Origin of the sequence: Streptomyces sp. WG7 (genome assembly GCF_049975785.1) — a bacterium.
In the GTDB taxonomy this organism is placed as follows: Bacteria; Actinomycetota; Actinomycetes; order Streptomycetales; family Streptomycetaceae; genus Streptomyces.
This window is the reverse complement of record NZ_JBNGGE010000047.1, coordinates 1-57,671: the sequence shown is the minus strand read 5'-3', so window position 1 is coordinate 57,671 and position 57,671 is coordinate 1. Positions and strand designations below refer to the sequence as shown.

Annotated in this window: 42 protein-coding genes and 1 pseudogene (1 of these 43 running past the window's edge); 26 read left to right on the top strand and 17 right to left on the bottom strand. The window is 70.2% G+C overall.

Annotation, left to right across the window (positions count from 1 at the left end; genetic code table 11):
* Positions 1-1,403, top strand: the 3' portion of a protein-coding gene (locus ACP4J0_RS31715) for a proline--tRNA ligase (RefSeq protein ID WP_426602167.1). Its footprint begins 301 nt before the window's first position; the window shows 1,403 of its 1,704 coding nt (coding positions 302-1,704); its start codon lies off the left edge, out of view; the stop codon is at positions 1,401-1,403.
* 419 nt (positions 1,404-1,822) lie between these two features.
* Here ACP4J0_RS31715 and ACP4J0_RS31710 read toward each other — a convergent pair whose 3' ends face one another.
* The 3 genes from ACP4J0_RS31710 to ACP4J0_RS31700 are packed head-to-tail and all read right to left on the bottom strand — an operon-like array spanning position 1,823 to position 3,855.
* Positions 1,823-2,722, bottom strand: a complete 900-nt coding sequence (locus tag ACP4J0_RS31710) for an aminoglycoside phosphotransferase family protein (RefSeq protein ID WP_426602166.1) — start codon at positions 2,720-2,722, stop codon at positions 1,823-1,825.
* A 39-nt stretch (positions 2,723-2,761) separates the two neighbouring features.
* The gene (locus ACP4J0_RS31705; RefSeq protein ID WP_426602165.1) at positions 2,762-3,316 is read right to left on the bottom strand and encodes a ferritin-like domain-containing protein; all 555 of its coding nucleotides are present in this window, start codon (positions 3,314-3,316) and stop codon (positions 2,762-2,764) included.
* Positions 3,313-3,855: a hypothetical protein gene (locus ACP4J0_RS31700; protein ID WP_426602164.1), complete on the bottom strand. Its 543-nt coding sequence runs from the start codon at positions 3,853-3,855 to the stop codon at positions 3,313-3,315. The genes ACP4J0_RS31705 and ACP4J0_RS31700 overlap by 4 nt, the downstream gene beginning before the upstream one ends.
* 229 nt (positions 3,856-4,084) lie before the next feature.
* Between ACP4J0_RS31700 and rimP the strand changes: the two genes are divergently transcribed.
* The 9 genes from rimP (at position 4,085) to ACP4J0_RS31655 (ending at position 16,836) form a co-directional block, all read left to right on the top strand.
* Complete coding sequence (gene rimP / locus ACP4J0_RS31695) at positions 4,085-4,612, top strand: ribosome maturation factor RimP (protein WP_426602163.1); 528 nt, start codon at positions 4,085-4,087, stop codon at positions 4,610-4,612.
* Between the two features lie 2 nt (positions 4,613-4,614).
* Positions 4,615-5,616: a transcription termination factor NusA gene (gene nusA, locus ACP4J0_RS31690; protein WP_426602162.1), complete on the top strand. Its 1,002-nt coding sequence runs from the start codon at positions 4,615-4,617 to the stop codon at positions 5,614-5,616.
* Between the two features lie 135 nt (positions 5,617-5,751).
* Positions 5,752-6,033 carry a YlxR family protein gene (locus ACP4J0_RS31685; protein ID WP_426602161.1) on the top strand — a complete coding sequence of 94 codons (282 nt, stop codon included), beginning with the start codon at positions 5,752-5,754 and terminating at the stop codon, positions 6,031-6,033.
* 174 nt (positions 6,034-6,207) lie between these two features.
* Entirely contained in the window at positions 6,208-9,285 is a 3,078-nt protein-coding gene (infB, locus tag ACP4J0_RS31680; RefSeq protein WP_426602160.1) for a translation initiation factor IF-2, read from the top strand.
* Between the two features lie 153 nt (positions 9,286-9,438).
* The gene (locus ACP4J0_RS31675; protein ID WP_215164473.1) at positions 9,439-9,732 is read left to right on the top strand and encodes a DUF503 domain-containing protein; all 294 of its coding nucleotides are present in this window, start codon (positions 9,439-9,441) and stop codon (positions 9,730-9,732) included.
* 60 nt (positions 9,733-9,792) lie between these two features.
* Entirely contained in the window at positions 9,793-10,272 is a 480-nt protein-coding gene (rbfA, locus tag ACP4J0_RS31670) for a 30S ribosome-binding factor RbfA (protein WP_426602159.1), read from the top strand.
* Complete coding sequence (gene truB / locus ACP4J0_RS31665) at positions 10,269-11,174, top strand: tRNA pseudouridine(55) synthase TruB (protein ID WP_426602158.1); 906 nt, start codon at positions 10,269-10,271, stop codon at positions 11,172-11,174. The genes rbfA and truB overlap by 4 nt, the downstream gene beginning before the upstream one ends.
* A gap of 291 nt (positions 11,175-11,465) precedes the next feature.
* Complete coding sequence (locus ACP4J0_RS31660) at positions 11,466-15,680, top strand: hypothetical protein (RefSeq protein ID WP_426602157.1); 4,215 nt, start codon at positions 11,466-11,468, stop codon at positions 15,678-15,680.
* Between the two features lie 208 nt (positions 15,681-15,888).
* Entirely contained in the window at positions 15,889-16,836 is a 948-nt protein-coding gene (locus ACP4J0_RS31655; RefSeq protein ID WP_426602156.1) for a bifunctional riboflavin kinase/FAD synthetase, read from the top strand.
* 92 nt (positions 16,837-16,928) lie between these two features.
* Here the strand turns inward: ACP4J0_RS31655 and ACP4J0_RS31650 are convergent, their stop codons facing one another.
* The 3 genes from ACP4J0_RS31650 to eccE all read right to left on the bottom strand — a co-directional run bounded on the left by ACP4J0_RS31650 (position 16,929) and on the right by eccE (position 22,659).
* Complete coding sequence (locus ACP4J0_RS31650; RefSeq protein ID WP_426602155.1) at positions 16,929-20,216, bottom strand: SCO5717 family growth-regulating ATPase; 3,288 nt, start codon at positions 20,214-20,216, stop codon at positions 16,929-16,931.
* A gap of 290 nt (positions 20,217-20,506) precedes the next feature.
* Entirely contained in the window at positions 20,507-21,346 is an 840-nt protein-coding gene (locus ACP4J0_RS31645) for a hypothetical protein (RefSeq protein WP_426602154.1), read from the bottom strand.
* Positions 21,343-22,659 (bottom strand): type VII secretion protein EccE, encoded by a 1,317-nt coding sequence (gene eccE, locus ACP4J0_RS31640; RefSeq protein ID WP_426602153.1) that lies wholly within the window; start codon positions 22,657-22,659, stop codon positions 21,343-21,345. The genes ACP4J0_RS31645 and eccE overlap by 4 nt, the downstream gene beginning before the upstream one ends.
* A gap of 217 nt (positions 22,660-22,876) precedes the next feature.
* Between eccE and eccB the strand changes: the two genes are divergently transcribed.
* The 6 genes from eccB to ACP4J0_RS31610 all read left to right on the top strand — a co-directional run bounded on the left by eccB (position 22,877) and on the right by ACP4J0_RS31610 (position 30,208).
* A complete protein-coding gene (eccB, locus tag ACP4J0_RS31635) occupies positions 22,877-24,412 on the top strand; it encodes a type VII secretion protein EccB (protein ID WP_426602152.1) in 1,536 nt (511 codons plus the stop codon).
* A 25-nt stretch (positions 24,413-24,437) separates the two neighbouring features.
* Positions 24,438-25,694 (top strand): type VII secretion-associated serine protease mycosin, encoded by a 1,257-nt coding sequence (gene mycP, locus ACP4J0_RS31630; protein ID WP_426602151.1) that lies wholly within the window; start codon positions 24,438-24,440, stop codon positions 25,692-25,694.
* Between the two features lie 275 nt (positions 25,695-25,969).
* Complete coding sequence (locus ACP4J0_RS31625) at positions 25,970-26,368, top strand: hypothetical protein (RefSeq protein ID WP_426602150.1); 399 nt, start codon at positions 25,970-25,972, stop codon at positions 26,366-26,368.
* A 2,016-nt stretch (positions 26,369-28,384) separates the two neighbouring features.
* Positions 28,385-29,431, top strand: coding sequence for a S8 family serine peptidase (locus ACP4J0_RS31620; protein WP_426602170.1), 1,047 nt, complete (start codon positions 28,385-28,387; stop codon positions 29,429-29,431).
* 82 nt (positions 29,432-29,513) lie between these two features.
* Positions 29,514-29,855: a WXG100 family type VII secretion target gene (locus ACP4J0_RS31615; protein ID WP_279565674.1), complete on the top strand. Its 342-nt coding sequence runs from the start codon at positions 29,514-29,516 to the stop codon at positions 29,853-29,855.
* Positions 29,856-29,905: 50 nt separating this feature from the next.
* Positions 29,906-30,208, top strand: coding sequence for a WXG100 family type VII secretion target (locus ACP4J0_RS31610; protein WP_426602149.1), 303 nt, complete (start codon positions 29,906-29,908; stop codon positions 30,206-30,208).
* An 85-nt stretch (positions 30,209-30,293) separates the two neighbouring features.
* Here the strand turns inward: ACP4J0_RS31610 and ACP4J0_RS31605 are convergent, their stop codons facing one another.
* The 8 genes from ACP4J0_RS31605 to eccCa form a co-directional block, all read right to left on the bottom strand.
* Positions 30,294-30,794 (bottom strand): hypothetical protein, encoded by a 501-nt coding sequence (locus tag ACP4J0_RS31605; protein ID WP_426602148.1) that lies wholly within the window; start codon positions 30,792-30,794, stop codon positions 30,294-30,296.
* 56 nt (positions 30,795-30,850) lie between these two features.
* The gene (locus ACP4J0_RS31600; RefSeq protein ID WP_426602147.1) at positions 30,851-33,178 is read right to left on the bottom strand and encodes a hypothetical protein; all 2,328 of its coding nucleotides are present in this window, start codon (positions 33,176-33,178) and stop codon (positions 30,851-30,853) included.
* A gap of 16 nt (positions 33,179-33,194) precedes the next feature.
* Positions 33,195-33,671 (bottom strand): hypothetical protein, encoded by a 477-nt coding sequence (locus tag ACP4J0_RS31595; RefSeq protein WP_426602146.1) that lies wholly within the window; start codon positions 33,669-33,671, stop codon positions 33,195-33,197.
* Positions 33,672-34,161: 490 nt separating this feature from the next.
* Positions 34,162-35,250 (bottom strand): hypothetical protein, encoded by a 1,089-nt coding sequence (locus tag ACP4J0_RS31590; RefSeq protein WP_426602145.1) that lies wholly within the window; start codon positions 35,248-35,250, stop codon positions 34,162-34,164.
* A gap of 29 nt (positions 35,251-35,279) precedes the next feature.
* Entirely contained in the window at positions 35,280-37,529 is a 2,250-nt protein-coding gene (locus ACP4J0_RS31585) for a DUF6571 family protein (protein WP_426602144.1), read from the bottom strand.
* Positions 37,530-37,602: 73 nt separating this feature from the next.
* Positions 37,603-37,995, bottom strand: coding sequence for a hypothetical protein (locus ACP4J0_RS31580; RefSeq protein WP_426602143.1), 393 nt, complete (start codon positions 37,993-37,995; stop codon positions 37,603-37,605).
* Between the two features lie 196 nt (positions 37,996-38,191).
* On the bottom strand, positions 38,192-38,959 hold the full coding sequence (locus ACP4J0_RS31575) for a hypothetical protein (RefSeq protein ID WP_426602142.1): 768 nt from the start codon (positions 38,957-38,959) through the stop codon (positions 38,192-38,194).
* Between the two features lie 122 nt (positions 38,960-39,081).
* On the bottom strand, positions 39,082-43,059 hold the full coding sequence (eccCa, locus tag ACP4J0_RS31570; protein ID WP_426602141.1) for a type VII secretion protein EccCa: 3,978 nt from the start codon (positions 43,057-43,059) through the stop codon (positions 39,082-39,084).
* A gap of 316 nt (positions 43,060-43,375) precedes the next feature.
* Between eccCa and eccD the strand changes: the two genes are divergently transcribed.
* Positions 43,376-44,881 (top strand): type VII secretion integral membrane protein EccD, encoded by a 1,506-nt coding sequence (gene eccD / locus ACP4J0_RS31565; RefSeq protein ID WP_426602169.1) that lies wholly within the window; start codon positions 43,376-43,378, stop codon positions 44,879-44,881.
* A 282-nt stretch (positions 44,882-45,163) separates the two neighbouring features.
* Complete coding sequence (locus ACP4J0_RS31560) at positions 45,164-46,612, top strand: PQQ-binding-like beta-propeller repeat protein (RefSeq protein WP_426602140.1); 1,449 nt, start codon at positions 45,164-45,166, stop codon at positions 46,610-46,612.
* Positions 46,613-46,634: 22 nt separating this feature from the next.
* Here ACP4J0_RS31560 and ACP4J0_RS31555 read toward each other — a convergent pair whose 3' ends face one another.
* A complete protein-coding gene (locus ACP4J0_RS31555) occupies positions 46,635-46,931 on the bottom strand; it encodes a DUF397 domain-containing protein (RefSeq protein WP_426602139.1) in 297 nt (98 codons plus the stop codon).
* Positions 46,932-47,362: 431 nt separating this feature from the next.
* On the opposite strand from ACP4J0_RS31555, the gene rpsO reads away from it, so the two are divergent.
* The 5 genes and pseudogenes from rpsO to ACP4J0_RS31530 all read left to right on the top strand — a co-directional run.
* On the top strand, positions 47,363-47,650 hold the full coding sequence (rpsO, locus tag ACP4J0_RS31550) for a 30S ribosomal protein S15 (protein WP_019330982.1): 288 nt from the start codon (positions 47,363-47,365) through the stop codon (positions 47,648-47,650).
* A 301-nt stretch (positions 47,651-47,951) separates the two neighbouring features.
* Complete coding sequence (locus ACP4J0_RS31545; RefSeq protein WP_426602138.1) at positions 47,952-50,171, top strand: polyribonucleotide nucleotidyltransferase; 2,220 nt, start codon at positions 47,952-47,954, stop codon at positions 50,169-50,171.
* On the top strand, positions 50,168-51,547 hold the full coding sequence (locus ACP4J0_RS31540) for a M16 family metallopeptidase (protein ID WP_426602137.1): 1,380 nt from the start codon (positions 50,168-50,170) through the stop codon (positions 51,545-51,547). The genes ACP4J0_RS31545 and ACP4J0_RS31540 overlap by 4 nt, the downstream gene beginning before the upstream one ends.
* A gap of 30 nt (positions 51,548-51,577) precedes the next feature.
* Entirely contained in the window at positions 51,578-52,330 is a 753-nt protein-coding gene (dapB, locus tag ACP4J0_RS31535) for a 4-hydroxy-tetrahydrodipicolinate reductase (RefSeq protein WP_426602136.1), read from the top strand.
* A gap of 37 nt (positions 52,331-52,367) precedes the next feature.
* Positions 52,368-52,697: pseudogene (locus ACP4J0_RS31530) on the top strand (hypothetical protein); the annotation flags it as partial.
* Between the two features lie 18 nt (positions 52,698-52,715).
* Here the strand turns inward: ACP4J0_RS31530 and ACP4J0_RS31525 are convergent.
* Both ACP4J0_RS31525 and ACP4J0_RS31520 read right to left on the bottom strand, forming a co-directional pair.
* On the bottom strand, positions 52,716-53,270 hold the full coding sequence (locus ACP4J0_RS31525; protein ID WP_426602135.1) for a hypothetical protein: 555 nt from the start codon (positions 53,268-53,270) through the stop codon (positions 52,716-52,718).
* A 115-nt stretch (positions 53,271-53,385) separates the two neighbouring features.
* Positions 53,386-53,625, bottom strand: a complete 240-nt coding sequence (locus ACP4J0_RS31520) for a hypothetical protein (RefSeq protein WP_426602134.1) — start codon at positions 53,623-53,625, stop codon at positions 53,386-53,388.
* Positions 53,626-53,798: 173 nt separating this feature from the next.
* Between ACP4J0_RS31520 and thyX the strand changes: the two genes are divergently transcribed.
* The 3 genes from thyX (at position 53,799) to ACP4J0_RS31505 (ending at position 57,503) form a co-directional block, all read left to right on the top strand.
* A complete protein-coding gene (gene thyX, locus ACP4J0_RS31515; RefSeq protein WP_426602133.1) occupies positions 53,799-54,539 on the top strand; it encodes an FAD-dependent thymidylate synthase in 741 nt (246 codons plus the stop codon).
* A gap of 209 nt (positions 54,540-54,748) precedes the next feature.
* Entirely contained in the window at positions 54,749-55,648 is a 900-nt protein-coding gene (gene dapA, locus ACP4J0_RS31510; protein WP_426602132.1) for a 4-hydroxy-tetrahydrodipicolinate synthase, read from the top strand.
* A 169-nt stretch (positions 55,649-55,817) separates the two neighbouring features.
* The gene (locus tag ACP4J0_RS31505; RefSeq protein WP_426525379.1) at positions 55,818-57,503 is read left to right on the top strand and encodes a ribonuclease J; all 1,686 of its coding nucleotides are present in this window, start codon (positions 55,818-55,820) and stop codon (positions 57,501-57,503) included.
* The last annotated feature ends 168 nt before the right edge of the window (positions 57,504-57,671 follow it).

Sequence of the window (57,671 nt, the reverse complement as noted above, 5' to 3'; positions counted from 1 at the left end):
GCCTCCAGGACCGCAAGGGCGGCGACTACCTCCTCGGCCCCACCCACGAGGAGATCTTCACCCTGCTGGTGAAGGACCAGGCGTCCTCCTACAAGGACCTGCCGGTCATCCTCTACCAGATCCAGAACAAGTACCGCGACGAGGCCCGCCCCCGGGCCGGCATCCTGCGCGGCCGCGAGTTCCTGATGAAGGACTCCTACTCCTTCGACGTCGCCGACGAGGGCCTCGCCGAGTCCTACGCCCTGCACCGCGCCGCCTACCAGCGGATCTTCGAGCGCCTCGGCCTCGACTACCGCATCTGCGCCGCCACCGCCGGCGCGATGGGCGGCTCCAAGTCGGAGGAGTTCCTCGCCCCGGCCGGCGCCGGCGAGGACACCTTCGCCGACTGCCCGAACTGCGACTTCGCCGCCAACACCGAGGCGATCACCTACGCCCTCCAGCCCGTGGACGCGGCGGACGTGCCCGCCGCCGAGGACATCCCCACCCCCGACACCCCCACCATCGAGACCCTCGCCGCCTCCCTCGGCGTCGAGGCCTCCGCCACCCTGAAGAACCTCCTCGTCAAGGTGGACGGCGAGATCGTCGCCGTGGGCGTCCCCGGCGACCGCGAGGTCGACATGGACAAGGTCGAGGCGCACTTCGCCCCGGCCGCCGTCGAACTGGTCACCGCCGAGGACTTCGTGGGCCGCCCCGACCTGGTCCGCGGCTACGTCGGCCCGCAGGGCCTCGGCGAGAAGGTCAAGTACATCGCCGACCCCCGCGTGGCGCCGGGCACCGCCTGGATCACGGGCGCCAACAAGGAGCACACGCACGCCAAGAACGTCGTGGCCGGCCGCGACTTCGAGGTCGACGCGTACGTCGACGTCGTCGTGGTCCGCGAGGGCGACCCCTGCCCGAACTGCGGCACCGGCCTCAAGCTGGACCGCGCCATCGAGATCGGCCACATCTTCCAGCTGGGCCGCAAGTACACCGACGCCCTCAAGCTCGACGTCCTCGGCCAGAACGGCAAGCCGGCCCGCGTCACCATGGGCTCCTACGGCATCGGCGTCTCCCGCGCGGTGGCAGCCCTCGCCGAGCAGCACGCCGACGACAAGGGCCTCGTCTGGTCCAAGGAGGTCGCCCCGGCCGACGTCCACGTCGTCGCCGCCGGCAAGGCCCTGCAGACCGAGCTGGCCCTGGAGGTCTCCGACAAGCTGGCGGCCGCCGGCGTCCGCGTCCTGGTGGACGACCGCGCCGGCGTCTCCCCGGGCGTCAAGTTCACCGACGCCGAGCTGATCGGCGTCCCGCAGATCCTGGTCGCCGGCCGCCGCTCCGCCGAAGGCGTGGTCGAACTGAAGGACCGCCGCACCGGCGAGCGCGAGGAACTGACGGTCGAGGAAGCCATCACCCGCCTCACGGCCTGACCCCGAGCCCGCAGGAGGCGCCCAGGACCGACGGGCGCCCCTGTGGGCGGGGCACGACCACGGCATGACGGCCGCCCCCGTCGCGGGTTCGACCACCGCACGAGCGCGGTCTCCGCGGGCCGGTGGCGCATGCCGGTCGCCCGTGTCCATGCGGGGAGGGAGTGCGGGTACCGGCGTGGCAACTCCGTCCTCCGTGGACACCGTTGCCGCCCACGGACGCGGCGTCCCGCCCGACTCGCGGCGTCCACGGACGCGGCGCCCCGCCCGGCTTGCGACATTCCCGGCAGCCGACGCGGTGCCCCCCGACTGCCGGGGACGCCACAACACCGACGCCGGCCGGCGGCCGGCAGACGCCCCCGCGACACATACGGTGACGACCGGCGGCAGTGCGGCCCACCCGCCGCGCACGCCCCGGCGTCCTACAGCCAGCCCGCGAACTCCAGCAGCAGTTCCGCGTCCTGCTCCCGGCCCACCCGGCGGGCCCGGACGCCCGACTCGACGGCACGGAACAGCGTCCAGCCGCGCAGTCGTTCCTGGTCGACCTCCAGCGACTCCGCGAGCCGCTTGATCCGCCGCCGGGTCGTCGACGCCCCCGACGGCTGGGCGATGAGGTCCTCCACCCGGTCCCGCACCAGCCGGGCGAGGTCGAAGGCGCTCTCGCCGACCACCGGGTCGGGGCCCACGGCCAGCCACGGCATCCGGTCCCCGGCGAGCACCTTGCTCTGCCGGAACGTCCCGTGCAGCAGCCGCTCCTCGGGCGGGGAGGCCAGCAGTTCCGCGCGGGCCGCGAGCGCCGCGTCGACCAGCGGTGCCACCTCGGGGTCGGCCACCGCGCCCGCCCGCATGGCCTCGGCCTGCCGCCCGGTCCGCCCGGCCACGGTCTCGAAGGGGTGCCCGGCGGGCGGCTCCACCCACAGCCGCCGCAGCGTGCCCGCGGCCTCCAGCAACGCCTTCGCCTCCGGCAGCGACCGCACCGACACGTCCGGATGCAGCCGCTCCAGCAGCAGTACGCCCTCCGTGGTCTCCGCTTCGCGCAGCTGTACGGCGCCCAGCCCGCCCCAGTGGGCGAGTGCGGCCCGCTCACTCTCCGGGCGGGCGCGGCGCGGGGCCAGCTTCAGCACCGCGGGCGTCCCGTCGGCCGTCCGCACCAGCACCACCAGGCTGCTGCGCCCGCCGGGCACCTGTACCCGCTCCACGGTCAGCTCCCGCAGCGCCACAGCCCGTTCCGCCGCTCCGGGCAGGTCCTCCAGCCAGTCGTCACCGTCCGGTGCCGTCTCGCCGAGTGCCCTGACCAGACGCCGCGGCGGTTCGAAAGCCATGCGCGAGCCGTTCCCTTCCCGTACGGGCAGCCGTACGTGTTACGCGGTCGGTGCCGCCGGAGCGGAAGCCGTATCCGAAGCCCGGTCCGACGCCGCATCCGACGCCGTATCCGAAGCCCGGTCCGACGCCGCGTCCGAGGCGGCGTCCGGCCTCGACGGGCTGCCGGCCCGCTCGGCGAGCCCAGGGAAGGCTACGCTGCCGCCCCGCCAGCGCACCGCCCGGACCGCCGCCTCGCGCAGCGCCCCGGCCGCCGCGGCCCGCCGGTCGCCCTCGGCCGCCCGCACCAGGTCGGAGTAGACCCCGGCCACCCGGTCCTCCAGCTCGGCCGCCAGCCGCACCGCCGCCGCCGGGTCCGGCACGTCGAAGGGCAGCGCGTACCCGGCCGCCGCGGCGACCGGCCTGCCCCCGAGACCGCGCACCTCGCGCTCCAGCGTGTCCCGCCTCGCCCGGTGCGCGTCGTATGCCGTCCGCGCCTCGGTGTGCCGTTCCTCGTCGATCCGTGCGCCGACGACCCCGTAGGCGTACACGGCCGCGTGCTCCGCCGCCAGCGCCGCCTGGAGGGCGTCCAGCGCCCGGTCCTTCGCCTCGCTCACCGGTCACCCTCCGTCAGCAGATACACGTGTGCGGCGCCGGCCGCGGCCACCGAGGCCAGCAGACGCGCCAGTTCGCCCGGCACCCCCAGCAGCGCCTCGGCCCGCCGGTCGGCCAGCTCCCGCTCGGCGGTGGCGAGCAGGGCCAGGGCGTCCTTCTCGGACGCCGGCACGGTGCCGGGACCGTCCCCCGGACCCGCGGCCCGCGCGGACGCCGTGGGCGACGCCTCCGACGCCTCCGGTGAGGCCGTGCGTACGGCGCCGAACGCCTCCGCGTGCCGTACGGCCGCCGCGTGCAACGGCCGCAGCCGTTCCGCCAGCCCCGGATGGGCGGCCATCACCGCCGCGTACCGCCCGGCCAGCCCCTCGCTGTCCCGGGCCGCACGCGCGCGTGCCCGGTCGGCGGCCGGCGTACCGCCCTCCGTGCCGCCGGAGTCCGACCCGCCGGAACATCCGACGAGCAGGGCGGCCCCGGCGGCCGACGCGAGCAGGCTCCTTCTGCGCGGCCCCGAGGGCAGGCGCGGGGGTGAGACAAACGACACGGCAGACGTCCTCGACGGCTCGTACGGAAGCGACGGCAAAACGACGGGCGACGCGACGGGAACACGCGGTGCGGCCTGCCCGTGATCACGGTACCCGGGCCCCGTCCGGGCACCACTCATCGGCACCGCCGAGCCCGGGGTGGACGGCAACACCCCCTGGGACCGGATACCCTTTGACCAGACACGCGCACCGACCCACAACAGCACACGCGGCCGAGGAGTCACCCGGATGAGCACCACCCAGAGCGAGAGGCTGCGAGAGCTGCTGGAGCCGCTCGTCGCCTCCCAGGGACTGGACCTCGAAGAGATCGCGGTGGACTCGGTCGGCCGCAAGCGTGTGCTGCGTGTCGTCGTCGACTCCGACACCGGAGCGGACCTGGACCGGATCGCCGATGTGAGCCGCGCGCTCTCGGCGAAGCTCGACGAGACGGACGCGATGGGCGAGGGGGAGTACACCCTCGAGGTCGGCACCCCGGGCGCGGAGCGCTCCCTCACCGAGCACCGCCACTACGTGCGCGCCACGGACCGCCTCGTGCGGTTCCAGCTGCACGAGGGCGGCGAACTGGTCGCCCGCGTCCTCGGTGTGGACGACGACGGACTCGACCTCGAAGTACCCGGAGTGAAGGGCCGCAAGGCCACCACCCGCAGACTCGCCTTCGGCGACATCGACAAGGCCCGCGTCCAGGTCGAGTTCAGCCGCAAGGACACCAAGAACAGCAAGAACGACAACGACACAACGGAAGACGAGGAGGCGTAGCCGTGGACATCGACATGAGCGCCCTGCGGGGCCTGGTACGGGAGAAGGAGATCTCCTTCGACCTGCTGGTCGAAGCCATCGAGTCGGCTCTCCTCATCGCCTACCACCGCACCGAGGGAAGCCGCCGGCACGCGCGCGTGGAGCTCGACCGGGACACCGGACATGTGACCGTGTGGGCGAAGGAGGACCCCGCCGACCTCGAGGAGGGCCAGGCGGCCCGCGAGTTCGACGACACCCCGTCCGACTTCGGCCGTATCGCCGCCAGCACCGCCAAGCAGGTCATCCTGCAGCGGCTGCGCGACGCCGAGGACGACGCGACGCTCGGCGAGTACGCCGGCCGTGAGGGCGACATCGTCACCGGCGTGGTCCAGCAGGGCCGCGACCCGAAGAACGTGCTCGTCGACATCGGCAAGCTGGAGGCCATCCTGCCGGTGCAGGAGCAGGTTCCGGGCGAGACCTACCCACACGGCACGCGGCTGCGTTCGTACGTCGTCCGGGTGGCGAAGGGCGTGCGCGGTCCGTCCGTGACGCTGTCGCGCACCCACCCCAACCTGGTGAAGAAGCTCTTCGCCCTGGAGGTGCCCGAGATCGCCGACGGTTCCGTCGAGATCTCCGCGATCGCCCGCGAGGCCGGCCACCGCACCAAGATCGCCGTACGCTCCACCCGCTCCGGCCTGAACGCCAAGGGCGCCTGCATCGGCCCCATGGGCGGCCGGGTGCGCAATGTCATGGGCGAGCTGAACGGCGAGAAGATCGACATCGTCGACTGGTCGGACGACCCGGCCGAGATGGTGGCGAACGCGCTCTCCCCGGCCCGCGTCTCCAAGGTGGAGGTCGTGGACATGGCGGCCCGCTCCGCCCGCGTGATCGTGCCCGACTACCAGCTGTCGCTGGCGATCGGCAAGGAGGGCCAGAACGCCCGGCTCGCCGCCCGGCTGACCGGCTGGCGGATCGACATCCGGCCGGACACCGAGCAGCCGTCCGAGCAGTCGTCGGAGCGGTAGTCCGACCTGCCGCCGACGGGGCGCGGGGAATAGATCCAGGCCGCGCGGCGCTGAGATCACGACAGCTTTGCGTGTCACATGTGTTCGATTCTTGCCCCAAAGGGGTGAGGTCGGTCCGGGGAGGTAGACTTAAGAGTGTCTGGCCGGACACGTACCCGAGCATGCCCTGAGCGCACCTGCGTGGGGTGCCGGGAGCGAGCGGTCAAGAGCGAGCTGCTGCGCACCGTGGCGGTCGAGGGTCATTGCACCCCCGATCCACGCGGTACGCTGCCCGGCCGGGGTGCCTACGTGCATCCCGCACCGGTCTGTGTCGACCAGGCAGAGCGCCGCAAGGCGTTCCCGCGGGCGCTCCGCGTCCCGGGACCGCTCGACGTAAAGGCGTTGCGCCGCTACGTCGAGCAGGCACAGGGTTGCTGACAGCAGCATCCAGGCAACGTGCCAAGGAAGACGAGCCGCACGGAACCCCGTGCGGCCTGGTACCTCGCGAAGTGAAAGCAGGTCGAGATTGCGATGAGCACTCGATGAGTACGCGATGAGTACGCCCATGAACTAGCGACGGTCCGGACGCAACCCGGACCTCAGAGGAGCGAAGTGGCTAAGGTCCGGGTCTACGAACTCGCCAAGGAGTTCGGTGTCGAGAGCAAGGTCGTCATGGCCAAGCTCCAGGAACTCGGTGAATTCGTCCGTTCGGCGTCTTCGACGATCGAGGCGCCCGTAGTACGCAAGCTGACAGACGCCTTCCAGCAGGGCAGTGGCAACGGCCGGTCCGCCGGTCGCCCCGCGGCCCCGAAGAAGGCCGCCCCCAGGCCCGCCGCGCCGTCCCCGGCGCAGGCGGCACGTCCGGCTGCCCCGCGGCCGCCGGCCGCACCCAAGCCCGCGGCTGCCCAGCAGCCCGAGGCCCCGTCGGCTCCCGCGCCGGCGCCGTCCCAGGGCCAGCCCCAGGGCCAGCGTCCGACGCCGGGTCCGAAGCCCGCGCCGCGTCCGGCCCCGGCCGCCCCGGAGTTCACCGCTCCGCCGGCTGCTCCGGCTGCTCCGGCCGCCTCGACTCCGGCTCCGGCCGGACCGAAGCCCGGTGGCGCGCGTCCCGGTGCCCCCAAGCCCGGCGGCCGTCCGTCCGGCCCGGGTCAGGACCGGGGCCAGCAGGGCGGCCAGGGCCGTCCCGGCGGCCAGCGTCCCGGCGCTCCGGCGCAGCGTCCCGGCCGTCCCGGCGGCCCGCGTCCGGGTAACAACCCCTTCACCTCCGGCGGCAACGCCGGTATGGCGCGCCCGCAGGCGCCCCGTCCGCAGGGCGGCCCGCGCCCGGGTGGTCCCGGTGCCCCCGGCGCCGGCCCCCGTCCGCAGGCTCCCGGCGGCCAGGGCGGCGGCCCTCGTCCCCAGGCTCCGGGCGGCAACCGCCCGACCCCGGGCTCGATGCCGCGTCCGCAGGGCGGCCAGGGCGGTCCCCGTCCCGGCGGCGGTCCGCGTCCGAACCCCGGCATGATGCCGCAGCGTCCCGCTGCCGGCCCGCGTCCCGGCCCCGGTGGCGGCGGTCGTGGTCCCGGCGGTGCCGGTCGTCCCGGTGGTGGCGGTCGTCCCGGTGGCGGCGGCGGCTTCGCCGGTCGTCCCGCCGGTCCCGGTGGTGGCGGTCGTCCCGGTGGCGGCGGCGGTTTCGCCGGTCGTCCCGGTGGTGGCGGCGGCTTCGGCGGCGGCGGTGGCCGTCCCGGCTTCGGCGGTCGTCCCGGTGGTCCGGGTGGCCGTGGTGGCACGCAGGGCGCCTTCGGCCGTCCCGGCGGTCCCGCGCGTCGCGGTCGCAAGTCGAAGCGGCAGAGGCGCCAGGAGTACGAGGCCATGCAGGCCCCGTCGGTCGGCGGCGTGATGCTGCCTCGCGGCAACGGCGAAGCCATTCGCCTGTCGCGCGGTGCGTCGCTCACCGACTTCGCGGAGAAGATCAACGCCAACCCGGCGTCGCTCGTCGCGGTCATGATGAACCTCGGCGAGATGGTCACCGCGACCCAGTCCGTCTCCGACGAGACGCTCCAGCTCCTCGCCGGCGAGATGAACTACACGGTTCAGATCGTCAGCCCGGAGGAGGAGGACCGCGAGCTGCTCGAGTCCTTCGACCTGGAGTTCGGCGAGGACGAGGGCTCCGAGGAGGACCTGGTCGTCCGTCCGCCGGTCGTGACCGTCATGGGTCACGTCGACCACGGTAAGACCCGACTGCTCGACGCCATCCGCAAGACGAACGTCATCGCGGGCGAGGCCGGCGGCATCACCCAGCACATCGGTGCCTACCAGGTCGCGACCGAGGTCAACGAAGAGGATCGCAAGATCACCTTCATCGACACCCCGGGTCACGAGGCGTTCACCGCCATGCGTGCCCGTGGTGCGCGGTCGACCGACATCGCGATCCTGGTCGTCGCGGCCAACGACGGCGTCATGCCGCAGACGGTCGAGGCGCTCAACCACGCCAAGGCGGCCGAGGTCCCGATCGTCGTCGCGGTCAACAAGATCGACGTCGAGGGTGCCGACCCGACCAAGGTGCGCGGTCAGCTGACCGAGTACGGTCTGGTGGCCGAGGAGTACGGCGGCGACACCATGTTCGTCGACATCTCCGCCAAGCAGGGTCTGAACATCGACTCGCTGCTGGAGGCCGTGGTCCTCACCGCGGACGCCTCGCTCGACCTGCGGGCCAACCCGAACCAGGACGCGCAGGGCATCTCGATCGAGTCCCGTCTCGACCGCGGCCGCGGTGCCGTGGCGACGGTCCTCGTGCAGCGAGGCACCCTGCGGGTCGGCGACACGATGGTGGTGGGCGACGCCTACGGCCGCGTCCGCGCCATGCTCGACGACAACGGCAACAACGTCGCCGAGGCCGGTCCGTCGACGCCGGTCCAGGTCCTGGGCCTGACCAACGTCCCGGGTGCCGGTGACAACTTCATCGTGGTCGAGGAGGACCGTACGGCCCGCCAGATCGCGGAGAAGCGCGCCGCCCGCGAGCGGAACGCCGCGTTCGCCAAGCGCACGCGCCGCGTGTCGCTGGAGGACCTGGACAAGGTCCTCAAGGCCGGCGAGGTCCAGCAGCTGAACCTGATCATCAAGGGTGACGCTTCCGGTTCGGTCGAGGCCCTCGAGTCCTCGCTGCTCCAGCTGGACGTCGGCGAAGAGGTCGACATCCGTGTCCTGCACCGCGGCGTCGGTGCGGTCACGGAGTCCGACATCGACCTGGCGATGGGCTCCGACGCCATCGTGATCGGCTTCAACGTGCGCGCCGCCGGGCGTGCCGCGCAGATGGCCGAGCGCGAGGGTGTGGACGTCCGGTACTACTCGGTCATCTACCAGGCGATCGAGGAGATCGAGGCGGCCCTCAAGGGCATGCTCAAGCCGGAGTACGAAGAGGTCGAGCTCGGCACGGCGGAGATCCGCGAGGTCTTCCGCTCGTCCAAGCTGGGCAACATCGCGGGTGTCCTCATCCGCTCCGGCGAGGTCAAGCGCAACACCAAGGCGCGCCTCCTGCGCGATGGCAAGGTCATCGCGGAGAACCTCAACATCGAGGGTCTGCGTCGCTTCAAGGACGACGTCACCGAGATCCGCGAAGGCTTCGAGGGCGGTATCAACCTCGGAAACTTCAACGACATCAAGGTCGACGACGTCATCGCGACGTACGAGATGCGCGAGAAGCCGCGGGTGTAAGCACCCCGACTTCCGAGGCGGTCCGGTCCGGGGCCGGTCGGCGGAGAGCAATATCCGTCGATCGGCCCCGGCCGTTCGTTGTACGGTTCTGATGTCCCCGCCACATGGATGGCGGGGCCATCGATCCCGGACCGGCGGGTGAACCGGTTACACATGTATGTGGGGACGCTGTCCTTCGACCTCCTCCTCGGCGACGTACATTCGCTGAAGGAGAAGCGCTCCGTCGTCCGCCCGATCGTCGCCGAGCTCCAGCGGAAGTACGCGGTGAGCGCGGCCGAGGTGGACCACATGGACCTCCACCGGCGGGCCGTCGTCGGCCTGGCCATGGTGTCCGGCGACGCGGGGCACCTCTCCGACGTACTCGACCGGTGCGAGCGGCTGGTGGCCGGCCGCCCCGAAGTGGAGCTGCTGTCCGTCAGACGGCGCTTCCACGGCGACGACGACTGACCAGAAACGCACGAGAAGCGCAGCACAAGCGCAGAAGCAGAAAGAACGGGAGACGGACCAGTGGCCGACAACGCGCGGGCGAAAAGGCTGGCGGACCTCATCCGAGAGGTGGTGGCCCAGAAACTGCAGCGCGGGATCAAGGACCCGCGGCTCGGCTCGCACGTCACCATCACGGACACCCGGGTCACGGGTGACCTGCGGGAGGCGACCGTCTTCTACACGGTGTACGGGGACGACGAGGAGCGCGCGGCCGCCGGCGCCGGCCTGGAGAGCGCCAAGGGCGTCCTGCGGTCCGAGGTCGGCAAGGCGGCGGGCGTGAAGTTCACGCCGACCCTGACCTTCGTCATGGACGCCCTGCCGGACACCGCCCGGAACATCGAGGACCTCCTCGACAAGGCGCGCCAGTCCGACGAGAAGGTGCGCGAGGCGTCCGCGGGCGCCGCGTACGCCGGTGAGGCGGACCCGTACCGCAAGCCGGGCGAAGAAGACGAGGCCGCCGAGGCCGCCGAGGCCGACGAGACGGACGACACCGCTAAATGACCGACAAGCACCCCACGCCCGACGGCCTTGTCATCGTCGACAAGCCGTCGGGCTTCACTTCGCACGACGTCGTCGCCAAGATGCGGGGCATCGCCCGCACCCGGCGCGTCGGGCACGCCGGCACGCTCGACCCGATGGCGACGGGCGTCCTGGTCCTCGGTGTGGAGCGCGCGACCAAGCTCCTCGGGCACCTCGCCCTCACCGAGAAGGAGTACCTGGGCACGATCAGGCTCGGGCAGACGACGCCGACCGACGACGCCGAGGGCGAGATCACGGGGTCGGTGGACGCCTCGAAGGTCACCCGGGACGCCATCGACGCGACCGTCGCCAAGCTGACCGGCGACATCATGCAGGTGCCGTCCAAGGTCAGCGCCATCAAGATCAACGGCGTGCGCTCCTACAAGCGGGCGCGCGAGGGCGAGGACTTCGAGATCCCCGCCCGTCCCGTCACCGTCTCCTCCTTCGCGGTCCACGACGTCCGGGACGCCGTCGCCGAGGACGGCACCCCGGTGCTGGACCTGGTGGTCTCGGTGGTCTGCTCCTCCGGCACCTACATCCGGGCCCTGGCCCGTGACCTGGGCGCCGGGCTCGGTGTCGGCGGCCACCTCACCGCCCTGCGCCGCACCCGCGTCGGCCCGTACAAGCTGGACGCGGCGAAGACGCTGGACCAGCTCCAGCAGGAGCTGACCGTCATGCCGGTCGCCGACGCGGCCACCGCCGCCTTCCCGCGCTGGGACGTGGACGCCAAGCGGGCCCGGCTGCTCACCAACGGAGTACGGCTGGAGATGCCCGACACGTACGCGGGCGTCGGCGCCGTCGCCGTCTTCGACCCCGAGGGCCGCTTGCTCGCACTCGTGGAGGAGCACAAGGGCAAGGCGAAGAGCCTGGCCGTCTTCGGCTGAGCCGGCGCACCGGCCAGAGCCTGGCCGTCTTCGGCTGAGCCGGCGCGCCGTCACCTTCCGCCCGTGGAGCGGCGACCACGGGGACCCCACTGTCGCCGCTCCACGGTCCCCCTCGGTTCCCCCGTCCTCAGGGTGTATCCAACTCCGCCCTCCTGTTCACCCGTCCGGGCAGGCGCTCGGAGTGAACCGGGGGAGTGGAAGGGGGCGCGTTCGCCAGGGGATCTGTCCCGCTGATCATCACGTGCCTACCGTCGAACGCACAGCACGGGTGTACGGCGGGGAGGTTCGACGATGGCGTCGCGCAACCGGTCCCGGGAGGCGACGGGCGGCAGGGCAGGACAGCGGACCCGGGACGGCTCCCGGGACCCGCGCGGTGGGCTCCTGGACGTCCGGGACGCCGACCCGACGCGAAGCGCGCCCGACGACGCGCTGATCAGCGTCCACGACCTCGCCGGCCGCCCGCGCGGCACGGGCTTCGCCGCCGACCACCACGGCACGGTGATCACCAGTCACGAAGCGGTCGACGGTCTGCCCCGGTTGGTGCTGAGCTCCGCCGACCACCGCCGCCGCGTCGTGGCCGCCGCCGACGTGACCCCGCTGCCCGCCCTCGGCCTGGCTCTCGTACGCACCGAGGGCCTCGGTGTCGGACCGCTGCCCGTCACCGTGCGGGACAGGGTCGAGGCCGGCACCTACGTCCGGATCGCCGCCGGCGGCTGGCGCGAGGCCCGCGTCCTGGGCACCACCGACGTCCACTACGCGGCCACCGACCGCTTCCACGTCCTCGGCGACGCCCTGGAGCTCGCGCTCGGCACATCGGGGAGGGACGCGCTGCGCCTCGGCGGCGGCGCGGCCGGCGGACCGGTGCTCGACATCGCGACCGGCGCCGTGCTCGGCGTCGTCGGCACCGCCCTGAGCTCCGGACACAGCGACGTCGGCTTCGCCGTGCCGCTGCGTCCGGCCCCCGGTCCCCTCGCCGACCTCCTCGCCGAGAACGCGGCGACGGTCCCGGCGTACGGCGCCGACCTCAATCTGGCGGGCGTACTCGCACTCGCGGCGACCTCGGTGGGGCAGGACGGTCCGCCGGAGATGCCGACGGGGGGCGGGGGCGGGGGCGTGGTCCTCGACGATGGGCTCACAGTCGGTGCGGGTGCGGGTGCGGGTGCGGGTGCGGGTGCGGGTGCCGGTGCCGGTGCAGTCCTCGGCCTCGGTCGCCATGCCGGTCCCGACGCCGGCCCGGACACCGGCCCGGGGCCTGTGGTGCCGGTCGAGCGGGCGGGCGTGACGCGGGAGTTCGCCGCCTTCGCCGCGAGCCGCGCCAGTGTGCTCGCACTGGTCGGCGCGCCCGGAAGCGGCCGTACGACCGAGCTGGCGGCGCTCGCCGACCGCCGCTCCCGTGGCACGGAACCGGCGCCCACGCTGTGGCTGCGCGGCGCCGATCTGCGCGACGACGACATGTCGCTGGCGGACGCGGCACGCAGGACGCTGGCCCGGGCCGCCCGCATCGTGGCCGCCTCGGACCGCTCCCGCCCCGCCGGCCTCGGCGACATCACCCCGGAGCGCCTCGCCCGCCTGGCCCGTTCCGCCGGGCGGCCTCTCCTGCTCCTTCTCGACGGCCCCGAGGAGATGCCGCCCGTCCTGGCCCACCGCCTTCCCGAGTGGACCGAGGGCACGGCGACGTGGCTGCGGGAGACGGGGGCACGGCTCGTCGTGGCATGCCGGGCGGAGTACTGGGAGCGGGCGGGGGCCGAGTTCCCGCGGGAGCTGTTGTACGGGGCGGGGACGGGGGAGTGGGCCGCCGGGCGCGGCGCCGGGCGTGTTGCCGGGCCGTCGACGTCCGGGCCGTCGTCGTCCGGGCAGGCTGTGGGCGGGGCGGCGTCGTCCGGGCGGGGCGTGGGCGTGCCGTCGCCTCGGACGGTCCCCACCGGGGAGTTCCGGTGCGAGTCGGTCCTCGAAGGGCCGTGCCCGTGGCCTCACGTCACCGGGGGACTGCCGCCCGGGGTGGCGGGCGGCGGGAACTGTTCCGCCCCCGGGGCGGGAGAGGCGCAGTGCGCGGGTCCGGCCGGTGAAGCACCTCGGAAGGGTCCCGCGGCCGGTGGGCAGGGTCCCGCGGCCGGTGAGCCGGGTCCCTCCTCCGGGGTGGCCGACGGGGTGCCCCGGCCGACGGGGACGACCGTCGCGAGACCAACGTCCGGGCCGGATGCCGCCGTTCTTCGGCCGGATGCCGGTGGTCCTCGGCCGGATGCCGGTGGTCCCCGGCCGGATGCCGCCGGCCACCGGTCGCATGCCGCCGGCCACCGGCTGGAAGCAGCCGATCACCGGCCGGATTCCGCCGAGCCCGGGGCCGGCGCCCTGGGCGCGGGCCTTCCGCCCTGCGTCCGGCTCGGCGACCTGCGGGACGACGAGGCCAGAGAGGCGCGCGCACGCTACCGCGTACCGGAAGGCGCCCTCGCCGACCCGGACGGCCGGCACCCCCTCACCCTCCGCCTGCTTTCGGAGGTCCGCCGCGCCCTCCCCGGCTCACCACCCCCCGTCCGCGTCGACCGGGACACGGTCTTCACGGCTTACCTGGACCTGATGTGCCTGCGCGTCGCGACCCGGCTGGCCGGGGAGAACGGCCTGCGCGGCAGCGCCGTACGCCGACTCGCCGCCAAGGTCTGCGGGCAGGTCCACGAGGCGGCCCGGCGCAGTCTCGGCCCCGGGCAGGGCGAGCTCGACCGGGAGTCGTTCGAGGCGGTGTTCCCGTGGGGACCCGCCCCCGCCCGGCTGGGCGGCGGCACCGGATGGGCGACCGCGGTGCTCGCCGAAGGCCTCCTCGTACCCGCCGGTGACGGCTACCGCTTCGCCCACGAGGAACTCGCCGACTGGATCCAGGGCACCCACCTCGACCTGGACGAAGCCTTGCGCGCCCTCGTCCACCGCCGCGGCGCCCCGCACGACACGCGCACCCTCTCCGTGCCGCACCACCGCATCGGCCCCGTCACCGAGGCCGTGCTGCTCCTGGCCCGCCAGCACGGCATCCCCCAGCTCGCGCTGACCCTCGAAGAACTGGTGACCGCCCTCGACGCCGACCCGCACTCCTGGTGGGCCGCCCGGCTCCTCGCCGAAGTGCTGACGCGCGTGCCCGACGCGACGCCGTACACGGACGTGCTGCGGCTGCTGGCCGACGGCATCGTGGACCGGCGGGGCGAAGGAAAGGCCGCGCCCGGGGAGTTCGGACCCGACTTCTGGACGGCGCTGCGACTGCCGGAGGCCACGCGCCTGGACCTGCTGCGCCGCCTCGTCCTCGCGGACGGCCCCCCGCACGAGCCCGGACCCCGCCACCTCGACACCGTCGCCGGACTCCTCGCGACCGACGCGGCGGCCGTACAGCCACTCCTCGTCCGATGGTTCGACGACGAACGTCCGCTGCCCGCCACCCCGCACGCGACCGTCGCGACCGCCGCGCAGGCGCTGCTGCACACGCACCGCCACCGTGGCCTGGACGGCCTCACCGAGGTACTCGTCGACAGTACGCACCGGCGGGCCGACGAACTGCTCGCCGTCCTGGCCGAGGAGGAGCCGTCCGCGCTCTGCCGGGCCGTCGAGCGGTGGGCGCGCGACGAGCGGCCGGCACGGCGGGCGGCGGCCGTGACCCACGGCCTGCGCACCGCCCCGCACGGACGCACCGCCGCCGACCGCACCCTGCTCCGCCACGCCGCCCTGGTCCTGCTCGCCGACCCCGCCGACAGCCGCCTGCGCGGCGGGGCGCTCGCCCTGCTCGTCCAGGATCCCGGCAGCCGCGACCGCCACCTCCCGCGAGCGCTCGGCCACTTCGCGGCGGGCGACCCCTGCATCCCGCCGAGTGCGGTGGCCGCCGCCCTGCCGACCCATCCGGAGCCCGTCCTCGACGCCTTCCGGGCCCGGTTGCGGGGCCCGGACGCGGGGGAGGCGCTGCGCAGACTCGCCGACGCCACCACGCCCGCGCTGGCCCGCCGGGTCGCCGTACTCGTCGGGGAGGCCGTGAGGGAGCGCCCCGGTACCGCCGGGCACGTGGCCGCGTACGTCGACCGGCGCCTCGACCGGGACCTGGTGGCCCGCGCCGTACTCCACCCCCTGGTCACCGGCCTGCTGGACGACGGTCCCGGGCCCTTGCGGGCCGCGCTCGCCGGTGTTCTCGCCGTCGACGGCGCCCCCGGCCGCGCCTCGCTCCGCCGCGAGCTGCGCGAACACCTCCTCGCCCACGAGGACGACCCCGCCGTCATCGAGGCCCTCCTGCGCGCGGCAGCCCAGTGCGGCCGGGACGACCTGCGCGCCCTCGTCCACCGCACCGGCCTCCTCCTGCTCCGCACCCCGGACGGCGCCACCCGCTTCGACCACGCCCTGGTCGACCTGGCCCGCCACCTCCCGGGTTTCGCCGCCCGCGTCACCGGCTGGCTGGCCGACGCACCCCAGGACTGGGCGGCGCTGGTGGGCCCCAGCGCCCGCCGCACGATCGAGAACCTGGCGGGCGCACGGGTTCCCGCGTGAAGGCGACCCGGACCGCGCGGCGTGCACCCGGACCGCGCGGCGTGCACCCGGCCCACGCGGCGTGCACCCGGCCCACGCGGCGTGCACCCGGCCCACGCGGCGTGCACCCGGTCACAGCACCGATGCCGATGCGGGCGGGTGCCGCGGGGCATGGCACCCTTAGACCTGCGTAAGAGGCACCCACGGAAACCACCGAGGAGCAGACACAGTGCAGCGCTGGCGTGGCTTGGAGGACATCCCCGAGGACTGGGGACGCAGCGTCGTCACCATCGGCTCCTACGACGGCGTCCACCGCGGGCACCAGCTGATCATCAAGCACGCCGTGGACCGCGCCCGCGAGCTGGGTGTCCCCGCCGTCGTCGTCACCTTCGACCCGCACCCCAGCGAGGTCGTCCGCCCCGGCAGCCACCCGCCGCTGCTCGCCCCGCACCACCGCCGCGCCGAACTGATGGCGGACCTGGGCGTGGACGCGGTGCTGATCCTCCCCTTCACCACCGAGTTCTCGAAGCTGTCCGCGGCCGACTTCGTGGTCAAGGTCCTGGTCGACCGGCTGCGCGCCAAGGCGGTCGTGGAGGGCCCCAACTTCCGCTTCGGCCACAAGGCCGCCGGGAACGTCGAGTTCCTCGTCGGACAGGGCAAGGTCTACGACTTCGAGGTCGAGATCGTGGACCTGTACGTGACCGGTGACGCGGGTGGCGGCGAACCCTTCTCCTCGACCCTGACCCGCCGCCTGGTCGCCGAGGGCGACGTCGCGGGCGCCGCGGAGATCCTGGGCCGCCCGCACCGTGTCGAGGGCGTCGTCGTCCGGGGCGCCCAGCGCGGCCGTGAGATGGGCTTCCCCACGGCCAACGTGGAGACCCTCCCGTACACCGCCGTCCCGGCCGACGGCGTCTACGCCGGCTGGCTGCACGCCCAGGGCGAGGCGATGCCGGCCGCGATCTCCGTCGGCACCAACCCGCAGTTCGAGGGCACCGAGCGCACGGTGGAGGCGTACGCCATCGACCGTGTCGGCCTCGACCTGTACGGTCTGCACGTCGCCGTGGACTTCGTGGCCTTCGTACGCGGACAGGCGAAGTTCGAGACTCTGGACGCGCTTCTCGAGCAGATGGCCGAGGACGTCGACCGGTGCCGGGAGCTGGTCGCGGCGGCGTCCTGACGCCTTCTCTTCCCCGCCGGCGACGCTGCGTCGCCACCACGCCGAAGGGCGGCCGGTGCTCACCAGCACCGGCCGCCCTTCGGCGTCAGGGGTTACTGCTGCGGTGGCAGGGGAGGCGTCTGCCCCGGTTGCGGATATCCGTAACCGGGCTGCTGCGGGTACGGCTGTCCCGGCTGCTGCGGGTACGGCTGCCCGGCGGGTTGCTGCGGGTAGTGCTGTCCGGGCTGGGGTGGTACGGGCTGAGGCTGCCCGGGCTCGGCGTACTGGCCGGGCTGTCCGGGCGCACCGGGCTGTCCTGGCATGGGCTGCTGTCCCGGCACGGGCTGTTGACCGGGCATGGGCTGGCCGGGCATGGGCTGACCCGGGAAGTTCTGGCCCGGCAGCGGTGGTGCGGCCACCGGCGGCGGGTTGCCGTTGGACGTCCACAGGCCGTGCGACTGCTGGTGCCGTACGAAGTCCTCGGCGACCATCGCCGAGAGGTTGAAGTACGCCTCCCGCACCTTCGGCCGCATCATGTCCAGGTCGACCTCCGCTCCGGCGGCCAGGTGCTCGTCGAACGGCACCACGACGACGCCCCGGCACCGCGTCTGGAAGTGGGCGACGATGTCGTCGACCTTGATCATCTTTCCGGTCTCGCGGACCCCCGAGATGACGGTGATGGACCGCGAGACGAGGTCGGCGTACCCGTGCGCGGACAGCCAGTCCAGCGTCGTACTGGCGCTGCTCGCACCGTCCACGGACGGCGTCGAGATGATGATCAGCTGGTCGGCGAGGTCGAGTACGCCGCGCATGGCGCTGTAGAGCAGGCCGGTACCCGAGTCGGTGAGGATGATCGGGTACTGCTTGCCCAGCACGTCGATCGCGCGCCGGTAGTCCTCGTCGTTGAAGGTCGTGGACACGGCCGGGTCGACGTCATTGGCGATGATCTCCAGCCCGGAGGAGGCCTGGGAGGTGAACCGCCGGATGTCCATGTACGAGTTGAGGTGCGGGATCGCCTGGACGAGGTCGCGGATGGTGGCCCCGGTCTCCCGGCGCACCCGGCGGCCGAGCGTGCCGGCGTCCGGGTTGGCGTCGATCGCGAGGATCTTGTCCTGCCGCTCGGTGGCGAGCGTGGAGCCGAGCGCGGTGGTGGTTGTCGTCTTGCCGACGCCGCCCTTGAGGCTGATGACGGCGATGCGGTAGCAGGACAGCACCGGGGTGCGGATCAGCTCCAGCTTCCGCTGCCGCTCGGCCTCCTCCTTCTTGCCGCCCAGCTTGAAACGCGAACCGCCGGCCGCGGGACGGCTGCTCTTCGCCTTCTGCTTCTTGTTGTTGAGCAGCCGGTCGGACGACAGCTCCACGGCCGCGGTGTAACCCAGCGGTGCGGCACCCGGGTTGGTGGGCTGACGCTGGTCGTGCTGCATGGGCTGGGGCCAGGCGGCACCGAGACGCGGGTCGGCGGGCTGCTGAAACTGCGGGGACTGGTCCGGCTGACCGGGCTGACCGGGCTGCATCGACTGCGGCGCATGAGGCGCCTGATGCGGCTGCTGGGCGGCGGGGGCCGGCGGGACCTGCGGGGCCTGGCCCTGCGCGGGCATCGGCTGGGCCTGCGGGGCGAAGCCCTGCTGAGCGGCCGGCGGCATCTGGGCACCGCCCTGGGGCTGCGCCTGGTGCGGTACGCCGGGCTGCGGCTGCGGCTGCGGCTGCTCCGGCGACTGGCCGTACGGCGCGGGCCCCTGCGGGAAGCCGTAACCACCCGGCTGCGCCGGGGGCTGTGGGGCCGACGCACCGGGCTGCGGGAACCCGTAACCGGCGGCGTCTGACGCCGGGGCGGGAGCACCGCCCGGCTGCGGGGCCACCGGAGGCGTCGCACCCGGCTGCGGGAACCCGTAGCCCGGCTGCGCGGGTGCCTGGCTCGGCGGCATCGGCGCGGCGGCCGGCGGGTTCCACGCGGCGGGCGCCGGCTGCGGAGCCTGCGGCTGGAAAGGAGGCTGCTGGGCCGGTACGCCGTGCTGCTCCGGTACGGCGGGGGCAGACTGCGGCTGCGCGGGCCACTGATACGCCGGCGCGGGCGCTACCGGAGGGTACGCCGGAGCCAACGGCGGAACTCCGCCCTGGGCCGCAGGCGGTACGTCGGCCGGAACGACGTCTTCCGGCACGCTGTCGGCGGGGGCGGCGTCGGTCAGTACGGCCTCCACGGACTCCGCGGTGGGCGTCGTGACGTCCGGCGAGGGCTGGGCGTCCTCGGGCTCGTCCGCGGCCACCGGAGCGGCTGGAGTAATCGGCCCGTGCCCTACGTCTTGGGCGGAACCGGCGAGGCCGGACCCGCCCATGCCGTTCTCCGCAGCGTCGGAAGAGTCGGAAGCGTCGTCGGCGTCGTCGGACACGTCGGAGTCGACACCGCCGTCGTCCGCCGCACCGGGCACGCCGGCCGCGACGGCCTCGACCGCCGAGCCGTCCTGTTCGCCGGTGTCGGCGTCGGCGAGTCCGGGACCGTCGGCACGCTCGTGTTCCACGGCGTCGTCCGCCCCGGCGAAGGTCTCGTCCGGGGTGTCCACACCGGCCTCGTCCGAAGCGATCGCCGCGTCGCCCTCGTACGCCGGCTCGGGTACGTCGGCCTCGTGATCGTCGGCCTCGGGTGCACCGGCCTCAGGTACGCCGGCCGCGGGCTCCGGCCGCGTGTCCCGCCCGGCGTCGTCCGCCGCGGCACGCTCGGCGATCTCCCGCTTCAGGGCGACCGCGGAGAACCGCATGGTGGCGCCGCTCTCGAGGTCGCCGTTGTCGGGCTCCGGTTCGCCGGCGGGCGGGGGAGCGGGGGCCTGGAGTTGGAACCCGCCGGCCGGAAATGCCGGAACGGCCGTGGGATAGACCGGATCCGCGGCAGGAGCCGGGGCCGCCGCGGCCTCCGGTTCGGACCGCACCTGCGGTTGCGGCTCGGGCTCGAACTCCGGCCGCCCCTGCGTCTGCTGCGGTTCGAACCCACTCCCGACAGGCAACCGGGGCACCCCGGCCGGCGGCGCGGGCGGCGTGAACGGCGCTCCCGGACCCGGCGGGGGCGGCGGAGTCAGCCCCGGCGGCGGCGGAACTGGCCCACGAGGAGCAGGCGGAGCCGAAGGAGCAGAAGAAGCGGACGAAGCGGAAGGAGTAGAAGAAGGGGGTGCAGAAGGAGTAGAAGAAGCAGCGGCAGCAGAGGAACCGGCACCCGAACTCTCCGCCGAGCCCGCCCCCTGCCCGTGAGTCTGCCCCTGAGCCGAGTCGCCCGATGCGTTCTGGGTGTACCAGGCGGGCGGCGCGTAGTCGATGGTGAACTCGCCAGTCGTCTCAATCGCTGACTCCGCGTCGGGCTGGTCATCGCCGGGTGTAGCCCAGCCCCCGCGGTTCCCGTCCCGATCGCTGCTCACAGTTCCTCCTGGTGTGGTCGAGCACCCTCATGCCGTGCTGGGGCGACCCTTGCTTGTCATTCGCAGTTGTCCGAGGCCGTCCGAGGCCGTCCGATTCACGGGCTCTCCCCCTGGGACGCCGCACCCGGTCCACAGGTTCTCGCGCCGCGCCGTGACCCAGCCTAATCACCACAGGTACTGCCCCGGCAGCCCCGTCCACCCCTCGACGCCCGCCGATTCCGGGATCCCTGGCGGCAGGGTCGCGTACGTGTGCCCGACGCAAGGTGGCAAACCGGTCGATAAGCGGTCGGTCAGTCCATTCGGCGTGGCGTGCCCAGGAGTCCGACCTCGGCATCCGTCGGCTGCGTCATCACGTACTGCCGGTCACGGTCGGCACACCAGAGGGTGACACCGTCGGCGAGAGTCGGCAGTGAGTCCACGTCGCCTCTGGGCAGGGCCATGGTGCGTCCCAGCTCACCGGCCTCGTTCGGTGACACCCGCTGCACACCCACAAGACGCGCCTGCCGTATCAGCCGGGGCGCGACGGGGCTGAGATAGGGAAGAAGCGTCAGCACCGACTTCCAGGGGCCGGACACCACCCGTCCCCGCGGTGGGCGCATACCGCAGTCACGCACCACCAGGACCGGTGTGCCGGCCGAGGCGCCCAGCGGCGGCACCCGCCCCACGTCGTAGACCGCGAGCCCGTTCTGGCCGCCGCCCATGGCGTGGACCATCTGCGTCCACGCGTGCGCCCGCCCGGTCTCCACGGCCACCCGTGCGCCGGTCGCCGCGGCCCGCAGCGCGAACACCTGGGCCGTCCACAGCCCGCCGATGAGCACGACCTCGTACGGCGTGGGCCGGTTCAACCCCAGTACGGCGGAGTGTCCGTCGGCGTCCACCCCGATGACGACGCCGTCGTCCCCGATGGGCAGCGACAGCGTGTCCAGGTCGTCCGCGGACAGCGTGTGCCGTCCGTGGCGCGGACCGAGCAGGCCGAACCCGGCGTGCAGCAGACCGCGAGCGCGCCGGGCGGCGGAAGGCTGTGTGTCTCCAGACGCCGCCGGAGCCGCCGGTGCGTGCGGTGCGTGTGACGGACCGGGAGCTCCGTGCGCGTCCGGCCCACCAGTGGTCTGTGTCGTCGTGGCGTTCACCGGACACCTCCCAGGGGCAGAGTGGCGAGCACACCCGGCAGTTGCTCCCGGTCGAGCCGCGTCAGCGCCGCGCCCGCATCCCGCGCCGCACTCTCCAACGCGCGCCGCGCTTCGACGAGTTCGTCCGCGCTGCGGCCGGTGACCCGAAGATGGCCGCGAAGCGACACCTCCCGCTGGTCCGCGCGTTCGAGGGTGACACTGACCGTGGTGGCGAGAGCGGGGACCGCCGTGACGCGTGCCACGAACTGGGGCAGCGACGGCCCGCGATCGCCGTCCAGTTGCGGCCACCTTCGAATCCAGTACGTGGTGTGCCGGCGGTTGTCGCAGCGCCAGCTGCGGCCGGACTCCTCGGTACGTCTCTCGTGCCGGCCGGACCGTCCCGCCTCGGCCGTCACCAGCGGGTTGGCGCAGGCCGACGTGGCGATGGCCGACGTCAGCTCCTCCTCGTCGAGCACAGTGGCGCGGAATCCGGCGCCGGTCAGCCTGCTGGCGAGGTGGTCGGCGGCCCGCACGACACACTTCTGAGCACCGAGCAGACCGCCGCCCCGGGCCGCCACGGCGTCCGGGCACAGCTCCGGGGTGACCTTCAGGGCGATCCAGGTGATGCGTACCGCGGGAGCGCCGGTCTGTTCCTGCAAAGGCGCGTAGTTGCTGACGGCCACGGACTGTCGCGGCAGGTGCAGCGCGGGTGCGGGTTGCGTGTGCAGCACGATCTGCGCCGATTCCAGGCGGATCCCGTCCACCTCGAGAGCGTCCCGCACCAGGGCCAGCGGCAGCGGGCGCCGGCTCCGCTCGGCACGCAGGGCGGTGGCGTCGGCTTCGACCTGTACCACCGCGGTGACGAACGTCCCGTCCCCCACGATACCGACGGGCCGCCGCTCCCGGCCTCCGTACGTGTATGTGCGCAGGCTCGGATCGCACTCCACGGCCGGGGCGAGTCCCGGCTCCGTGCCCGGCGCTATCACCAGCTTCGCGGCGCGCTTCCGCCGGACGCGCAGGGCCCGTGCCGTGGCCACCCACTCGGGCACGGAGCGGCCCCGGCGGCGTACGAAGGCCAACAGGACCAACACGACGGCGACGACGGCGGCGACGGCCAGGGCCAGGGTGCCGATGGCCCACCCGGTGAGGAGGACGGCGGCCGCGAGTTCCACCAGCACGATCCGTTGCAGCCGGGACGGCCCCGGCCTGCCCGCGCGCAGCTTCAGGTGGGGTCCGCCTCGCGCGGAAGGCTGTCGCGCCGCCCGTGACGCCGGCTCGGCGGAACCGTCTGTCCGGGCCCGGTCACGGCCCGAGGTCCGCGTTCCGGAAGCCATCACTCCATCCCCCCAATTCGCTCACAACTCACTGAGATACCAGCACCGTGCCGGACCTCAGCGGGCCCAGGCACCCTACCCGCTCCCCAAGTCCCTTCCCGCAGCAGGCATAGTAGGGGCCGCGTCCGACATCGGCGGGCGGGGGACGGTGATCCCCGGCATCGCTCATGCGGACCACGGGCGGACACGGGTGGCACACGGGGAGAGACACGCACCAATGACATCTCGGCGGGATCAGCTCAACGCCTACACCTTCGCGAAGCGCCGCCTGCTCGCGGCCTTCGTCCAGTCGTTCCCGCACGGGTCCGAGGAAGGCGCGCCACGCCCCCTGCGCGGTGTCGTGCCCGGACTCGTCATCGGCGTGATCGTCATGGCGGTCTTCGGCGCCTGGGGCATGTTCAAGCCCACCGCGCCCAAGGGCTGGGACACCCCCAACGAGAAGGTGATCGTCGCCGACAAGTCGACCACCCGGTATGTCGTCCTGAAAACCGGCGACGAGGTCCAGCTGCACCCCGTCCTCAACATGGCGTCGGCGAAGCTCCTGCTGGCCCCCAACAAGGGCGACGTCGTCACCGTCAGTGAATCGCTCCTCGACAGCGGCAAGATCCCGCACGGTGTCACCATCGGCATCCCGTACGCCCCGGACCGGCTGCCCTCCGAGGAGGAAGCGGGCACCGCCAAGCGCTGGGTCGTCTGTGAGCGGCCGAGTGCGGGCGGCCGGTCCATCCAGAAGGCCACGCTGGTCCTCGCCGACCGTGAGAAGAAACTGACCGAGGGCAAGCAGAAGTTGACCGGCGGCGAACTGCTCTACGTGGCGGACCCCGACGGCAAGCGCTTCGTCGTGGACTCCGGTGGCACGGCCTATCAGGTCGACAAGGCGGACACCGGGTCCGACCTGGAACTGCTGCTGCGCACCGTCGTCGGCTCCGGGCGTGAGCCCCAGCGGGTGTCCCGCGAGTGGCTGGCGACCCTCCACCAGGGCGACCCGATCACGTTCCCGGACGTCGAAGGCACTCCCGGCGCACCCGCCGGCGCCCCCGGGCAGCTCGGTGAGTCGGCCGACAAGGTCGGCACGGTGCTCAAGGCGTTCGACAACAACAAGGAGCAGTACTACGTCGTGCTGCCGGGGCGGGTCGCGCCGGTGTCCGCCTTCGTCGCGCAGCTGCTGCTGTTCAGCAAGGACCTGGCTCAGGTCGGGCAGGCCGGTCAGGCCCTGGAGATGAGCCCCGGGGCCATCGTCCCCGGCAAGCCCTTCGGCACCGAGTACGCCTGGCCGACCGGCACCCCCGAAGCTGTCAACGAGGCGTCGGACGCCAAGGGCAGCCGCAACACCGTCTGCAACGTTCTGCGAGGAGTCGGTGGCACGGGATCCACCACCCTCAGCACCTGGGCGGGCACCGACTTCCCGACCGACCTCCCCTCCGGATTCTCCAGTGCCTACGTGACCCCGGGCTCCGGACAGCTCTACCGCCAGTTCAAGGGCGCGGAGACGAAGGCGGGCCCCGTCTTCCTGGTCACCGACACCGGTCTCCGCCACGTCCTGCAGTCGAACTCGGACAGCGCCACCGACGACGCCGGGATCGGCATGTCGGCACAGGAGAAGAAGGAAATGGAGCAGGAGGCCCAGCAGGCCCAGACGCGCCTGGGCTACGCCGACGTGGACCCCGCCCCGATCCCCGCCGCCTGGTCGGCGTTCCTGCCCACGGGCCCCCGCCTGTCCACGGCCGCGGCACGCCAGCCGCAGGGCTCCTAGGAGGGACGCCACCACCATGCGACCCATGTGCCTCCGCGCCCTCCCGACGGCAGCCGCGGCGACCCTGCTGGTAGCGGTCTCCGTGGCCGGTGCGCCGCCGGCAGCGGCGGAAGACGACTTCTCCGGCCAGTGCGAATACCCCAATGCCACCTACCCGGGCCGCCCCTGGTCCCTCCAGCGGGTCCAGCTCGACGAACTGTGGACCGAGTCCAAGGGCAAGGGCGTACGGGTCGCCGTCATCGACACCGGCGTCGACGTGGCGAACCCGCAGCTGAAGAACGCGGTGGACGTCAAGAGCGGCCGCAACTTCCTGCCCAAGGACCTGAAGGACGAAGACGGCGACCCCATCGACCGGGGCAACGAGAACGGCACCACGGACACCGTCGGCCACGGCACCAAGGTCGCCGGCATCATCGCCGCCCGGCCCGACGACAGGACCGGCTTCGTGGGCCTGGCCCCCGAGGCGACCATCATCCCGATCCAGCAGAACGACGCGGAGGGCAACGGCGACACCGACACCCTCGCCAAGTCGATCCGCTACGCGGTCGAGGCCGGAGCCGACGTCATCAACATCTCGCAGGACACCGCGGGCGCCGCCGAGCCGGACCCGACGCTGGAAGCCGCCGTCGACGACGCCCTGGCCAAGGAGATCGTCATCGTCGCGTCGGCGGGCAACGACGGACTCGGCGGCAACATCAAGAAGACCTACCCCGCCTCCTACGACGGCGTCCTCGCCGTCGCCGCCTCCGACCGCAACAACGAACGCGCGTCCTTCTCGCAGTCCGGCGACTTCGTCGACGTCGCGGCCCCGGGCGTCGACATGATCTCGACCGTCCCCCGGGGAGGCCACTGCGCCGACAACGGCACGAGTTTCTCCGCGCCGTACGTCTCGGGCGTCGCGGCGCTCATCAAGGCGGAGCACCCCACCTGGACCCAGCGCCAGATCGTGGCCCAGATCGAACAGACCGCGGAACGCACCATCTCCGGACACGACCGCCTGGTCGGCTGGGGCGTGGTGGACCCGGTCCGCGCTCTGACGGAGGACGACCGGCCGATCGAGTCGCCCAGGCCTCAAGAGGGCTTGGCCAAGGCCGAGGCACCGGTCGCCGCGAAACTCCCACTCGGCGAGACGGCCGACGAACGCAACGCCCGCCTCGCGACCTACGTGGCCGTCGGCGCGACGGTGCTGGTGGTGGGCCTGAGCGGGGCAGCGGTGGCGATCAGGGACGCGCGCAGAAGGACGCGTACCGCGGAAGTTCGCAGCGGTCGTAGTGCAACGTGAGGAAACACCGTTCGACCATCGCCGGGACGTCAACACCCCGGCAGAGACCGTGTTGAACGAGTGAAGATGGCCGGAACGTGCGCGAGTTGCAGCACTTCTGTTGCATATCGCGGTTGGGGCTGTCGGTGTGAGTTATTAGAGTGGTGCGATGGTGGTCGCGATCGCTCCAGCGGCCTGTCGACTCGCGGGGGACAGGGCGCGACACGGGGAAAACGGGGAAAACGGGGAGGGATAGCACAGTGCTTCCTGCAGAGATGGGCGGCGGAGCCGCAGACGTGCGCCGTGGCGTGATGGCGCTCTCGACGTTCAAGAAGCGGGTGGACGACCTGCTCAAGACCTTCGAGGACTCGGCGGGCGGTGCGTCCAAGGTCGGCACCCACAGCCTGCCGGAGACCGCCTTCGCCAGCGCCACGTTTGCGGAGGGCAAGACGCTCCACCTGGAGTACGAGCGCGTCCACGAGCGGATCACCGCACTCTCCAAGTCGCTCGGACTCCAACTGGAGGCCATGCAGATCGCCGTGCACGGAGTGGACGTCACCTTCGACAACCTCGAGGACGAGCAGCGCCAGCGGTTCCACGAGATCCGGATCGAGGTCAACCAGGCGCGCGAAGAGATGCTCGAGCGCCAGAACGAGCGGAACAACCGCGCCGACCGAACCGACGCGGGGTACTGATGAGCGGCGACAAGAACAAGCCGGATCTCCACCAGGAGGAGCGGCAGGACGCCCTGGCGCAGAACGGCGCGCTGGACGCGGTCATGACGATGACCAGGATCGTCCCGTTCGGTTCGGCCAGAGGCATCCACTTCGGCTCCACGAACTTCGAGAATCACGATCTCAATCAGATGATCGACATCGTCGAGTCCGCCAACCCGGAACTCCTTGAGTCCGCCGGCCGCGCCCTCGTCGACGCCCGAGACGCCATCAAGGAGGCGGCCACAGAACTCAGGACCAATCTGGGCGGCGACATCGACTGGAAGGGCGAGGCACGCAACGCCTTCTCCGACTGGCGAGACAGCCTGGTCAAGACCGCCGAAGGTGTCGCGGACTACGCCGACACCATCGGAACCCAGGTCATGGCCGCGGGCACCGGCCTCGCCTCGGTCCGCAAGTCCATGCCGCCGCGCGACACTCGCCTCGTCTCGAAATCGGTGCAGGACTTCGCCGAAGCGGAGAAGACCGAGACCAACGAGGAGTACACCCAGGCGGTCAAGGTGGAGAAGAACCGCCAGGAGGCCATCAACCAGATGTACCGGCTGGCGTCGTTCTACACGGTGTCAGCGGGAATGATGGGAAGCGCCGAAGAGCCGGTGTTCCCCAAGATGCCGGATGTGGGGGTCCCCAAGCCAACGCCGGGCTCCATCCGCTCAGAATCACCTGGCGTCGGCAACGCGTCACTTACGTCCCCCAGCAGTGCTCCTACCGAGCATCACCAGTCCTCGCCGACCGGTGAAGCAGGGCGGGCGTCCGCGATCGAGCAGCAATCCTCTGCCAGGGAGGCATCTGAGCCTGCCGCGCTCCCAAAGCGGCCTGTGGGGACAGAGATCGACAGTGTCGGTACGCTGCCGCCGCAAGAGGCGGTGAAGCCGATCAATGCTGCGCCACCGTCGATGACCGGTCCCACCGCTCCGGCAGGGCCCGTTCCGCCCATGGCTCCGAGTGCGATCCCGCCCACCGCGCGCGGACTCTTGGGGCGCGCCGCAGGACCCGGCGGTGGGGCCGTGTCCAAGGCCTCACCACCAGTACGGGGACGAGTGGGGGGACCGATGGGCCCGGACTCGGCGTCACGCACAGGCGCTGGTCCCTTGGGCCAGACCCCCCGTGGCGTGACGCCAGGGCCCATGGGCAGCCGTGGGACAGGACCGCTAGGGCAAGCGGCGCGAACCGCCCCGCCGGGGCAGGGTGAGGGCCGCGCTCCTGGCCCCATGGGGCGTGGCATCGTTGGGGGCATGCCGAGGCCCGGGGCGCCGGCACCCGGACCGGCCGGTGGCGGGTTCCCGCGGGGGCCAGTGAACGGAACGCAGGCTACGCCGTCCGGGCGTAGTGGTGCTGGACGTAATCCCGATGGTGTTGTTGGGGGACGTTCCGTTCCCAGCGTCATGCCGGGAAGCAACGCCTCCAGGCTGCCGCGTGGCACGGTCATCGGCGGGGAGGGCACATCTGCTCAGCGTCCGGCAGGGCAGAGGCCAGGCCAGCGTGGAGTGATCGGGGCGCCCGCCCCGGCGCCGCGTACAGGAGAGGCATCTCGTCGCCCCGCTGCCAACGCTGACGGGGTTGTCGGAGCGCCGAACGGGAGAACCTCCGGTACGGGTAACGGTGGTTCGACTCCTCGACGTCCCGCTGCACCACGTGGTGGAGCGGGAAACCAGGGGTCCTACGAGGGCCGTTCGCGTCGAGATAGGCGACGTGGCAACCAGGCCACGACCGACTGACCGGACAGAAGCGAGGACAGACACCAGCATGTTGTCAGGTTTCAGCCGACACACCAGGCGGACCGCATCTCTTGTGAGGCGATACAACAGAGGACGGGCTTCGGTCGTCTGTTCAATGTTCGGTGCCTTGGCTCTTACGTCGGCAGCGTTGGCGCCGAGCGCATTGGCGGCCGATACACAGTCCCAGCAGTGGTACTTGCCGGCGATGAATGCTGATGAGATGTGGAAGGTGAGTACAGGAAAGGGAGTGAAGGTGGCTGTGATCGACACGGGAGTAAACCCCGACACCCCTTCGCTCCAGGGTCAAGTGCTTACTGAAGAAGTGTCCCAAGCCCACGGTTACAAGGCGACTGAGGATTACGAAGGGCACGGCACTACCATGGCCGAACTGATTGTCGGCACTGGTGCCGGCGGCGGCCTGCAAGGCCTGGCTCCGGGGGCCAAGATCGTACCTTATCGGATCGCTTTGCAGGGTCTGGAAGATGCTGAGGCAGAGAAGGCTCCCGATGTCGCAGACGTGATCAGAGCCGTCGCTGACAGCGACGTGCAGATCATGAGCATGTCCTTTAGTGTCGATGCCGAAGATTCGGATGAGCTTGAGGCAGTCAAGTATGCCCAATCCAAGGGCAAGCTGATGATTGCGGGCACAGGAAATGACGCTGAAAAGAAAAACCTCATCGGATACCCCGCTGCCTACCCATACGTAGTGGGCGTGGCCGCCTCGGACGAGTCCGGAAAGGTCGCGAAGTTTTCGGAGCATGGAAACTACGTCGACCTGGCGGCTCCGGGGCTGAACACGCCCGGCTGGTGCGACGAGACCTTCCGCTCCTACTGCGACCAGGGAGGAACAAGCTTCGCCACCGCCCTCACCTCCGCCTCCGCCGCCCTCATCTGGTCCGCCCACCCCGACTGGACCGCCAACCAGGTCCTCGCCAGCCTCATCGACACCGCCGGCCGTGACTGGGCAAGGGACGACCCGAGCGTCTACCTCGGCTACGGCCTGATCCGCCCCCGTAAGGTCCTGGAGAACGCGGACTTCACTCCCGCAGCGGCAAACACCGACCCCCTCGCCAGGGAGAACGCCACCGGAGTCCTGGACGAATCAGGCGACCCGGTGACCTCTTCAACGGCACCGTCGCCCCAGCCCTCGAAGGGCACGTCGGGCAGTAAGGCCCAACAACCCGTTGCCTCCGAAGCGGACACCTCCGACAACACCACTTTGTGGGTAGCGCTCGGAGCCGTGGCGGCAGTGCTCGTGATCGGCGGCGGTGCCTTCGCGGTGGTCCGATCCCGACGAGGCGCATAGCGACCCCTCGCAACCGACCCTCACCACCACGCGGTGACACACACGACAACGCGTCGCCGCACTCACGAAAGGGACTGCCGAAATGGCTGACGGCCGCAAGCTTTACGAGGCCCAGGTACAGAAGCTCCAGACGAATGTCATCGACCGTTACGACTCGATCAGGCAGTCTCTCGCCCAGCTCCAGGGAACGATCGACATGATCGAGAAGCACTGGACGGGGCAGGGCGCCATCGCCTTCGACAAGAAGCAGACGGAGATCAACAACCACATGGCCTCGATCGGCCGGATGCTGGACGACTTCCTCGAGGGCATCCAGCTGAACAAGGCCGACAAGCAGAAGCTCGAGGACCAGATCGAGGCGGACGTCACCAAGATCTCGGTGGAAGACCTTGGTGGAAAGACCTCGGCGCTCAACAGCTACTGACGCGGGCCTTTCCGAATTGGCCTGCTGACTCTCAACGAAACGAGGAAGACATGTCCGGAGCGCACTACGACGAGCTCGCCGTCACCTACGGCACCATGGACGCGCTCGCCACCGAACTCGGCACCCACGCCAAGAAGCTCGAGGAGGACCTCGAGGCGCTCAAGAAGGCCGTGCTCGACGCGGCCGCGGGCTGGGGCGGCGAGGCGTACGAGGAATTCACCAAGAAGACCAAGGAGTGGGACCGCCACGCCTCCGGCATCCACCAGGCCCTGGTCAGCATCGGCCAGCGCGTCGGCACCGCCGGCGGTGACTACCGCGGCGGCGACCTGAAGGGCGCAAGCTACTTCCTGTAGGCGGGGCCGAAGGCCCGAAGGTGACGAACAGGGTGGACACGCGCGGGAGGTGTCCACCCTGTTCTCGTGCTTGCCGTAGCGCTTGTCAGGATCGGCAGCCGAGTTTTTCCTCGTAGGCGTTGAAGTAGGAAGGAGCGAGCTTTTCCAGAAGCTCTTGTGATTTTTCGTTCCATCTCATGTCGCTGACCTCCACTGTTAGAACGTCACCCTTTTCGCTGACCCCGGGGCACTGGATTAGGGCGACTACTCCGTTGTTCCAAGAAGCGAACTCGCCTTCCCTGAGGTAGCGCAAACCTTTCACGTCGTATGTCAGGAAATAATCGCTCAGCTTGTACCTGTTTTGGTGCCAAGCTGCGTCGCTGATCACGGAGTCGTTCTCATCCACATACATGTGGCAGAATTGGCCCTCCTGTAAACTGAAATGCCCCGTGCTTTGCTCGAACTTGTTTCCATCGTCGAGTAGGGCTTCCAGCACCTTCTTGTCGGCAGGTATGCCGCAGATATTGTCCGGGGCGGTATATGAGAGGCCGTCGTCTGACGTATCGCAAGCGATGAGAGCCAACGCGAGGAGGGCGGTGGTGGCCATTCTCTTCGCTGACAACGACGATCCCTTATTCCGGTGGGGCGGGTATGGGACAGGCCTCATGTTCCGTCTCCAGAGGAGTTCCACTGAGCGCCATCGGAATGGCTCACACCTGCTTGCGTGCGGACCCCCCGATCGATGGCATCGCGTGTTTCTGCGTCAACGTCGTCATGGCGTGCGAAATAGCTGGTGAGGGCTGCCGCTGCGGCATCAGCAGCAGCCTCCCTCCCTCTTGAGTACTCTCTGCCCGCGTCGTGCTCGGCCTCCCTAGTAGTGTCCTGCTCGGCACTCTTCACGACACTCTCGGACACATCCTCCGCCAGCCAGTTGACCGGCTCTCCCACGATGGAGAAGGGAGCAGGGATGGCTCCCGTCCCCAAGCCGACGATCCGGTTGACCCACTTCGCATTGTCGGCCACCGCCTCGTTGTACTCCGCGTTCGTAGCCGTGTGGTAGTCGTAGATCGCGTCGGCTCTGGAGTTGCTCATCACGCCCGCGATGGCAGCGCCCGGAGCGACCAAGTGCCCGACGCGTGCACCGTCCTCCGGAGTGAGGTCCTTTCCCTCCGTCCGCAGGAAATCCTGCACCACGTTCGCGGTGTAGGCCTGCTGCGCGGAAGTGATGGCGCTGTAGGCGTCCGGGTCCTGCCCGACCAGGCCGAGGAACTTCTGTGCGTCCCCGGAGCCGAGTTCAGCGGGCTCGCCGTTGACAGGGAAGGCCTTGCTGTCCGCACTCTCGCCGTACATCGACCGCTGGAAGTCAGCGATGTAGTCAGCCGAGATGTTGCCCAGGCTGTCCCGCAGGGCGTACAGGGGACCGGTCTCCTCTCCCTTAAGGTCACCGTTCATGTTGTGCGTCAGCAGATCCGGGTTCTGGGCGAACTTCTCCACGATGTCGTGGACCAGTTTCGCCTGTGCGTCGCTGTGCCTGACAAACGGGTCGATCGTGTCACTGTCGTACGGGCGGCCCGTCGCCGCAGCCTCCAAGGCGTGGCCCAGTGCGTTCGGGCCGAAGTTGAGTGCCTTCTTCGCCGCGTCCTCATCCGCGAGGACGTTGTGGCTGTTCGTGTCGATCACCCACTCGAAGTCCTTCGTGGTGAATAGGTCGAGGTAGGACTTGAAGTCGGGCTTCTCTCCGGACTTGATCGTGCCGTCGTCGTTGTACGCAGTCGGCGTCTGCGTGAAGAACTGCTCCGCTGCCTCAGGGCTGTGCCCCAGTGCCTCGAGCACGCTGTTGAGCGGTGCGTTCCCGGTGCCCAGCTTGCCGGAGGGGTTGAAGCCGTAGCCGTCGTCACTGCCGGCCGGCTTGTTCGACATGAAGCGGTACGGGTCGTCCTGGTGAAGCTGTGTGACGTGCTCCGCGATGGGAGTGAGGAACGCGGGATCGTAGTTCCCGTAGCGGAGCAGGCCGCCCAGTACCTGGTATCCGTACGGTTTGTTCATCATGCCGCGGTCCCACTCGATCTCCTGGGTGCCCAGCTTGCGGAACTCCGAGCCCCACCACGAGGGCAGGTGCTGGCGGTCGCCTTTGAGGCTCTGTGGCGTGTACGGGTCGGTCGCGTTGGCCAGAGCGTGGCCCATGTACTTCTGCAGGTCCTGTACGCCGCTCAACCGGGTCTTCGAGGCGTCTCCGCTCGTACCGTCGATCGACATGGCACCGTAGAACTCGAGTGTCTGCCTCGGGCCGCCGAGGCCCTGGAAGAACTCCGTAGCGAACTCGCCGTCCTTTTCCCGTCCGTTGTGGCGCAGCAGCCTGTTCAGTTCGGCCAGCTCTCGGCCGGTCATGCCCTCGCGCTTCTCCGCGAGTTCCAGCGCGCGTTCAACCTGGGCGTCGTTGAGCGAGTCGTAGGCCGCATGGCCGGCGTTGTACGGGTCGTTCCCGTGAGTTCGGGCGAGCGCCAGCTTGGTGGAGGCGTCGATGTCATCGGCGTGCGCGATCTTTCCCGTGATCGCGTCGGCGTAGTACTGGCGTTCTTCCTTGTTCTTGTCGTCCTTCGGGGACGTGCCCGGCGTCACGTGGGCGTCCACGCTCACCGTGCCGTCACCGTTGTCGCGAACGGTGTAACCCTTGTCCTCGGCCTCGGTGGTGAGCGTCCGCACGCTCTTCTGCAATGCCTCGAGCTCGCGGTGGGCGTCGTCCAGAACCTGGTGGATGCCGTTGGCTTCCATCTGGAGGTCGGCGAACTCACCTGCGGTCCTGTCCACGAACTCTCGCGTGACGCCGGCGTTCACCCCCTTCCAGCGTGCGCGGTCGGACTTCTTCTTGAGGCCGTCGCGCGCGTCGGTCTCGAGTTGCTTCAGGTTGTCGACCACCTTCTTCCAGTCCGAGACCGCGGTGTCCAACTGACCGAGTGAGACCTGCATCAGATCGTTGTAGGTGATGGGCATGCCGAAGTCCCCCGGGCTACTTGAAGTACCTGCTGAGCTCGGAAGCGGGCATTTCGGACCCGTCCCGCTTCGTGATGCCGGCGGCGATCTCCGCGTCGTCGTTGGCGTGCAGCTTCTTGCTGAAGTCGAGGTGGTTCGAGATCTGCGCGCAGGCGTGGCGTACCGCCTTCACCTGGCTCTCCCAGACCGTCAGTGTCGTCATGAGTTCGTCCCCCATGGCGAAGTTGGACCTGGACAGCGCCGAAGCGGCCTGGTGGGTGGAACCGGCGTGGTCGGAGTTCATGCCGGCCCCGGCGATGTCGACCTTCTTCACGAGCTCACCGTGCAGGACGAACGCGTCGTGCCCCACAGCGCCGAGGTCGTCCTGCCGTGCGACAAGGTCCGGACCGCCGCCCGGCCCCGCGCCCTGCGTCGGCGCCTGATTCAGTCGGGTGTGGGTGGTCGGCCGGCCGGCAGCCTGGGCCTTTGCCTGTTCCCATTCGTCCCATGCCATGCACTCGCTCCTCAGACGGCGTCAGCCTCCGGAAGATCTACCGGACCGAAGGTAGCGGACGCTCATGAACCACGGCAGCGCTTTCAAAGCCATCACGACGGAAGGAAAGAGCTACTGTGCGGAACCCGCACAGTGCTTCGGCGGCCTGGTGGGAAACACGGATCGCCAGACTGCCACGGGACCGTTCAACGGTCCTTGGCACGCATGCTCCTTGATGACATCACAGGCCGGCAGGCGGTGCCTTGCAGATGTGACGGGAGCATGCCGATGCCGGCCGTCCACATCTCGTGCACATCGGTAGAGGTCTCCGTCGCGCGCGTTGACGTGAACGACCTATGGCGTACGGGGCGGCTCGGTAGCCGTCGAGGCGGGGTCGACTCGCGCGCCCGGTCCGACCCTCGGTCACATGCCGGTGACTGACAGAGGGAGTACGTGTCCGGCTGTCTGGCTTCCCCGTCCGAGACGTGCCTGGCTGTTCTTGCCCGTCATCTCAGCTTTCCGCAAGCGTGACGTCAGGGCAGGAATACAGATCGGCCGCAGAGGCAACGAAGTTGTCGAACGTGTTTCCGCGGACCTTCGAGACCCGATCGTGATTGTCCGAAAGAGCGCTGGCGTACTCCCGGTTCCAGTGAGCGGCGAAGTACACGTCACCTTCAGCGCAGTGCAGAACGGCTTGGTCGACGGCGGCGATACCGTGGCTGTCGGGCAGCTTGCGGAAACCGTGGGTGTCCTGAAGGACTGCGTCGACCATGTTCTGGTCAGAGGTCGCCGTGAAGGAGACGGCGGCCCCGGCACTGCCGGCCAGGGTCAGATCACATGCCCACACGTCCTTCGTCCCCTTGCTGATCTGCTCCTGACCGGGTTCGGCGACACCGGTGAGCACGGCGTCGTCGGGCAAGGAGAAGCCCGGCAGTCCGCACACCTTACCGACGTCCGTTGTGCGCACACCATCGGGTGCGGCGAGCTCTGGTGACTTCTCCAGCGGCGGGGTGGCGCACCCGGCGTCCGCGGCAACTCTCTGGGCGGCGTGAGCCAGAAGGAGTGCCAGTCCTTCTGGGTCGGCCTGGCCCTTCGTCACGGTGGCTTCGACGGCGGACACGCCGTCGTCGTCGGGCGGGATGACGCGGGTTCCCCGTATGTTGCCCACCTTGTCCCAGCACGACTTCGGCAGGACGACGTACCCCCCGGTAGGAGTCACGGCTCCGGTCGTTTCGCCCTTGAAGTAGGAACGTGCGCCGGGGTTCTTCCACACATGAGTGGTGTACGGAAAGGGCCCGTCCTCGTTTGCGGTCGTCAAGGTGACTTGCTGGTCCGTGTTCCCGAGGAAGCGACTGGTGCGCTCGATTACGCACGTGAATTCCGGCTCGCCGGGGGAGCTTTGCAGGCGCCCTTCCGAGACCCGGCCCGAGGAATTCAGGGCACGCTGTGCGTCCCTGGACTCCACCCGTTGGTCGCAGAATGATGGCGACCCCAGCACATTCGTGTTCTGCCATATGTGCGTAGAAACAAGAGCGCTGACGGCAACCAGCGTTCCCGCAGTGATGAGCAGTGATTTCTTCCTACGTGGGCTGGGGGGCATGTGTGTATTTCCTTGTCTCGGGCCCGGACTCAGCGGGACCGCAGAGCTTCGTACGCGGTCTGCCGTCCGGAAACATAGCTCTGCTGGGCCTCGCCGGCGGCGTCCTCAGCGATCTCTGGGGCCAGGCTTCGCTCCGCGCCCCACCTGTCGAAGTAGCGGTCGATGTTGTCTTGCGCTACGTCGTTGCTCCGGTTCAACTCCTCCTTGGCCAAGGAACCCTCTTCTGCCTGTACTCCCGCCAGCCAGTTATTGAGAGAGACGTCCACCAGACGTTGGGACATGTCCCCTACTATCGGAATGTTGGTGATCATTCCGCCACCGATGTGGTAGCCGTAGAACCGTGTATCAGTTGCCTCGGAAATCTTGTCGTCGTGCACATCCATCTTTACGTCACCGCCGACGGCGTTAAGGGTGCCGGTGACTTCGCCATACTTGCGGGCCTCGTTCAAGGCGGCGGTGGCGTTCGGGAAATCCTTGTCCATCAGTTGCTCGGACATGTAACCCTGTTGCGCATGATAAATGCGCTCGAAGTTCTGGACATCGTCTGCTTCCGATACGCCACGCATCATGCGTATCAAGCTGCTGCGGCTGTTCTGAATCTGGGACTCGTCGCCATTCTCGTAGACGTCCGCCTTGCCGGCGCGACCGCCCGGGGCGTCTCCGTTGATGGTCTCCACAACATCCGGTGAGTAGTCGGCAAGTACCTGGGAGAGGGGGGAGCGCAAGGAGGCGTACTCGTCACCGGCCAGCAACTCGTCGGCCTTCCCGGTGCGTGGCTCCTTCTTGTCCTCGCCGAACGTGCCATCGGCGTGTCCGTAGTCCAGAAGGTTGACCGTGTCGTGCATGACACGGGCCTGCGCGGCCGTGTGGCGACCGAATTCGGTTCCTTCGGCACCCGCTACGTTGCCCGTGGCACCTGCCGCCAGGGCGAGCCCCAGTCCTGCTCGTACGTCCTGGTCGAAAGTGTCCTCACCCGTTACCTGGACCTTGCCCTGCCATCGAGTGGTGTCGACATGGTCCCAGTCCCGCTCCGTGAGCAGGTACGAGAGATTGTCGTTCTTTCCGTCGGGACCGGGATCGAGGTAACTGGTGGCCGTGCCGGGGTCCTTGGCCATGATGCCCAGCACGCCGTCGAGGGGATCGTTCGCGAACCAGCCGTCGTCCTTTCCGCTGAAGCGGCCACTGAGATCCCATACATCGGGGTCCCCGCCCTGCTTCTTGTCTTCGACAGCTCGGATGTCGGTGGCCAGGTCTTTGAGGAACTGCCCGGAGTATCCGTTCCCTTCTTGCATCAGAGTGACCAGGCTCTGGTAGCCACGTACTTGTTGGCCGTGTCCGACACCGACCGAAATCTTCTGAGAGGCGACGTCGAGATCGAATTTCTGGACACCGGCCCGCTGCATGTCGGTGCGGAACTTCTTGTAGAAAGCGGAGTCGGGGTTCTTCGTTGCCGTCGCCAGAGAGTTGGCCAATCCCTCCTGAAGATCGGCGAACGTCCCCTTGTTCTTTCCGCCGTGGCTGAGCGTGCTGAGCCGGTTGGTGAGCTCTATGGTCCCCGAAGCGCCCAGACCGTTGAGGAGGGTTTGAGTGAATTCTTTACTCTTGGCGTTGTCGCGGAAGGCGCGGTCGAGTTCGGCGAGTTCTGTGGCGGGGATCTTTTCGCCTCCCGCGAGCCGGGTGGCGATGTCCTCGGCGTTCTCGGCCTCGTACTTCTCGATGTCGCCCTTGGCCTGGCCGTTGAAGCCGTTGAACGTCCCGTCCTGGAGGTTCGAGTCGACGACGACGGCGGTGAAGGCGATCTCGACGCCCTTGTCGGCGTCGGTGGTGTCCTTGACGAGCTGGTCGATGCGGTCCTGCCAGGAGCGGACGCTCTTGCGGACGCTTTCCTGGAAGTCCGGGTCGTGGTGGTAGGCGTTGCGGGTGCCTTCGTCCAGGCGCTGTGTGTCGTAGGAGACCCGGCCTTGGTCGGACACCTTCATGCCGGCGTCGACGGCTTCCTGGCGGGCGGTTCTGAGTTTGCCGCGCAGGTCGGTGAACTGGGTGTGCGCGTCGCGCAGGAGGGAGGCGATGGCCTTCGCCTCGGTCTGGGCGCTCTGGTATTCCGTGAGAGTGATGTCGAAGCGGCGGTTGGCGGTGTCCGCGCTCAGCCCCTGCCAGGACGGGCCCATGGATATGCCGTGCACGTCCCGCTTGTAGGCCTTCTCCTGCTTGCTGAACTCCTTGGCCATGTCGTCCCAGCCGTCGGCCGCCGTGGTGAGCGTGGCCAGGTCGGTCGTCATGATCTCGTGGTACGTCGGCATGGGTTCCCCGTGGTGCGCGTTGCGTGAACGGTCGAAGGCGGCAGCGGACGGCTCAGAAACCGTCGAGGCTGGACGACTTGCGGATGCCCTGCCCGATGCCGAAGTCGGTGTTCTGGAACAGGATGTTGGTGCTGCGCAGGGCTTCCTTCTCGGATCCCAGGCGGTTCATCAGGTTCTGCACCTGCTCACCCCAGGTTTTGTGTGCCTTTTTCAACGCCGTCGAGGTGACCCACCCGTGGCCGTCCTTCGCGGCGAACGCCTTGACCGCGGCACCGGTCTCCTCGTCGGCCCGGTCGCCGGCCTTGCGGGTGTCGGGCTCGAGGTGCTCCTCGATGGCCCGCGCCGCGGCCTTCTTCTGCGCGGGGCTGGACGCCAGGTCCTTCGGGCCGCCGCCCACGGGCCCCGGCGAACCTCCCGGATCGGCCGGGTACTGATTCAGCCGCATACCGACCGACTGCCCGACCTCATCACCGTTCCCCTGCGGCTCATTCGCCACGTCTTCCGCCCCCGTCCACTCGATTGGCGTGTACCGGCCAGGCTAACAATCCGGCCGCTTCCAGCGGATCACCAGGGCGCCGCCTGCCGGCTTCCGCTCGTCACGGCGTACGTGCCGCCCGGCGACGGCCCGTACAGGGGAGGCATCAGCCCGCGTCGACCTCCTCACGGAACTCCTCCATGGTCATGACCTGGTCGGCCTTCGGAAGGACGATGTCGGCCTCCTTGCCGAAGTCGGCGTATATCGTGTGGCTTTTACGCCCGTCGCGCGTCGACTCCGTCTTCAGCAGACGAGCAGGTTCCTTTTCGCTGATGTAGTAGACGTCCGAAGTGGACCCCGACGCCGCCGTGACGGCCTGGGCCGGCACTCCCTCGATCTCGGTGTCCTTGTCGGGGGCGAAGGTGCCGGGCGGTACGGCGAAGTAGGCTTCGCACCCCTGCCCGCTCTCCGTGGTCACATAGGTGTCGTCGAGCCGGTCGGGAACGGTGATCCGTACGCCCTTGGACCCCAGGCTCCTGGCCAGCAGATCCGCACTCGTATAGGTGACGCCGTCCTTGCAGTACATGTCCCCCCCGATCCCGACGAGCTTGATGTGCAGGCCCTGGGAAGGGGTCCACCGGATCTCCTGCAGCCCTTCGTCGAAGGCGGTGGTCGTGCCGATGCCACTGAAGGGCGTCTTCCGCATGGTCTCGTTCACTTGCTCGATACGGGCGTCGGCGGAAGTCCCCCCGATCGCCGCACCGCTGGTCGCCGCGGGGGAGGGGGACGTGCTGTGTTCGGCCTCGTCCTTGTCGGAAGCGTGGCTGCAGGCCAGTACGGTCGTGGCGAGCAGTGCCGTGAGGACAGACGCACGCCGCGCTGCCCGGGCGCGCGTCGATGCCGTGTCCGTGCGTGACAGAGGGGTGTCGCTCATCGGTGGGAACACTTCCTTGAGTCGTCGTGCCTGGTCGTCACTGTTGCCTCTCCCGTGACGGAGGGCCCGGGCGGTGAACGTCGTACCGTCCTTCGGTCCCGTACGCGCACCGCCCCCGGCCGTCACAGCTCGTCCTCCGCCAAGAGCCCCGTCTGGACCAACGGCCGCCCCCGCCGCCGGGAGACGAACACACCACGTCCCGCGGGCATCGGCCGCGGCCGTACGCCGCCCAGGACGTCACCCTCGGCCGGGTCGCCCGCCAGGACGACACCCTGGGCGCCCAACTCCTTGATGCGCTGCATGAACGCCTCGTAGGAGGCACGGCTGGCGCCGGCGGTGGAGCGCGCGATGATGAAGCGCACGCCCACGTCGCGGGCGAACGGCAGCAGTTCCGTCATGCCACTGAGCGGGTTGCCGCTCGACGTGGCGACGAGGTCGAAGTCGTCGATGACCACGTACACCGTCGGCCCCTGCCACCAGCTGCGCTCCCGGAGCTGCTGGGCGGTCACGTCGGCGCTCGGGGTACGGCGCTTCATCAGGTCGGCCAGGGCCTCCATGTGGTGTTCCATGGCATTGGACATCGGGATGTACTCGGCGAGGTGGGTGTCCGGGGTGACGCCCAGCAGGGAGCGCCGGTTGTCCACGACGAACAGCTTGCACTCGTCACCGGAGTAGCGCGTCGTCAACTGCTTGATCAGCAGCCGGAGCAGGTTCGACTTGCCGGACTCGCTGTCGCCGAAAATGAGGAAGAACGGGTCCTGTTCGAAATCGACGAAGACGGGCTCCAGGTTGTCCTCGTCGAGCGCGAAGGCGATGCCACGCCTCGGGAATCGGTTGCCCGGGGGCAGTTGCTCCGCCGGGAGCTCGCGCGGCAGCAGCCGGACCTTCGGCGCGCCCGGCGCCTGCCAGTGCCGGGACACCTCGGACGCCAGCGCGGCGGTGGCCTCCGCCAGATCCGTGTCGGAGGTCAGGCCGTCGATGCGCGGCACCGCCCCCATGAAGTGCAGTTTCTGGGGTGCCAGGCCGCGGCCTGGCACCCCGGTCGGGACGTTCGCGGCCACCTTGCGGTCCAGCTCGGAGTCCATCGTGTCGCCGAGCCGCAGCTCCAGCCGGTTCAGCAGGTTGTCCTTGAGCGCGGACCGCACCTCCATCGAGCGTGAGGCGGAGAGCACCAGATGGACGCCGTAGCCGAGACCGCGGGCGGCGATGTCGAGGATCACCTGGTCGAGTGCCTCGTACTCGGTGCGGAAGTTGGCCCAGCCGTCGATCACCAGGAAGACGTCGCCCCAGGGCTGGTCGGTGACCGAGATGTCACCGCGGGCGCGCCGCGACCGGAACTCGGCGATGGAGGAGATGCCGGAGGACCGGAAGTACTCCTCGCGGCGGGTCAGGATGCCGTAGACCTCCGCGACCGTACGCCGCACCTTCTCCGGGTCCAGCCGTGAGGCGATGCCGCCGACGTGTGGCAGCCCGGCCACCGCGGCCATGCCTCCACCGCCGAAGTCGAGCCCGTAGATCTGCACTTCGTGGGGTGTGTGCGTGAGCGCGAAGGAGCTGATCAGCGAGCGCAGCAGTGTCGACTTGCCGGACTGCGGACCGCCGAGGACCTGCATGTGGCCCGCGGCTCCGGAGAAGTCCACCCACAGCGGGTCACGGCGCTGCTCGTACGGCTTGTCGACGATGCCGACGGGCACCACGAGCCGGCCGGCCCCCTCGTACCCGGGCTGGGTCAGGCCCCGGCCCTCCACGGCGGTGAGCCCGGGCAGCAGCGCGTCCAGCGACGGCGGGCTGTCCAGCGGCGGCAGCCACACCTGGTGGGCCGCCGGGCCCTGCGCCTCCAGCCGGCGCACGACGACATCCAGCACGGTGTCCGCCAGCGCGTCGTCCACCTCGCCGGCCCCGTCCGCCGAGCCCTCTCCCTGCCGGGGCACCGGCACGTACCGCACCGGCACCTGAGCCGCCGTGAACAGCACCGGCCGTCGGTCCAGTGGCAGCAGGCCGTCTCCGGTCCCGGCCCTGGGCGCGCCCGAACGGTGGACGCCGGAGACGTACGCCGCCTTGAAGCGGACCATCTCGTCGGTGCCGTACTTCAGGAAGCCGGACCCGGGTACGTTCGGCAGCTCGTAGGCGTCCGGCACGCCCAGCGCCGCCCGGGACTCGGCGGCGGAGAAGGTGCGCAGACCGATGCGGTACGAGAGGTACGTCTCCAGGCCGCGCAGCCGGCCCTCCTCCAGGCGCTGCGAGGCCAGCAGCAGATGCACGCCCAGCGACCGGCCGATACGGCCGATCTGCACGAACATGTCGATGAAGTCGGGCTTCGCGGTCAGTAGTTCACTGAACTCGTCGATGACCAGCAGCAGCGAGGGAATGGGCTGGAGCGGCGCGCCCGCCGCGCGGGCCTTCTCGTAGTCGTGGATGTTGGCGTAGTTGCCCGCGTCGCGCAGCATCTCCTGGCGGCGGTTGAGTTCGCCACGGATGGAGTCGCCCATGCGGTCGACGAGGGTGAGGTCGTCCGCCAGGTTGGTGATCACGGCCGCCACGTGCGGCATCTGTGCCATACCCGCGAAGGTCGCGCCGCCCTTGAAGTCCGCCAGGACGAAGTTCAGGGTCTCGGAGGAGTGGGTGACCGCGAGCCCCAGCACCAGCGTGCGCAGCAGTTCCGACTTGCCGGAACCCGTGGCACCCACGCACAGACCGTGCGGGCCCATGCCCTCCTGCGCCGCCTCCTTGATGTCGAGCATCACCGGTCGGCCGTCCTCACCGACACCGATCGGCACCCGCAGCCGTTCAGCCTGGGACCGAGGCCGCCAGGTGCGCCGGGTGTCGACGGACGCGGCGTCGCCCAGGTTCAGCAGGTCCGTGAACTCCAGGTTCGCCAGCAGCGGCTCGTCGTCGTCGCCGCCCGAAGCCATCCGCAGCGGCGCCAACTGCCGGGCCAGCGCCTCCATGGACTCGTACGACAGGACGTCGGGCGTTCCCTCGTAGACGACGCCGTGCGCCGACTCAAGGCGCAGTGAACGCGGCTGTACGAGAACGGAGAGGTCACCGTGCGCACCGGCCGGCTCGCCCTCGGCCAACTCGACGACCGTCACTCCCTGCAGGCCTTCGGGGTTCGCCAGCATGGAATCCGCACGGAGCGAGATGCCGTCGAGGACGACGACGATGTGCGGGGTCTCCGGCAGGGGCGCGGCGTTCGGATGGAAGCGGGGACGTCCGGTCAGCCGCGCCGCCAGGAGATCCTCGAGCTCACCGGCGTCGCCGCTGATCAGGCGGCGGGAGCCGGCGCCGTCCGCGACACCCGGCAGCTGCGCGTGCGGCAGCCACTTGGCCCACTCCCAGTGGTGTGCCGCCTCCCGGCTCGCCGCGACCGCGACGATCAGGTCCTCGGGGGAGTGCAGGGAGGCCAGCGAACCGGTCAGGGCACGGGCGGTGGAGCGTACGGAGTCCGGTTCCCCGCCGAGCGTGACGTGGTAGAAGGCGCGCAGGGAGACCGCCATCGGCAGGTCGTCCAAGGTGCTGTGGGTGTCGACGAAGCGCTGCATCGCGCCTGCCGTCAGCGGCTCCAGCTGGTCGACCGGTCCCGTCTCGGGAGCGATCAGCGGGGTGGCCAGTGACTGAGCACCGAGACCGATGCGGACCTGCGCGAAGTCCTCGTCACCCGGTCGCCGTTCCCATACTCGGCTGCCCTCGGCGACCAACGCCCACAGCTGCTCCGGGGAAGGATGCAGGTAGTACTGGGCGTCGCGCTGCGACTTCGCCGTCTCCAGGGTGGTCCGGCGGGTCTGCGAGAGATAACTCAGGTAGTCCCGGCGCAGGTCGGCGAGCTGACCCTGGGTGCCGCGACGGAAGCGGACCACCATCGCGATCGACATGGCGATCGTCGACGCGATCATCACCATGCCCATGATGCGCATGAACGGCTGCCCGCTGGTGAAGAAGAAGACCACCGAACCGCCCATGCCGAGCGTCGGCAGCAACTGCATCAGCACGCTTTCCTGCTGCCCCCGGGGCATCTCGGGGGGCGGCTGCACGACCACGTCGCCCGCGGGAACCCCCGGCGGCAGCGCTCTCGGCGGACGCTTCACGACGATCTGGCTCACTACTCACCAATCCCCTTGCCGGCCCGCCGGATTTCCGTCCGCCACCCCGTGTCAGGCGGACGAGGGCCGCCGCGCGATCCTACTGATCTCATCACACGCCGGTGGACGGTAGGGTGCCGGATGTTCGCGTGAGCACACGCGAATTGACCGGATGTATGGGGCATTCCGTGCGGTGTGGCGCGGTACGGCGGCTCAGGGGCCGGTCGTACGGCCTCCCATACGTTCCGGACGGCTCCGATCCGCGGTGAACACCGGGGAGAGGGGCGCAGGAACTTCACACCACGGACACAGTACTGAGGGGGAGCAGCAGGTGAGCATGACGGCCTCCACGGCGGCCGGTGACACGGGCGGACCGGGCCAGACAGCCCCTTCCGGGGCGTTGACGGGCCTCGGATTCTGCCGGGTCACCATCGTCGCGCCCGACAGCCGGATCGATGTGGCGCTGCCCGACGACGTACCGGTCGCCGACGTCTACCCCGAAATCCTCCGGCTCTCGCGCCAGACGGCAGCGGAGGGCGCCCCGGTCGGCTACCACCTCGTCCGCCGGGACGGCACCGTGCTGGACAGTTCCCGGTCCTTCACGGCGCAGCGCATCCTCGACGGCGAGCTCCTCACCCTCCGTCCCTTCTCCGAGTCGCTTCCGCCGGCCGTCTTCGATGACGTGTCCGAGGCCGTGGCCTCCGCGGTGACCCACGACCGCTCCCTGTGGCACGGCGACCTCACGCGCGCCGCGGGCCTCGCCGGCGGTGGCGTGCTGCCCGCCCTGCTCGCGTTCGTCGCCTGGAACGCCGACCCGAGGCACGACATGCACGGCCTGCCCGGCATTCTCGCGGGCATCGCCGGCGTCCTCCTCCTCGTCCTCGGCTGCGTCCGTGCCCGTGTCTACGACGACCGGGCCGCCGCCATCGCGCTGGGCCTGGGCGCGCTGCCCAACATGGGTGTGGCGGGCTCCGGCCTGCTGTCGCTCTCCGAGGGGCAGGGCATCGGCAAGCTCCAGTTCCTGCTCGCCTGCGCGGCCGTTCTGGTGGCCTCGGTGATCCTGACCCTGTGCTCCCCGCGTGGCGACGGCCCGTTCGTCGCCTTCGTCACCGCCTCCGCACTCGCCCTGATCGCCACTTTCGTGGCGCTTCTGAGGGACTGGACACCGGCCGAGATCGCCGCTCTGTGCGCCCCCGTCGCAGTCGGTGCCCTGGCCTTCCTGCCGGGGATGTCCATGCGCTTCGCACGGCTGCCCATCGGCTTCGAGGCACCCAACGCCACCTCGCGCAGCTACGGCACCGACCCCGAGCCCCACGAACCGGTCGACGCCGAGCGCATCGAGGCCCAGGCCCGCCGCGGCCATGAACTCCTCGTCGGCCTCGTCGGCGGCTGCTCGCTGCTCGCTCTCGGCTCCACCCTCGTGCTCGGGTTCTCCGACGGCCTCTGGGCGCAGCTGCTGGCCCTGGCCACCGGAATCGCCCTGCTCATGCGCGCGCAGCTGTTCCGCTACACCGCGCAGGTCTCCACCGTTGTGGCCGCGGGCCTCGGCTCGCTGGTCGCTCTCGGTCTCGGCCTGGCGATCAACGCGCCGGACGCCCTGGTCCATGACGCGCTGGCGGGGGACCGGACCGACCTGGACATCCGTACGGTCTGGCTGGTCGCGGCCATCGCGGTGGCCGCGGCGCTGATCACCGGCATCGGCCTGGTGGCCTCGCGCAGCGGACTCACGCCCTTCTGGGGCCGCTTCCTGGAGATCGCGGAGGGCTTCTTCCTCCTGACCCTGGTGCCCTTGGCCCTCGCCGTCTTCGACGTGTACGCGTCCGTGCGGTCGATGACCGGCTGATCGGGCTAACCAACCCGCGGCACCGCGACCTGCTGATCGGGCTCACCAACCCGCGGCACCGCGACCTGCTGATCGGGCTAACCGCCCCGCGGCACCGTGACCGGCCGGTCCACGTCCTGCCCAGCGGGGCGGCCGGTCGGTGCGGCCCGGCGCGACGGCCCCATTCGAACCGGCGGAAAGGCACCCGTAGTGAGTTTCGGTCCACCCCCTTCCATGCAGCCTGAGGCCAACCCATCGGCTCCGCCCGCACCGCGGGGCAAGGGCACCCCACGCAAAGTGCTGATGGGTGTGCTCGCGGTCGTCCTCGTGGCGGCTCTGGGCACGGGCGGCTGGCTGCTGTGGGGCGATGGAAGCGCGGACGATCACGGCTCCGACAAGGCGCGACCCACGCAGGCCCAAGGGCGGCTCGACGTCCGCGAAACAGTCGAGGAGCGGCCCGCGAGCACCCTCGGCGAGATGGCCTTCCGGTTCTCCCTGGACGACATGAAGCCCGGCGAGCACAACGAGATGCCAGGCATGTGGGCCACCGACAAGATCCTCGCGAAAGGCATCAAACGGACGGTCGCCGGCTTCCGCATCGGCACCGACGCCGACGTGGGCGACGAGGCGTGGAAGACCCGCCTGGGCGGCCCGATCTGCGGTTACACCCGCCACGTGACCGGTGACAACCGTACGGCCGTCCTCTTCCGGGAGAACGACCAGGAAGACGCCTACTGCAACCACGTCGCCTTCCTCGACCTCGACGACGGCCACCAGGTCTGGGCACACGACTTCCCCGTGTCCGCGGCGGGTCCCTCACAGGACACTCCGGACAGCGCCGACACCCAGGACCGGCCGAGCGTGACCCTGACCCACGGCACGGTCGTCGTGACCTGGGGCGGCGGCACCGTCGCCTACGACATGGACCGGGGAACGAAACGGTGGAACACCACGGTCGCGGGCCGCTGCCAGGACATGGGTGCCGCCGGCGGACGCGCACTCGTCATCCGTGAGCAGTGCCTGAGCGCCGACGAGACCCCGGTCGACGTGTACTGGCAGCGGAACACGTTCAAGGTGCGCGAGGTGGACCCCGCCACGGGGCGGCCGCTCTGGTCGTACTCGGCCCCCAAGGGGATCCGCACTCTCAGCGTGCCGTCCACGGACCCGGCCGTCGTCGCCGTGTCGTCCGGCGAGATCGGGCTCACCGAACTCATCTCCCTGGACGGCGAGGGAAAGCACCGGGCCACACTCAGCCTGGGCAACGACACCTACGTCGGCGAGTGCTTCGACGGCGACTACCTCGTCATCGACTACTGTCCGACCATCGCCGTCGGCGCGGGCCAGGCCTTCCTGCGCAGCGAGGACCAGCAGGAGAAGCAGATCTCCAACTGGGTCATCGGCTTCGACCTGGCGACCGGCAACACCACGACGAAGTTCGACTCCGGCCCCGGCTCACTGCTCTACCCCTTGCGGATGAGCGGCGACCAGCTCCTCGCCCTGCGCCTCAGCAACGACCACGTGGCGCCGAACGCGCTGGTCAGCCTGGACCCCGGTACGGGCAAGGAGACCCCGTACTTCTACTTCGACGTTCCGATCGAGGCCGGCACGCTCACGACTCCGGACGTCAACGACGTCGTCGTCCAGAACGGGCGGATCTTCTTCGGCGCCCGGGCCGCGACCGGGCCCGGCGCCGACGGGAACAAGTGGGTGTACCTCGTTCTGGGCATCGGCAGCGTGGCCGAGAAGCCCTGACGGGCCCCACTCCTGCCCGGCATCACTCCGAGCCGGACACGTCCCCCCGCTGCGCCGGCTCCAGGTCGAACTCGCCGTCCCGGGCGCCGAGCACGAAGGCCCGCCACTCCGCCTCCGTGTATCGGAGTACGGTGTCCGGGTCGAGCGACGACCTCATGGCCACGGCGCCGTCGGGGAGGTAGGCGATCTCGACCCGTTCCTCGTGCTCCTCGGTGCCGGGCGCGCTGTGCCATTCGACGCCGGAGATGTCGAGGGAGTAGAGCTCGTCCCTCTCCCGGTCCTTGCGCGCTCGGAGTTCCTTGTCCTCGGCGTCGGCCATCGCGGCTGCGGTCCTTCCTGCTGTCCCAACGAACTGTTCGGCTACCCTACTTGCTGCCGTTGTTCCAGGTCAGCGGTTCGCCGATGTGGGTGCCCGGCACGAGTGACGTCCCCGTCGACTTCTTGACACAGCGACCCCGCCGGGCCGCGACGGGGCCCGGGTGACGGGCAGGGGATTCGCAAGGATTCGCTGGAGATCGCCGGGCGAGCGGCGCACGGCTTCACGACAGGCCCGGAGTGCCCCCCTGGGCCGCGGAAAGGGCGCCCCGCCCAGGCTGGTACGCTGTGTGACGGCCGTATGTGTACGCGCCCCCGGAGCCAGGAGCCCTGGAGGTCGCGCCCAGCGGATCCTCGCCTTCCGAGTCACGGAAGACCCCCCGAGACGTAGACCGGGGGCACTCGGTGGGCACTCACGGACCAAGAGGAGTACGCGTGTCGCTCGACGCCGCAGTGAAGAAGCAGATCATCACCGAGTTCGGTACCAAGGAGGGCGACACCGGCTCCCCCGAGGTCCAGGTCGCTCTGCTGTCCCGTCGGATCTCCGACCTGACCGAGCACCTCAAGACCCACAAGCACGACCACCACTCCCGTCGTGGTCTGCTGATCCTGGTCGGCCAGCGCCGCCGGCTGCTGCAGTACCTCGCCAAGAAGGACATCCAGCGCTTCCGCGCGCTGGTCGAGCGCCTCGGCATCCGCCGCGGTGCGGCGGGCGCCAAGTAAGACGCCGTGAAGGGAGCGGTTCCCATCGTTCGGGGGCCGCTCCCTTTGCTGTACGTGCGCACTGTCGCCACCGCTTTGTAGTGTGGTAACAGAACACAAGACGCACGACGTACGACACAACGAACGAAACGAGGAGGAGCGTGCCTCGCCGCCGCCGGTCCTCGGTAGTGGCCCCCGGGTGCAGAACCCGGGTGCTTCGATCGAAGACCGGCCCGCATTGCACGGAGCGCTTCTCCGCCACCGTCCCCCCGCCACACGGGCGAGGAGGGACGAAAGACGACAAGCAACGGAGAAAACACTAGTGGAGAACGAGACCCACTACGCCGAAGCCGTGATCGACAACGGCGCGTTCGGCACCCGCACCATCCGCTTCGAGACGGGCCGCCTGGCCCGTCAGGCCGCCGGTTCCGCCGTGGCGTACCTGGACGACGACACCATGGTGCTGTCGGCCACCAGCGCCTCCAAGAACCCCAAGGACCAGCTCGACTTCTTCCCCCTCACGGTGGACGTCGAGGAGCGGATGTACGCCGCCGGCAAGATCCCCGGCAGCTTCTTCCGCCGTGAGGGCCGGCCGTCCGAGGACGCCGTCCTCACCTGCCGCCTGATCGACCGCCCGCTGCGCCCGTCCTTCAAGAAGGGCCTGCGCAACGAGATCCAGGTCGTCGCCACGATCATGGCCCTCAACCCCGACCACCTGTACGACGTCGTGGCGATCAACGCCGCCTCCGCGTCCACGCAGCTGGCCGGTCTGCCCTTCTCCGGTCCGATCGGCGGCGTCCGCGTCGCGCTGATCCGCGGCCAGTGGGTGGCCTTCCCGACGCACACCGAGCTCGAGGACGCCGTCTTCGACATGGTCGTCGCGGGCCGCGCCCTGGAGGACGGCGACGTCGCGATCATGATGGTCGAGGCCGAGGCCACCGAGAAGACCGTCAAGCTGGTCGAGGGCGGCGCCGAGGCGCCCACCGAGGAGGTCGTCGCCGCCGGTCTGGAGGCCGCGAAGCCCTTCATCAAGGTGCTGTGCCGCGCCCAGGCCGACCTCGCCGCGAAGGCCGCCAAGCCGACCGGCGAGTTCCCGATCTTCCTGGACTACCAGGACGACATCCTGGAGGCGCTCAGCGCCGCCGTCCGCCCCGAGCTCAGCCAGGCGCTCACCATCGCCGGCAAGCAGGAGCGCGAGGCCGAGCTGGACCGCGTCAAGGCGCTCGCCGCCGAGAAGCTCCTGCCGGAGTTCGAGGGCCGCGAGAAGGAGATCTCCGCCGCGTACCGCTCGCTGACCAAGTCCCTGGTCCGTGAGCGTGTCATCAAGGAGAAGAAGCGCATCGACGGCCGCGGTGTCACCGACATCCGCACCCTGGCCGCCGAGGTCGAGGCCATCCCGCGCGTCCACGGTTCCGCGCTGTTCGAGCGTGGCGAGACCCAGATCCTGGGCGTCACCACCCTCAACATGCTCCGCATGGAGCAGCAGCTGGACACCCTCTCGCCGGTGACCCGCAAGCGCTACATGCACAACTACAACTTCCCGCCGTACTCCGTCGGCGAGACCGGCCGCGTCGGCTCCCCGAAGCGCCGCGAGATCGGCCACGGCGCCCTCGCCGAGCGCGCCATCGTGCCGGTGCTGCCGACGCGCGAGGAGTTCCCGTACGCGATCCGTCAGGTGTCCGAGGCCCTCGGCTCCAACGGCTCGACGTCCATGGGCTCGGTCTGCGCCTCCACCATGTCGCTGCTGAACGCCGGTGTGCCGCTGAAGGCCCCCGTCGCCGGTATCGCCATGGGCCTGATCTCCCAGGAGATCAACGGCGAGACGCACTACGTCGCCCTCACCGACATCCTCGGTGCGGAGGACGCCTTCGGCGACATGGACTTCAAGGTCGCCGGCACCAAGGAGTTCGTGACCGCCCTCCAGCTCGACACCAAGCTGGACGGCATCCCCGCCTCCGTCCTGGCCGCCGCCCTCAAGCAGGCCCGTGACGCCCGCCTCCACATCCTCGACGTGATGATGGAAGCGATCGACACGCCGGACGAGATGTCCCCGAACGCGCCGCGGATCATCACCGTGAAGATCCCGGTCGACAAGATCGGCGAGGTCATCGGCCCCAAGGGCAAGATGATCAACCAGATCCAGGAGGACACGGGCGCCGACATCACGATCGAGGACGACGGCACCATCTACATCGGTGCCGCCCAGGGCTCGCAGGCCGAGGCCGCCCGCGCCACGATCAACGGCATCGCCAACCCGACCATGCCCGAGGTCGGCGAGCGCTACCTGGGCACGGTCGTCAAGACGACCACCTTCGGCGCGTTCGTCTCCCTGCTGCCCGGCAAGGACGGTCTGCTGCACATCTCGCAGATCCGCAAGCTGGCCGGCGGCAAGCGCGTGGAGAACGTCGAGGACGTCCTCGGTGTGGGCCAGAAGGTCCAGGTCGAGATCGCCGAGATCGACTCCCGCGGCAAGCTCTCCCTGATCCCCGTGATCGAGGGCGAAGAGGGCGACGACGAGAAGAAGGACGACACCGACCAGTGACGTCCCGTGGCTCCAAGGCGACGGCCCGCACCTCCTCGGAGGCGCGGGCCGTCGCCCGTACCCAAACCCTGATCAAGGGCGAGCACGGCATCGGTACGGTCCGCAAGACCACCCTCCCGGGCGGCCTGCGCATCGTCACCGAGACCCTGCCCTCGGTCCGCTCGGCGACCTTCGGCATCTGGGCGCACGTCGGCTCCCGCGACGAGACCCCGGCCCTGAACGGCGCCACCCACTACCTGGAGCACCTGCTCTTCAAGGGCACCCGGCGGCGCAGCGCCCTGGACATCTCCTCCGCCATCGACGCGGTCGGCGGCGAGATGAACGCGTTCACGGCGAAGGAGTACACGTGCTACTACGCACGCGTGCTCGACACCGACCTGCCGCTCGCCATCGACGTGGTCTGCGACATGCTCACCGGCTCGCTCATCCGCGAGGAGGACGTGGACGTCGAGCGCGGCGCGATCCTCGAAGAGATCGCGATGACCGAGGACGACGCCGGCGACTGCGTGCACGACCTGTTCGCGCACACCATGTTCGGCGACAACGCGCTGGGCCGTCCCGTCCTCGGCACGGTCGACACGGTCAACGCCCTCACCGCCGACCGCATCCGCCGCTTCTACAAGAAGCACTACGACCCCACGCACCTCGTGGTCGCCTGCGCCGGCAACGTGGACCACAACAAGGTCGTACGCCAGGTCCGTGCCGCCTTCGAGAAGGCCGGAGCCTTCAAGGAGCCGGTGGCGGCGCCCCTCGCCCCGCGCGACGGCCGGCGCACCCTGCGCACCGCCGGCCGCGTCGAGCTGGTCGGCCGCAAGACCGAGCAGGCCCACGTCATCCTCGGCATGCCGGGCCTCGCCCGCACCGACGAGCGCCGCTGGGCCATGGGCGTCCTCAACACCGCCCTCGGCGGCGGCATGTCCTCACGCCTCTTCCAGGAGGTCCGCGAGAAGCGCGGCCTGGCCTACAGCGTGTACTCGTACACCTCGGGCTTCGCCGACTGCGGCCTCTTCGGCGTCTACGCGGGCTGCAGGCCCTCCCAGGTGCACGACGTGCTGAGGATCTGCCGGGACGAGCTCGACCACGTCGCCGAGCACGGTCTGTCCGACGAGGAGATCGGCCGCGCGATCGGCCAGCTGCGGGGCTCCACGGTCCTCGGCCTGGAGGACACCGGCGCGCTGATGAACCGTATCGGCAAGAGCGAACTGTGCTGGGGCGAGCAGATGTCCGTCGACGACATGCTGGCCCGGATAGCCTCGGTCACGCCGGACGACGTCCGAGCGGTCGCCCGCGACGTCCTGGGACGGCGGCCCTCGCTGTCGGTCATCGGCCCGCTGAAGGACAAGCAGGCGTCCCGGCTGCACGACGCCGTCGCCTGACGGTCCCGTTTCGAGAAGGAAGCATGTGACATGAGCAAGCTGCGCGTGGCCGTCCTCGGCGCCAAGGGCCGGATCGGCTCCGAGGCGGTACGGGCGGTCGAGGCCGCCGAGGACATGGAGCTGGTCGCCGCCCTCGGCCGGGACGACAGCCTGGACACGCTGGCCGAGACCGGCGCCCAGGTCGCCGTCGAGCTGACCACCCCGTCCTCGGTGATGGACAACCTCGACTACTGCGTACGCCACGGCATCCACGCCGTCGTCGGCACCACCGGCTGGACCGACGAGCGTCTCGCGCAGCTGACCGGGTGGCTCGACAAGTCCCCGCGGACGGGCGTTCTCATCGCGCCGAACTTCTCCATCGGCGCCGTGCTGACCATGAAGTTCGCGCAGATCGCCGCCCCGTACTTCGAGTCCGTCGAGGTCGTCGAGCTGCACCACCCGAACAAGGTCGACGCCCCCAGCGGCACCGCCACCCGCACCGCCCAGCTGATCGCCGAGGCCCGGCAGAAGGCAGGCGCCGCCCCGGCGCCCGACGCCACTGCCACCGCCCTGGACGGCGCCCGCGGCGCGAACGTCGACGGTGTCCCGGTCCACGCGATCCGGCTGCGCGGCCTGCTGGCCCACCAGGAGGTCCTGCTGGGCGGCGAGGGCGAGACCCTCACCGTCCGGCACGACTCCCTGCACCACAGCAGCTTCATGCCGGGCATCCTGCTGGGCGCCCGCCGGGTGGTGGCCACCCCGGGCCTCACCTTCGGCCTGGAACACTTCCTGGACCTGAACTGAGGCCGGAACCGACACGCGAACCGAGTCCCTGACCCCCATGCGCGCGAAAATCTCCTACGTCATCACGGCCGCCGTCCTGGTCTTCTACTTCGTCCTGGTCGGCAGCCGCGGCGTCATGCTCATCGACACCGGCACACCCCTCACCGTCACCTTCGGCGTCGCGGTGCTGATCCTGCCGGTGATCGGCGTGTGGTTCCTCTGGAAGAACACCCAGTTCGTCCGCAAGGCCAACCAGCTCGCCGCCGAACTCGACGCCGAGGGCGGACTGCCCGTCGACGAACTCAAGCGCACCCCCAGCGGTCGCGTCGACCGGGACTCGGCCGACGAGGTCTTCGCCCTGCGCAAGGCCGAGGCGGAGGACGCCCCCGGCGTCCGTCCTCGGCGCTCAGCCCCGCCGGTACTCGCCGGCCCACGCCTCCACGGCGTCGGCCGCACGGTCGAAGGCGTCCTCCCGGGCGAGGAAGTCGGCGTTGTGCGTGGTCAGCAGCGGAGGCGCGGTCTCCGCGGACTGGCCCTGCCGGACGAGGAGCAGCGCCTGTCCCTGCACCGTGCGCGGCAGCCCGAGCCAGCGCACCGGCTGCTGCACCGTGCGCACGCCGGCGACCTGCTGCCAGGCCACCGTGCGCGTGCTGAGGAAACTCACGTGACGCACCCCGTGGGCGCTCACCCACGCGCCCATGCGGAGCAGCCGCAGGGCGCAGGCGATCACGGCCATCGCGACGCCGAACACCACACCGGCGGAGGACAGCGAGTCCGTCGCCGCGATGATGATCGCCGAGAACAGTACGAACGAGGCGAGCAGCAGCATCAGTGCCGCCACCCCCACGCGCCACGGGCCCGGCCGGTACGGCCGGCGCCAGAGGTCACGGTCGTCGTACGGCAGCGCGACGTCGTCGGCTGCGTCGAAGGCGCGGTCGGCCGTCAGGAAGGACAGGGGCACGGCTGGTCCTCACTCGTTCCATGGCGTGTGCTGTGCCCGGTGAGGCTACCGACCTGTGTCCCCGGTCACCACCATCGGGGGTCCGGATGGCGTCGGAGATGACCCGACGACGCCCTCAGCGCCGGTCGGACGCCTGCGACGGCTGTTTGTGCGGGTCGGGCTGGTCGGCCGACAACGCGGGCATCCCGATCACCAGGGAGCCCACTATTCCGGCGACGACGGTGAGACCGAGCAGCCAGCGCCCGGCCAGCTGGCCGAAGGACGCCCGCTCACGCGGCGGGGGTGTGACATTGCTGCGGAACCTGTCGGCTTCGGCGACGAAGGCGAACGGCACGGGTTCACGCCGGCGGATCATGGAGGCTGCGTCTCCCTTCAGGGATGAATGCTTTGCTGTTACTCATACAGACGAACGAACAGCCCCTCGGGTGCCCTGTTTCACCGATTTCATCGCGGCACGGCACCGAACGCCCCGTTCGCCGGGCCGTAGAGTGGCCTCGCCAAGCGACAAGATGGGAAGGCCCTGCACCCGTGACCGACACCCCCGCCGACGATTTCAAGATCGACCTCCGCAGTGACGTCACCGTAGAGCTGGTCAAGAGCAGCGCGACCGACTCCGACGTCCTGTTCGCCGCCCGTGTGTCCACCGTCGGGGAGCAGTCCCTGGACGAGCTGAAGAAGGACCCGGAGCGCTCGAAGGGCCTGATCAACTACCTCATGCGGGACCGGCACGGCAGCCCGTTCGAGCACAACTCGATGACCTTCTTCATCAGCGCCCCGATCTTCGTCTTCCGCGAGTTCATGCGGCACCGCGTCGGCTGGTCCTACAACGAGGAGTCGGGCCGCTACCGGGAGCTCCAGCCGGTCTTCTACGTGCCGGGCGAGGACCGCAAGCTGGTCCAGCAGGGCCGCCCGGGCAAGTACGTCTTCGTTGAGGGCACCGCCGAACAGCACGGCCTGGTGAGCCGGTCGATGGAGGACTCCTACCGCCAGGCCTACCGGACGTACCAGGAGATGCTCGCCGCCGGCGTCGCCCGCGAGGTGGCCCGAGCGGTGCTCCCCGTCGGCCTGTACTCGTCGATGTACGCCACCTGCAACGCCCGCTCGATGATGCACTTCCTCGGCCTGCGCACCCAGCACGAACTGGCCAAGGTCCCGTCCTTCCCGCAGCGGGAGATCGAGATGGTCGGCGAGAAGATGGAAGAGGAATGGGCCCGCCTCATGCCGCTCACCTACGCGGCCTTCAACGCGAACGGCCGGGTGGCTCCGTAGCCGATCCGGCCTGCCCGACGGCACAGATGTGCGCATCAGCCGCGCGAAGTGTCCGTATTGCGGCGTTTGGAGAAGTTCATCTAGCCTGATCAGAGGGACCCGGCACTGCTTGAACCCCCGAGCAGGCAGTGCCGGGCTCCACCTCCCGTCCGACCTGCCGCCTCCCCCGAGGGCAGACCCCGCCCTGAGCAACGAGTAGCGTGTAACCCATGGCTCCGACCTCGACTCCGCAGACCCCCTTCGGGCGGGTCCTCACCGCCATGGTCACGCCCTTCACGGCGGACGGCGCACTCGACCTCGACGGCGCGCAGCGGCTCGCCGCCCACCTGGTGGACGCAGGCAACGACGGCCTGATCGTCAACGGCACCACCGGCGAGTCCCCCACCACCAGCGACGCGGAGAAAGCGGACCTCGTACGAGCCGTCCTGGAGGCCGTCGGCGACCGGGCACACGTCGTCGCCGGAGTCGGCACGAACAACACCCAGCACAGCATCGAGCTGGCCCGCACCGCCGAACGCACCGGCGTACACGGCCTCCTCCTCGTCACGCCGTACTACAACAAGCCCCCGCAGGAGGGCCTGTACCAGCACTTCACGGCCATCGCCGACGCCGCCGGACTGCCGGTCATGCTCTACGACATCCCCGGCCGCAGCGGCGTCCCGATCAACACCGAGACGCTGGTCCGCCTCGCGGAGCACCCGCGGATCGTCGCGAACAAGGACGCCAAGGGCGACCTCGGCCGCGCGAGCTGGGCCATCGCCCGCTCCGGCCTCGCCTGGTACTCCGGCGACGACATGCTGAACCTGCCGCTGCTCTCCGTGGGCGCGGTCGGCTTCGTCTCGGTCGTCGGCCACGTCGCCACCCCCGAACTGCGCTCCATGGTGGACGCGCACGTCGCGGGTGACGTGCAGAAGGCACTGGAGATCCACCAGAAGCTGCTCCCGGTCTACACCGGCATGTTCCGCACCCAGGGCGTCATGACCACCAAGGCCGCACTCGCCCTCCTGGGGCTGCCCGCCGGACCGCTGCGCGCGCCCATGGTCGGCCTCACGCCCGAGGAAACCGAGCAGCTCAAGATCGATCTTGCCGCGGGCGGGGTACAGCTCTGACAACAGACTTCGCACGACCGCACCACCGCACGATCCGCACGACCGGACTTCACAACTGAATACGCGGGCCACCGGTGCCCGCACCACCCCATACGACAACTGCTTCTGCACGAACGTCATGCGCGCCACGTGCCCACCGGTACGTGGCGCGTGTGGTGAGGAGAGTCTTTTGAGTCATCCGCATCCTGAACTGGGCCGTCCCCCGGCGCTCCCCAAGGGTGGCCTGCGGGTCACGCCCCTTGGCGGCCTCGGCGAGATCGGCCGCAACATGACGGTCTTCGAGTACGGCGGCCGTCTGCTGATCGTCGACTGCGGAGTGCTCTTCCCCGAGGAGGAGCAGCCCGGAATCGACCTGATCCTGCCGGACTTCTCGTCCATCCGGGACCGCCTCGACGACATCGAGGGCATCGTCCTCACCCACGGCCACGAGGACCACATCGGCGGCGTCCCCTTCCTCCTCCGCGAGAAGCCGGACATCCCGCTGATCGGCTCGAAGCTGACCCTCGCGCTCATCGAGGCCAAGCTCCAGGAGCACCGCATCCGTCCGTACACCCTCGAGGTGGCGGAGGGGCACCGCGAGCGCGTCGGCCCGTTCGACTGCGAGTTCGTCGCGGTCAACCACTCCATCCCGGACGCCCTGGCCGTCGCCATCCGCACCCCCGCGGGCATGGTCGTCCACACCGGCGACTTCAAGATGGACCAGCTTCCGCTGGACGGCCGCCTCACGGACCTGCACGCCTTCGCGCGGCTGAGCGAGGAGGGCATCGACCTCCTCCTCTCCGACTCGACGAACGCCGAGGTTCCCGGGTTCGTCCCGCCCGAGCGCGACATCTCCAACGTCCTGCGCCAGGTCTTCGCCGGCGCCCGCAAGCGGATCATCGTGGCGAGCTTCGCCAGCCACGTCCACCGCATCCAGCAGATCCTGGACGCGGCGCACGAGTACGGCCGCAGGGTCGCCTTCGTCGGCCGCTCCATGGTCCGCAACATGGGCATCGCCCGGGACCTCGGCTACCTGAAGGTTCCGCCGGGCCTGGTCGTGGACGTCAAGACACTCGACGACCTGCCGGACAGCGAAGTCGTCCTGGTCTGTACGGGCTCCCAGGGCGAACCGATGGCCGCCCTGTCCCGCATGGCCAACCGCGACCACCAGATCCGCATCGTCAACGGCGACACGGTGATCCTGGCCTCGTCCCTCATCCCGGGCAACGAGAACGCGGTGTACCGCGTGATCAACGGCCTGACCCGCTGGGGCGCCAACGTCGTCCACAAGGGCAACGCCAAGGTCCACGTCTCGGGCCACGCCTCGGCCGGCGAGCTGCTGTACTTCTACAACATCTGCCGGCCCAGGAACCTGATGCCGGTCCACGGCGAATGGCGCCACCTGCGTGCCAACGCCGAACTGGGCGCCCTCACCGGTGTCCCGCACGACCGCATCGTCATCGCCGAGGACGGCGTCGTCGTCGACCTCGTCGAGGGGAAGGCGAAGATCTCCGGCAAGGTGCAGGCGGGATACGTCTACGTCGACGGCCTCTCGGTCGGTGACGTGGGCGAGCCGGCCCTCAAGGACCGCAAGATCCTCGGCGACGAGGGCATCATCTCGGTCTTCGTGGTCATCGACTCGTCCACCGGCAAGATCACCGGAGGTCCGCACGTCCAGGCCCGGGGCTCGGGCATCGAGGACTCGGCCTTCGCCGCGGTGCTCCCCAGGGTCACGGAAGTACTGGAACGCTCGGCCCAGGACGGAGTCGTCGAGCCGCACCAGCTCCAGCAGCTGGTGCGGCGGACCCTCGGCAAATGGGTGTCGGACACCTACCGTCGCCGGCCGATGATCCTCCCTGTCGTCGTGGAGGTCTGACGGCCCGTCGGGCCTTCGGCAGCGCCAACCTGGAGCGGGGGGGGGGGGGGGGGGGGGGAAACCCCCCCCCCCCCCCCCAAAAAAAAAAAAAAAAAAAAAAGAACCCAAAAAGAAAAAAAAAAAAAAACCCCCCACACCCCCCCCGGGGGAAGGGAGGGGGGGGGGCCC

Coding starts and splice junctions, on each gene's coding strand:
- ACP4J0_RS31710 (WP_426602166.1), bottom strand. CDS start 2,722: ATGGCTTTCGAACCGCCGCGGCGTCTGGTCAGGGCACTCGGCGAGACG.
- rimP (WP_426602163.1), top strand. CDS start 4,085: ATGAGCACCACCCAGAGCGAGAGGCTGCGAGAGCTGCTGGAGCCGCTC.
- ACP4J0_RS31675 (WP_215164473.1), top strand. CDS start 9,439: ATGTATGTGGGGACGCTGTCCTTCGACCTCCTCCTCGGCGACGTACAT.
- truB (WP_426602158.1), top strand. CDS start 10,269: ATGACCGACAAGCACCCCACGCCCGACGGCCTTGTCATCGTCGACAAG.
- ACP4J0_RS31660 (WP_426602157.1), top strand. CDS start 11,466: ATGGCGTCGCGCAACCGGTCCCGGGAGGCGACGGGCGGCAGGGCAGGA.
- eccE (WP_426602153.1), bottom strand. CDS start 22,659: ATGGCTTCCGGAACGCGGACCTCGGGCCGTGACCGGGCCCGGACAGAC.
- eccB (WP_426602152.1), top strand. CDS start 22,877: ATGACATCTCGGCGGGATCAGCTCAACGCCTACACCTTCGCGAAGCGC.
- mycP (WP_426602151.1), top strand. CDS start 24,438: ATGTGCCTCCGCGCCCTCCCGACGGCAGCCGCGGCGACCCTGCTGGTA.
- ACP4J0_RS31615 (WP_279565674.1), top strand. CDS start 29,514: ATGGCTGACGGCCGCAAGCTTTACGAGGCCCAGGTACAGAAGCTCCAG.
- ACP4J0_RS31610 (WP_426602149.1), top strand. CDS start 29,906: ATGTCCGGAGCGCACTACGACGAGCTCGCCGTCACCTACGGCACCATG.
- ACP4J0_RS31605 (WP_426602148.1), bottom strand. CDS start 30,794: ATGGCCACCACCGCCCTCCTCGCGTTGGCTCTCATCGCTTGCGATACG.
- ACP4J0_RS31600 (WP_426602147.1), bottom strand. CDS start 33,178: ATGCCCATCACCTACAACGATCTGATGCAGGTCTCACTCGGTCAGTTG.
- ACP4J0_RS31595 (WP_426602146.1), bottom strand. CDS start 33,671: ATGGCATGGGACGAATGGGAACAGGCAAAGGCCCAGGCTGCCGGCCGG.
- ACP4J0_RS31590 (WP_426602145.1), bottom strand. CDS start 35,250: ATGCCCCCCAGCCCACGTAGGAAGAAATCACTGCTCATCACTGCGGGA.
- ACP4J0_RS31585 (WP_426602144.1), bottom strand. CDS start 37,529: ATGACGACCGACCTGGCCACGCTCACCACGGCGGCCGACGGCTGGGAC.
- ACP4J0_RS31580 (WP_426602143.1), bottom strand. CDS start 37,995: ATGCGGCTGAATCAGTACCCGGCCGATCCGGGAGGTTCGCCGGGGCCC.
- ACP4J0_RS31575 (WP_426602142.1), bottom strand. CDS start 38,959: ATGAGCGACACCCCTCTGTCACGCACGGACACGGCATCGACGCGCGCC.
- eccD (WP_426602169.1), top strand. CDS start 43,376: ATGACGGCCTCCACGGCGGCCGGTGACACGGGCGGACCGGGCCAGACA.
- ACP4J0_RS31560 (WP_426602140.1), top strand. CDS start 45,164: ATGGGTGTGCTCGCGGTCGTCCTCGTGGCGGCTCTGGGCACGGGCGGC.
- ACP4J0_RS31555 (WP_426602139.1), bottom strand. CDS start 46,931: ATGGCCGACGCCGAGGACAAGGAACTCCGAGCGCGCAAGGACCGGGAG.
- dapB (WP_426602136.1), top strand. CDS start 51,578: ATGAGCAAGCTGCGCGTGGCCGTCCTCGGCGCCAAGGGCCGGATCGGC.
- ACP4J0_RS31520 (WP_426602134.1), bottom strand. CDS start 53,625: ATGATCCGCCGGCGTGAACCCGTGCCGTTCGCCTTCGTCGCCGAAGCC.
- dapA (WP_426602132.1), top strand. CDS start 54,749: ATGGCTCCGACCTCGACTCCGCAGACCCCCTTCGGGCGGGTCCTCACC.